We start from the raw sequence: 57,671 nt of genomic DNA, 5'->3' as shown, positions 1-57,671 counted from the left end.
TCAAGATGGCAAAAAAGTGACCTTTGCTGAAGAAGGAACCATTCTTGTGGTTGATTTGGCAATACCAATTCCTTCAGGAGGAAAAACCACTTTAGAAATGACCTTTAAAGGGCAAGTACCCTTGCAAATCCGTCGTTCTGGAAGAAATAACAGAGAAGGAGTGGCCCTATCCATGAGTCAGTGGTACCCTAAACTATCTGAATATGATTTTGAAGGATGGCATCCCAATCCATATATAGCTCGTGAGTTTCATGGGGTTTGGGGCAACTTCGATGTAAAACTTACCCTAGACAAAAACTATGTTGTAGGTGGTACAGGCTATTTACAAAATCCCAATGAAATAGGACATGGCTACGAAACACCAGGAACAAAAGTTAAAACCAAGGGCAAAACGTTGACTTGGCATTTTAAAGCGCCGAACGTACACGATTTCATGTGGGCCGCAGATCCAGATTATATTCATGATACTTTACAAGTGCCGGATGGACCAACATTGCACTTTTATTATAAAAACAATCCAGAAATTATAGAAAACTGGAAAAAGCTCCAGCCAAAAACTGAAGCGGCCATGAAATTCTTCAGTAAAAACATTGGTAAATATCCTTACAAGCAATATTCTGTGGTACAAGGTGGCGATGGTGGAATGGAGTATGCCATGAGCACACTTATTACAGGAAACAGACAGTTTTCCAGTCTAGTGGGCGTAATGGCACATGAAATGGCACATTCTTGGTTTCAACATGTTTTGGCGACCAACGAATCCAAATACGAATGGATGGATGAAGGCTTCACTACTTTTATCAGCAGTTTGTGCATGAATGAAATTATGGAGCAGAACAAGGAAAACCCTTTTGAAGGTTCTTACAAAGGTTACTATGCTTTGGTGAATTCCGGCTTGGAAAAACCACAGACTACGCACGCAGACCGTTATACCACCAATTTTGCCTACGGAATTGCCGCTTACAGCAAAGGGTCTATCTTTTTGTCGCAATTGGGCTATATCATCGGACAGGGTAAATTAATGGAGACCATCAGAAAATACTTTGATGATTTTAAATTCAAACATCCCGTTCCAAATGATATCAAAAGAACTGCTGAAAAAGTTTCAGGAATGGAATTGGATTGGTATTTAACTGATTGGACCCAGACTACCAATACCATTGACTATTCCATTAAAAGTGTGGAAGCAGAAGGTGGTAAAACTAAAGTTACCCTTGAACGTATTGGGGACATGCCCATGCCGTTGGATATTTTAGTGGTAAATGCGGATGGCAATCAAGAAACCTATTACATTCCTTTACGTATGATGCGTGGGGAAAAGGACAATCCTTATCCTGCCTTGAAAAGAACTGTTCTAGAAGATTGGGCCTGGGCTTATCCCACTTATGAATTTACAATAGATACACCTGTTGATGAGGTAACGGCCATTGTTCTGGATCCTTCTCAACTCATGGCAGATGTAAATGGGGAAAATAACGTATATCAGGCAAAACCATAGGATTCATAGCTGTTAAGGTTTTTACCCGTAACTTGCCAATGGCATAATTATTTTGTCCCCTAAAGGGGACATTATTTGTATATCCGTGGAAAAATCTGAATATTTTACTTTCCAAAAAAACGAAAAACTCAAAAGCAAAAAGCTCTTCGAAACCCTTTTTGCAGATGGAAGCAGCATTCATAAATTTCCTGTGAAATTGTTGTATATCCCCTCTTTATTTGATGATGGTGCCAAAATTAAAGTGGGAGTTGTTGCTCCAAAAAGAAAGTTTAAAAAAGCGGTGCACCGAAATAGAATCAAACGATTATTGCGAGAAGCGTACCGGCTGAACAAGCCCCTTATTTTTAACAACATGGAGGGAAATTTTGCGTTCTTATTTTTATACCTTGGTGACAAGATGCCCAACTTCGAAGAAGTAGATGGAGCAATGAAGAATGTCCTGGAGGCTTTTCTTAAAAAAGAATTCCATGAAAAAAATACTTAATAAGAAAATATGGGTCCCCGTTTTGGCCGTTGTGGTTTTGGTGGGCGCTAGTAGTTTTAAGAGTGATTTTTTTGAAATTGCCAAGCAAATTGAAATTTTCACCACTTTGTTCAAAGAGCTGAACATGAACTACGTGGATGAGACCAATCCTGCAGAGTTGATGGATTCTGCCATAAAAAACATGTTGGATGAGCTCGACCCTTACACCCAGTTTTTAAATGAACAGGATGTTGAGGCCTATAAAATCAATAATGCCGGCGAATATTCTGGAATTGGGGCCTTAGTGCGGTCCTACGAAAGCAAACTTCTTATTGTAGAGCCTTACAAAGGATATGCAGCAGACAAAGCCGGCCTTAAGGCCGGGGACGAAATCATAAAAATTGGAGAGACCAAAGTTTCTGATTTTGATGATGATGCAGGGGAATTACTTAAAGGCGCAAACAATACCACGGTCAATGTAACATTTGTGAGACAGGGGGAAACCAAAACAACAACCATTACTCGAGAAGGAGTTGAAGTGGATGCTGTTCCCTTTTACGATATGATCGATGACAAGACCGGGTATATTGTACTTTCCCGTTTCAATAGAAAAGCATCTAGCCAGACCAAATCTGCTTTACAAGACCTAAAAGGAAGAGGCGCTGAAAAGTTGGTACTGGACCTTCGTGGAAATCCGGGCGGATTGCTTTCAGAAGCTATTAATGTGACCAATTTATTTGTTCCGAAGGGTGAATTGATTGTAACCACAAAATCCAAGGTGAAAAAATTCAATCAAGAATACAAAACCAGAAACCAACCCGAAGATTTAGAAATGCCTTTGGTAATTCTAGTTGACGGAAGAAGTGCATCTGCCAGCGAAATTGTATCTGGCGGTCTTCAGGACTTGGACCGTGCCGTAATAATGGGCGCCAGAAGTTTTGGAAAGGGATTGGTTCAACGGCCATTAAAACTTACTTACGGAACTCAGTTAAAGGTTACTATTTCCAGATATTATACCCCATCTGGGCGTTGTATTCAAGCTTTGGACTATTGGAACCGAGATACAGAAGGTAATGCGGTTAGAAATACAGAATACAAAGAGTTTACCACTAAAAATGGCCGTAAAGTTCAGGATGGCGGTGGTGTTATGCCCGATGTTGAAATTGCTTCCCTAAAGTCGAACACACTTATTGATGCGCTACAACAAAACAATATTCTCTTCGATTTTGCTACCAATTTCTATTATGACCACACCTTCAATTCAGTAGATAGTTTTACATTTTCTGATACCGATTACGAAGTTTTCAAAGCTTATGCCCAAGAGCAAAGCTTTTCTTTTCAAACTGAAACTGAAGAATTGTTGGAACAGTCCATCAACAACGAAGAACATTTATTGGGCCCAGAAGTTCAAGAAAAATACAAAGACCTGCTTTTGACGGTAAATCGCGGAAAAATTTCTGCTTTGAACACTTTTAAAAAGGAAATAGAGAAAAAATTGGAAGATGAAATTATCAAAAGGTATTTTTATCGCGATGGCCTTTACAAGTATTATGTAAAACACGATGATGCCATTTTAACAGCAAAGGCACTGTTGGATGATTCCTCTAAATACAATGCCATTTTAAGGTAAGGAAGTATCCTTCCTGCTTCATCTTGCTTAAATCAACTGAAAACCTCTATTCATCAACACTAATGTGATTGGTTGTTGAATTATACTATTTTTGAACATGCAACAACTCAAGGTTTGTGAACTTTTTGCAGGTGTCGGAGGTTTTAGATTGGGCCTTGAGAATACAGGTCATTACAACGTTGTGTGGAGCAATCAATGGGAGCCTTCCACAAAAATGCAGCATGCCTCCATGGTTTATGAAGCTCGTTTCGGAGCAGAAAACCATTCCAACAGCAATATTGAAGAAGTTGAAACCTCTGCAATCCCAGACCATGATATTTTGGTGGGTGGTTTTCCCTGTCAGGATTATTCTGTCGCCACCAGTTTAAAAAATTCCAAAGGTTTGTTGGGTAAAAAAGGGGTGTTATGGTGGTCTATTCACCGAATTCTTTCTGAGAAAAAGAAAAAGCCCAAATATCTTTTTTTGGAAAATGTAGATCGTCTTTTAAAATCGCCAAGTTCACAAAGAGGTCGAGATTTTGCTGTTATGCTCGGCAGTTTAACTGATTTGGGCTATGCTGTGGAATGGCGCGTGATTAATGCGGCCGAGTATGGAATGCCTCAGCGCCGAAGGCGAGTTTTTTTTCTGGCGTATCACCAGTCAACCAAAATTTTTAAACAGATGAAGAAGTCCAATCCAAAGGATTGGATTTTGGAAGAAGGCACCATGGCATCAGCATTTCCTGTTGCAAATACTACTCAAAATCTAGTATCTTTTGATTTGGGTGCTGATTTGGTTTCCATTTCTGAAAATTTTAATGTGGAAAAAGGGCTATCGCCTTTTTTAAACTCCGGTATTTGTATTAGTGGTAGAATATCCACTTTAAAAACCGCATCTTATTATGATGGGCATCGTGTATTTCTTTCCGATGTGTTGGAAAACGGCTCAGCTAGTCCAGAACTCTTTATTCCTGAAAGTGATTTGCCCAAATGGCAATATTTAAAGGGTTCTAAAAAAGAAATCCGTAAAACCAAAGCAGGTTTTCAATATAATTACAGCGAAGGAAGCATGGTGTTTCCAGATGCTGTTGATCAACCTTCCAGAACTATTATTACAGGAGAAGGGGGCAAATCCCCATCCCGTTTTAAACACGTGGTCCAGACCAAAAAAGGACTACGAAGACTTTCTCCCTTGGAATTGGAACGGTTGAACATGTTTCCGGATAATCACACCAAATTAGATGGTATTTCTGATACCAAACGTGCATTTTTTATGGGAAATGCCTTGGTCGTGGGCATTGTGGAAAAGATAGGTTCCGAACTGTTTCGGAAAATAACGCAATTTGAAAAGTAACTTTCTTTCAGACTTAGCCAAAGAAAAGCAACTCTCCCAATTATTGGATGTTTATTATAATAAACATTTAAAATGCTATGATTTTGACCGGATTTCATCCCTAAAAGAACAAAATCTGGGGATTGATATCGTCTTAAAACACAAAAATTCCAAAGCTATTTACTTTGTTGATGAAAAAGCTCAGCTGGACTACATCAATGAAAGTTTGCCCACTTTTGCTTTTGAGCTTTTCTATGAAAAAAAAGGTGTCCAAAAACAAGGTTGGTTATTTGATGATACCAAAAAGACCCATTTTTATGCGCTGGTGACCAGTATTTTTTCTGATGTGGTGCATGATGAGTTCACTTCTTGTAATATCACTTTAGTGAACCGGCAAAAACTTATTCAACACTTAGCTAGTTTAGGACTTACAAAAACATTTTTTGCTGCATTGGTTGAAAAAAGAAAGGATGTTCACGGGAAATTGGAATTGGAAAAATTAAGCTGTAGAAATGAAGGTTATTTATATTTCTCCACTAAAAACAAAGCAGAAAAACCCATCAATCTTATTTTAAGGTTGAATTATCTGATTGAAATTGGGGTGGCTAAAAGATTGGTATAATTTTTAAGTTTTTAACATCCTCACATGCGGAATCCCATCCTCCAGATACTCTTCGCCAAAGGATTCAAATCCTAATGTTCCATAGAATTTTAGCAAATAGCTCTGAGCAGAGATTTCTATAGGTGTTTTTGGGTCTTTTTCTTCAATTGCCGTTAAGGTTTCTTGCATAATTTCTTTGCCAAAACCATATTTTCTTTGGTTTGGTGCCACTACTACCCTGCCAATGGAAGTATTTTTAAAATAGTCCCCCGGTGCAAACACTCGAGTATAGGCCACCAATTCTCCATCTTTTTTGCCCAATACGTGCATTGCTTTCTGATCTTTATTGTCCAAATCTTGGTACACACAATTTTGCTCCACCACAAAGACCTCGCTTCGTAAACGTAGAATTTGATAGAGTTCTGTGTTAGATAGTTCATTAAAGGTTTTAATCGTTACTTCCATCAATCTTGTACTATGATGTTCTTGGAATCACATTTATCAAATTCTGGTTGGATATTTACATGGTTGATTCCGTGTTTATGGTACACATGCTCTTCTATCCGTTCTAAAATGGCATCAAATTCGGATAGTTTTATGTCTTCTTTAAAATCGATATGGGCTTCCATATGAACTTCATCTTCATTCAGTTGCCAAATATGAACATGGTGTACGTTCTTTACAGGTTCTATGGTACAAATAGACTCCACAATTTCTTGAATCACTATGGACTTTGGTGTGAACAACATTAAAACTTTAGTGGATTCTTTCAACAAATCATAACCCATATAAATTAAATAAATGCCTATGGCCATGGTCAAAACAGCATCTACCCAATACACTTGGAAATATTTCATCAAAATTCCACCAACCAGAACAGCTACGGAAGCCATCATATCCGTCAACAAATGCAAATAGGCCGACTTCATGTTCATGTTTTCTTTGGAATCCTTTTTCAATAAGAGTACACTAAACCCGTTGGCGGCAATTCCTATCAATGAAAGCCAAATAACTAAATTCGATTCTATTTCTTGAGGTTTCAATAAGCGTTCAACAGCCTCTTTCATCAAAATAACAGCAACAACAATTAGGGTAGCCGCATTAACAAAGGCTGCCATAATTTCTGCCCTTTTGTAACCAAATGTTTTATGACTGGACGCCTTTTTTCGACCTAAAAATGCGGCTATGTAACTAATAATTAATGAAAGTACATCGCTAAAGTTGTGCAGTGCATCTGATAAGAGCGCCAGACTTCCTGAAACAAGTCCACCAATTACCTGTGAAAAAGTAATAACAATGTTTAATACTATGGAAATTAAAAGGTTTCTTCCTTTTACGTCTTTATGGGAATGCGAATGAGAGTGACCATGGTGATGATGGTGCCCCATATTTAGCTGCAGGGTATTTTTTCTATTCTCCGTTCGTGTCTCCCTCCTTCAAATTCGGTATTCAAAAAAGTTTCTACCATATCCAAAGCTTGGGGAAGCGCAATGAATCTTGCTGGTAAGCTCAAAATGTTTGCGTCGTTATGTTCTCTTGCCAAAGCAGTTATCTCTTTGTTCCAACACAAAGCACCTCTAACTCCTTGGTGTTTATTGATGGTCATGCTGGCACCATTACCGCTTCCGCAGACCACTATTCCCAAATCAACTTTACCTTCTTCAACATCACTTGCAACAGGATGTGCGAAATCTGGATAATCTACACTATCTGTACCATCTGTACCATAGTTGATAACTTCATAACCTTTTGATTTTAATAGGCCTACAATAGCCAATTTGTAATCGGTTCCTGCATGATCGTTCCCTATAGCTATTTTCATATCGTATGTGTTAAAAAGGTATATTACAAAGGTACAATTCTTTTTATGGAGACCTGTTTATAAAAACTGCTAAATACTTGCATCTATTTTAAAAACAGAGTATTATAAATATGTATGTTTTGTTGATTATTTTAAGAAAAATAAGAACAATTGAATTTTGATTTTTGAAAAGAATGTTCCAATACAAATAATTTATTAATGTTCAACTGATATTTCATTAAAAATTAATCAACCATTACGAAACATTTAAATGCTGTAATTAACATTAGAATTACATTTAATTTTCAATAAATTGATGTTGAAAACGGTTATCAAAAACAGTGTATAAAAAATCTAATTCTTTGATTTTGAATTAAATTTGCAATTGAAAAAATGTGAACAAAAACTTTTACCTGTTCAAAGCAACATTTTTAAGAAAAAATTATCCCACATTTCAACATACAATCATCATCACCATTTTTATTTAAAATTTTAAAAGAAAAAAAATATAGTATGAATTATTGTTGATAACATTCTTGATTTTAAGAATAGTTATGATAGCTAATTCTTCAAGGATTATAATTTGTACTTTCATAAAAATTATAGTGTAAATGTCAAAGAAAAAGAAGAGGGCAAGAAGTCAGCGCAAGAATGAAATTACAAAAGGCATTTTTACTGTACTGGAAAAAGAACCGAACAATAGTTTCAATTATAAGCAAATTGCAGCTAAACTTGGTATAACTGATACCCAAGATAGAAATAACCTAATCAAACGTTTAGGACAGCTTAAAGCAACAGATAGAATTGTTGAGGCCGAGCGCGGCAAATACCAAAAGAAACCTTCTATCCATACTTGTTTTACAGGTAGGGTCGATTTAACCTCAAGTGGTAATGCATACATTTTGGTTGATGATTTAGAGGATGATGTCTTTGTTCCCAACAGTAGATTGAACAAGGCTTTCCATGGTGATTTGGTTGAGGTTTTTATGAAACCAAGTAGAAAAGGTAAAAAACCAGAAGGGGAGATATCCAGTATTTTAGAACGAAAGAAAACAACTTATGTAGGTATTGTTGATAAGCAAAAAACATTTGCTTTTGTAAGACCAACAGACCCTAGAATGTATACTGATATTTTTATTCCCATAGAAAAATTAAAGAAAGCAAATGATGGAGATAAAGTATTGGTACATCTTGGAGATTGGCCAGATGATGCAGATTCACCTTATGGTGAAATTGTAGATATTTTGGGTACACCTGGTGAGCACAATACTGAAATTCACTCCATTTTGGCAGAATATGGACTGCCTTATGAATTTCCTTACGAAGTGGAACAATATGCCAAAACCTTGGATACTTCCATAAAAGAATCTGAAGTGGCCAAAAGAAGGGATATGCGAGATGTTTTAACCTTTACCATAGACCCAAAAGATGCCAAGGATTTTGATGATGCCCTTTCTTTTCAAAAGTTGGAAAACGGCAATTATGAAATAGGAATTCACATTGCTGATGTCTCTCATTACTTGCAGCCCAATACCGTCTTGGATGAAGAAGCGTATGATAGGGCCACATCAGTTTATTTAGTGGATAGGGTGGTTCCCATGCTTCCTGAAGTGCTTTCAAATATGGCGTGTTCCCTTCGCCCCAAAGAGGAAAAATATACATTTTCCGCTGTTTTTGAGATGGACGACAATGCCCGTCTGATCAATCAATGGTTTGGAAGGACTGCAATCAATTCCAATGAGCGTTTTGCTTATGAAGAAGCACAATATATTATTGAAACAGAACAGGACACCATTCCAGCAGAAATTTCCATTAGAGGAAAAGAATATACAGTGAGTTCTGATGTAGTAGAAGCAATTCTTACGTTTGACAGGTTGGCTAAGATAATGCGTAAAGCTCGTATGGATGCAGGTGCTATTTCTTTTGATAAAATTGAGGTAAGATTCAATTTGACAGAAGACAATGAACCTGAAAGTGTTTATTTTAAAGAAGCAAAAGATGCCAATAAACTGATTGAAGAATTTATGTTATTGGCCAATAGAAAGGTGGCAGAATACATAGGTAAACAAAAGAAAACATTTGTCTACCGAATCCATGATGAGCCAGATGAAGAAAAATTAATAGCCTTAAATGGTGTAATATCTAGATTTGGACACAGTATCAATTTAAGAGATAGAAAAAGTATCAATAGTTCCTTAAATCAGCTATTGGAAGATGTAAAGGGAAGAAAAGAACAAAATTTGGTGGACACTTTGGCCATCAGAAGTATGAGCAAGGCCATTTATACTACAGAGAACATTGGTCACTATGGTTTAGGATTTGAATATTACACCCATTTTACATCACCAATTAGAAGATATCCTGATGTAATGGTCCATCGTTTGCTACAACACTATTTAGATAAAGGAAAACAACCCAATGCAGCACTTTATGAAGAGAAGTGCAAACATTCTTCAGATATGGAGCTTTTGGCAGCCAATGCGGAACGGGATTCCATTAAGTATATGCAGATTAAGTTTATGGAAGACCATAAAGACCAAGAATTTTTAGGTGTGATTTCTGGAGTTACTGAATGGGGCATTTATGTAGAGATTGTGGAGAATAAATGTGAAGGGATGGTTAGGATAAGGGATATCAAAGATGATTATTATGTTTTTGATGAAACTCAATATGCCATTGTAGGCGAAAGGTTTAAGAAAGTGTATCAATTGGGTGATGAAGTTTATGTTATGGTTAAGGATACAGATTTGGTCAAAAGACATTTAGATTTTTCGTTGATTGGTAAAAAAGAATAATACTATTTTGGAACAAAGTTTGTTATCCTATTGATAACCAATTTAAATAGTATGAAACCACTTACACTACTATTACTTCTACTTACACTACCTGTATTTGGAATACAAGAAGAAGACCGTATTCAGAAATTGGAGAAATTTTCTGAGGTAAAAGGTTTTGATGGACTTTCCATTACTTTGATTAAATCTGATGAAAACAAAGCAGTTATTTCTGGAGCCAATACCCAAAAAGTTGCTGTTGTGAACAATGATGGGGTTTTGAAACTTCGTATGGAAATCGATAAAATTTTTAGTGGATATCGAACTTTCATCAATTTATACTATACAGAGGAGCTCAAAGTCATAGACGTGAATGAAGATGCACGGATATCATCTAAAGAAACCTTTGCGCAAGAAGTATTGGAACTCAAAGCACAAGAAGGAGGAGAATTAACTTTGGATTGCCAAACAGAGCAGTTATTGATAAAAGCGGTTACAGGAGGGGAAATACAAGTCAAAGGTTTTTCCAACAATCAAGATGTAATCATCAATACAGGAGGAAGTTATGATGGAAAAGAATTCAAAACAAAATTTACTACCATTGCTGTCAATGCAGGAGGAAATGCAGAAATTTATGCAACTGATTACGTAAAGGCCAATGTAAAAGCAGGTAGCGAAGTTTTAGTTTATGGAGACCCTTTAAAAATGGATGAAAGAACTGTTTTTGGTGGGAAAATAATAAGAGTGGAATAAATTATTATGATTGATGATATTCAAGCTGCGATTCCTTTAGGGTTCTTATTGAGCTTTATGATAGGTCCTGTTTTCTTTGTTTTGTTGGAAACCAGTGCAACAAAAGGTTTTAGAGCAGGGGTTAGCTTGGATATTGGGGTTATTCTTGCGGATATTGTCTTTTTGTTGATTGCTTACTTTACCAGTTTTCAATTATTGGAAAACCTAAGTAATCAACCAGGTCTTTTTGTGTTTGGGGGAATGATTCTTTTGATTTATGGAATAGTGATTTTTGTAAAAAAAGAATCAAAAAAAGCTAACCTAAAAGCTTCAACTGGCACATATTTGGGTCTGATGGCCAAAGGGTTTTTACTTAATTTCATCAATATAGGAGTACTCGCTTTTTGGTTGGGTCTTATTGTTATTGTAGGGCCAAGTTTGGATAATAGTCCTAATAGAATTCTTCTCTTCTTCGGTACAGTAATAGCGGTTTATTTTGCTACGGATTTGGTAAAAATTATACTAGCTAAACAATTGAAAAGATATCTTACCCGAGAACGAATAGTACTGATTAAAAAAGGATTGGGTATTATTTTGATCATTTGTGGAATTATATTGATTACCAAAGGATTTTTACCCAAAGATAGGTTCGATATCCAAGAAGGATTGGAGCGAATTAGTGAAACAAAAAAACCCAACGAAAAGTTGGGTCTTGTTGAGGCATCGAGCGGATTCGAACCGCTGTACAAGCTTTTGCAGAGCTGTGCCTAGCCACTCGGCCACGATGCCATTTTACCAGACGGCAAAGCTATAAATATTTTGTGAATTTTTTAGATAGCTCCGATCTAAATGTAAGTTTATTTCTTTGGGAGCAGTTTTAGAGGCATCGGGTGGATTCGAACCACCATAAAAACCTTTGCGAGATTTTGTCTATCCAATTCGACCACAATGCCGTTTTTAGTGTTGGTAAATTTAGGAAAAGTAAAATTTATCTATAATATTAGATTACAGTATTTTAACGAGAATCTGTGAGTTTTACCGAAACACTTTCCACATCGCCACCAATAGGAGGATTAATTTTTGAAACCTCAACATTAATGGTATTCACTTCTGGTATTTCAGAAAAAATACGATCAATGATACGTTTGGCAACATGCTCTAAAAGATTGGAACGAACAGCCATTTCGTCCTTTACAATATTATTTAAATGAACGTAGTCAACAGTATCGGTAAGTTTATCAGATTGTGAAGGTTTGGATAGGTCTGTTGTAACTTCCAAATCAACCCGGTAATCACTACCGATCAGCATTTCTTCTTTGAGACACCCATGGTTGGAATGTACTCGAATGTTATTTAATTTGATTTTTCCCACAGTAACGGATTATGCGGGACAAAAATAGGAGAAAACCTCCAAATCAATACATGCACCTACAGTTACTAATACCTTGGAACAAATCCATACCCACAGTTAAAACATGAGTACCAGTACTATACCCTAAAATTTCATTGGTGATGACTTGATAGGAGTAACCAAAATAGAAATTGCTTTTTTTCAAACCAGCAATTGGAGCTATGTAAAGAGGTGTTCCTAATTGGTCATTCAAAAAACGATAGGTAAGCCCTACATAATAATAGTCCTCAAAATCGTGGAACCTGAATTTGGCATTCAAATCGGTAACGGAACGACCATCACTTTCAAACCATTGAAAGAATACAGATGGTTCTAATTCCAACTTGCTATTTTTATTTTTTGAAATGCTATAACCTGTGTAGATATAATAATTCCTTAAAGTATTCGGTTCAAAAACTGGATTGAACTGTGCCAAGTCCTTATTTAAAACATTTGAAGCATTTACACTAAAATAGAACTTGTTATAGCGGTAAAGAACACCAAGATCAAAGTTATGGTTGGTTGTAGCTTTATCATCTGTTGGAAGCTGTCCGTTATTTTCTGTAAAGTTTTCTACGTCAATCCTAAACTGGTTAAAATTATAGGATATTCCAAAAGAAAGAAAAATGTCGTCATACCTATTCAAAGTTAAGTGGTGCGCAAAAGAAACTCTTGCCCCTCTTTGTTTGGTTTCTCCATTACTATCATTATATAAAAGCATTCCCAATCCAGACCTGTTCCCTATTCTTGCATCCGCGGCCAAAGTCTGGGTGTCTGGGGCATCTTCGATACCTACCCATTGGGTAAGGCCGTTTAGCCGAACCTTTATATGATCTCCAATACCTGCATAGGTTGGGGACATTAAAAAGGGATTATCTGCAATGTATTGTGAGAGTTGGGGTACAGTAAGTTCTTGGCTTTTGGCACTAAAAGCCAGAAGAACTAAAAAAATGGTTATATATGTTTTTCTTAACATGGTTCAGTAGGGGTTATGCGTCAGTTTCGATATAAAGTGAAATGGCCAATAAATTCTCGATCATCTGTTTCGCCTTGCAGCTTGATTATGTACCAATAATCACCTGTAGGCAATTCTTTGCTGTTATAAAAACCATCCCAGCCACTATCACCATATTCCATGCGATAGAGTTCTCTACCATAACGATCAAAAATGATCATTAGTACGTTAGGGAAGGCTTCTAAATTATTTGGTAACCACCTATCATTCATCCCATCTCCATCTGGAGTGAAGAAGTTAGGCATCTCAATATCAATGAATTCCATGAATATTTCCATGGTTACCTCACAACCATTCTGGTCTACAACAGTTACAGGATAAGTATCTGTTCTATTTATAATGAATGTATTGTCTGTTCCATTGTCCACATCACCGAAATAAAATGTGTAATCTTCCAATCCTCCAGTAGCTACCGCGGTTATTTCATTGATGTTATTATTTTGCAGTTCCAAGGTCAAAGGCTCAAATGCTTGAATGGCAAAATCAACAGTATTGATACACCCATTGGAATGGGCAATGGTCAAGAAGTGATCACCTGGAGCAATATTGGTAAAGTCTGATGACAATTGCATATCAGCAGGGTCTGTTGAATCCAAAGCATATAGTACATCTGATACCACACTAGTGTCTTCAAATACTACACTTAAGGAGTTAGTGGGCAGAATTCCAGAACAAGCATACATTGGAGTAACGGTCGCCTCTAAATTTACACCAGGGTTGATTTCCACAAAAACGGTAGTCTCACAACCTTGAGCATCTCTAACAAATACGACATGGGTTCCCGCAGTAAGATTCTGAAATGCAATTTGATCCTGAACAAAATCTGCATCAAGGTTAGAATCCAAAGCAGTTTGGTATGGAGCAGTACCTCCGGTTATATTCAATTCAAATGCTCCATCAGCACTATTAAAACAAACTTCGTGCATTACATTAATGGCTTCAGCTTGCAAAGGCTCTGGTTGAAGAATTTCAAACTGGAATGTTTCAAAACAACCATTTCTATCTTGGGCAATTACATCGTAGATACCTGGAGCCAAATCTGTAAATGTATTCACAGTATCAAACTGGTCAAGGTTTGGTGTAATGGCATAGAATATTTCACCTGTACCACCAGATACCTCAACAGTAATAATACCATCATCAAGACCTGCACAAGTTACATCGGTAGACTCTGCTCTGTCTATTTGTAATGGGGTTGGATCAACAATTACTATTTCAGGGGATACCTCCACACAATCTTGGCTGGTCACCCTTACATAATAACTTCCTGCAATCAAACTATTAAATGTTCCATCAGTTTGAGGACCATTGACCAAATTGGTCAGTGCGGCATCACTAAAGAGTTCGTAACTATAATTGCCCAAACCGCCAGTGGCTTCAGCGATAATAGTTGCTGAAGGTTCTCCAGTACAATTGATCATAGCTGCTGAATCGTCTATGGCAATGGTCAATGCGGGAACGGCATCAATGTTTACTTGGTTAGAGATTTGTGCTTCGCAACCGAAGGAATCCCTAACATAATATTGATACACACCGGCTCCAACTGTAAACGTATGTGTATTACCTCCATTCATTGGAACATAAACAACACCATCCACACTAAACTCATAAGGTCCGGTTCCTCCTGTAGCTGTCAACTCTGTTTCTGCTTGATTGGTACAGGTCATTGCACTGACTTCTATTAAAGAAGCCATTACATCTGTAGGTTCTGAGATGGTGACCTGAATGGTTTCCACACCACAATTCCATCCGTCAGAAACCGTAACACTATAGATGCCAGCACCTAAATTGTCGAATGCCGGGTTGCTTTGTGCTCCAGAGGTAAATATTATAGTTGTACCCGTTGGGTCATAGCTGTTTAATTGATATTGATATACGCCTTCTCCGCCGCTAACCGAGTGCGCCCAAACCGTTGCGTTGGTGTCTCCATAACATGTTAAGGTGGTTGGAGTTGCATCGATATCTGCAGTGATTGGGTCTGGGTCTACCAAGTTTACGTTTGGTAATTGGTATTGACATCCTCCTTGATCGGCCACCCAAACTTGGTAATCCGTACCTGCTCCAGTTCCACCAGAAAGACCAGTGAACAATGAAGAGGATTGATAGCTTCCAGGATAGGTCGGTGCAGGATTCGAGGCTAAATCCACAAAATATGTATAGCCCCCCCATCCACCGGTAGGATTGATAATCTCTATAGTTCCATCACTAAGGAGACAGGTAACAGGAGTTACTTCTGCAGGATTTACCGTTAATGGCATATCTGGAGATGCAATTGTGATTGTGTTAGAATCTTCTATACACAAAGGATTTGCTGTTTCGGTTATTCGAACAAAGTAATTACCGCCAGAGAAACCTGTGATGGTCAAAGGATTGGTAGCGGTGTTACCGGAACCACTGGTTCCGGTAGTGGTACCATCAGCATTGAACACTTCATAGTCATAAGTTCCTGTATATCCCGTAATATTGATTTGAAGCGCTCCATTGGCATCTCCAAAACAAATGGCAGGTGCGGTGGCAGTAGCCACTACTTCAATCAAGTCATAAGGCAAGATTTCATATGGATTAGTATCTACGTAACAGCCTGTATTGGTGTCGGTTACTCTAAAGGTATAATTCCCAGGAGCTGTCAATTCAAAAGTTGCAGTCACATTGGTGGGTGTACTTGTTTGAGCGCCTAATGGATTTCCGACAGGTAATAGTTCAAATGTATAGACATTGCCCGGGTTACCGTCATCGGTCACAGTCAACAATACTTCCTCAGGGTTAGCGCAACTTATAGCAACATTTTGTGTTACTGCCACGGTAAATGTGTTGATAGGCTGAATAACAACTGCATCGTTATCAGCACAAGAATTTGCATCAGTAACAAAAACGGTAATGTTTTGAACTGCTCCCGTATCCAACACATCAAAAGTGTTTGAAGTTTGGAAATTGACATTATCAATACTGTACAGGTATGGGCCTGTTCCACCTGAAGCCGTAACTGTAATGGTCGAAGTGTTAACCGTATTATTAGGATTACAAACAAAGGTTGTTGCTGAAGAGGAAACACTCAAAGCGGTAGGCTCCGTAACTGTTTGATCAAAGAAATCCTCACAAGCCCTTGAAGAAATCACACGTACACGGTAATCATCTGCAGGTAGGTTGTCAAATATAGGACTGGTCTGTGCAAATCGGTATGGAGTTACCAAATTGGACATTTGGTACAACTCATACGTATATACTGGATCGGCAATAGAAGCAGGATCAAGTTCTACGCTCAAACTACCATCTGACCCTCCATTACAATTAACCGGATCTTCAACAACATTGGCAATAACAGGATCTACTTTATCATCCAATTCCTGTGTTACAACAACGGTACATGGGGTAACTGTGTTACCATCTGTTATTGTGAAGGTGTAAATTCCAGGCTGTGTAAGTCCAGTAAACACACCTGTGGTATTATTAGCTGTCGTAAGCCCATCAGGGAATAAGACATCATAGGTAAGGTTGGCAGAACCACCTGTTACATTGATGGTAACATGTCCTCCTGGATCCAAGGTACAATCAATAGGTTTCACAACAGTAGGAGTAGCAACCATGGCATTTGTTAGTACAACAGTACCTATGGTTGTTGTACAGGACCATTGATCGGCGATTAATACTTGGTATGAACCAGCACCTAGACCAGAGAATACCGTACTGGTTTGAGGAGAACCTACATTGGAACCATCTCTGATCAGTTGATAGGTATAATTGCTATTTTGACCACCAGTTGTTCCAACCACTTCAATTTCTCCTTGAAGGTCTGTACAATTTTCTTGGTTAATTTGAAGCGTAGCAGTAATTGGGCTTGGATCAACCAAGTTTACATTGGCCAATTGGAATTCACAACCAAATTGATCAGCTACCCAAACCTGGTAGTCAGTACCTGCCCCTGATCCACCGGCAAGACCGGAGAATAAAGGAGATGCTTGGTAACTTCCAGGATAGGTTGGTATTGGATTTGAAGCCAAATCCACAAAGTAGGTATATCCTCCCCATCCGCCGGCAGCATTGATGATTTCTATAGCTCCGTCACCAAGGGCACAGGTCACAGGTGTAACTTGCGTGCTTGCTGAGATTCCTACACTTGGACCATTAATTGTAAATGCAATACCATACACACAAGCTGAGCCTGGTGGATTAGTATCTGTGACTTCAACATAGTATATTCCCGCAGCGAGTCCGGAGATGGTAAAATTGCCATCTGCATCTGTACCTGTAGAGGTAACATCATCACCCAAGTTGCTAGGTGTGTTGTTGATATCATAATAAAGTGTATAACTTGTGGCACTTGCATAAGTAACACTTCCTGCATCCTGAAGATCCAATTCAACAGAACCATTGGTATTTCCAAAACAAGTAATATCCGTGGTGTTTACCACGATTAAATCCAACACTTCTGGGTCTGCTACGGTATGGGATGTTGCAATGATACAGCCAGTAACCGTATTTCTTACTTCAAAATTATGTGTTCCTATGGCCAGTCCTGTATAGCTTCCAGATGCTTGGAATGTACCAGAAGGCAATAATCTGAATTCATAATTTGCTGGAGAAGTGGTTGAATTTGTTATTGATCCTGTTGCAGTAATGGTAATGTCTTCTCCTGCTACACAAGTTGCTGCAGCATCAATGGCAATACTTGTAGATAGCAGCTCATCAAAAGGATTAATAGTTGTAGTAGTAGATCCAGCACAACCATTGTCATCATAAATATTGATAGTATAACTTCCTCCAGAGGTGTTGGTTTCAATATAAACATTATTGGCTCCGGATTGAACCACAACATCATCACCGGTGGCTAGAGTTCCCTGATCATTGATAAATTCATAAATCACATAAGTGCCACTTCCTCCGGTAATGGATGCAGTGTCCACAGTGATAGTTGCATTGTCCATGTTGTTTCCAGCAGAACAACCAAACTCAACTACACTTGCATTGACGTTAGCAATCACATCAGGTTCGCTGATGGTTTGCGTTAATGTGGTTGTACAACCATTTGCTGCAGTAACCTGAACAGTATATGTTATTCCGGCCGCCGAACCTTCAAGTCCACTAAAGGTGGCTGTTGTTGAATTGTTTGAGGTAGGTGCAATAGGGAAAGTTGCAGAACTACCAGGGCCTGAAATAATTGCAAAAGTATAAGGTCCCGTACCACTGTCAAGAGCACTTACCAGAATGGTTCCATCATCATCTCCGTGACAGGTAGCATCTGTAAAGGAATCGATACTGAAAGAGGGTATAATGGCAGGGGGAACTGACACATTAAATACCCTTGAACATTCAGGTGATGCAGTGTTATTATCAAAAATTGTTATTATATAGTCTTCTGCTGTTGAGGTGATGAAAACAAACGGGTCACTTGGCAGAGCTGTTCTGGCAACTACTGTTCCGGTTCCATCAACAACTTGATAATCATAACTTCCAGATCCTGAAAGGATATCTATGGTAATTTCTGCATCCGGGCTTACGGAACAATCCAACAACTTGGTCAAGGCCACGGTAGCTTCGAGCACGGGATGAACTGTTATAGTACTTGTATCGGTACAGCCATTGCTATCTAGAATAGCTACATTGTATAGACCTGCTGCAATATTATTGAATACACCACCATTATCTTCATAAGTGGCACCACCATCCAAAGAATAGAAAATTTGGGCAGCTCCACTTGATGCTGTTATGGTAACCGTTGCCGGATCACTACAGTTGTCAACAGCAATAGCATCTATAGTAGGGTTCGGTGTTAATGTTAAGGCTACAGAGCCCAATGGCATTGAACAACCATATTGGTCTTCTATGCTTACATTATAATTTCCTGCTGGTGAGTTCGCTGGAATTTCAATGGGGTTGTCCGAAGTAGCCGTAATTGTGGTAAACGGAGCTGGTCCAGAAACGGTGTAGAAATAAGTGCCGCCGCCACCTAGAGGATTTTGTACTTGAATCAATCCTGGAGTATCACAGCTTATATCCTGCAATACAGTTGGGGTTCCACTCAAAGGGTCCAATTCTTCCAACAATTCATTCTCTGTAGCGCCCACACAGCTGTCTATACCTCCATCAACTTCGGTTACTTCAATGAAATAGTTTCCAGGAGCAAGACCAGTAATAGTTACATCTTGTGGAGATGTGTATGGAACGTTTCCACCACTGTTTGTTATGGCAACAGCAGCACCAGAGGACATATCATAAAGTGTCCATCTAAATTCGGTTCCAAAAGGAGCTTGATTATCCGTTACGGTATATGTGATACTACCGTTATTTGACCCATTACAACTAGGGGTAATTGAAGAGGTAATCTCTAAAGGAACCGTAATAATGTCGTTTACATTAACGTTACTCTGTCTTACACATCCTGCATTATCCCTCACATAGAAGGTGTAGGTTCTACCGGGAACGAGACCAAGAAAAGTATGTGTAACGCCCAATGCCAATGGTGCGGTCCATGTAGCCGTTACCGGATCAAAATTAGCTGGATCGTCGGAATACGTATATTCATAAGGAGCGGTTCCGTTCTGACCTCTTACGGTTACTTGAAGTTCATTACAGTTAACCACGATTGGCAAAATGGTAATATCCAGATCATCCAATGGGTAAGGGATGATAAATTGAGGTAAATCTGTTTGACAAATAGTGTTTCCTAGACCATCTATTGTTCTCATGGAAGGATTAACAACATCACCAGAATTATATCCTGTAAATTGGTCTGTGGTTCCTGGCACGGAGTTATCCCCAATCCATGTTGCGCCCCCATCAGCACTGAATTCAATGGTTCCTAAAGTAGTAGGATAACCAGAGAACCCAAATCCGAAGTCACTGGCCAATCCAGTACAGGTGGCAGGTGTAATACCCGCAACAGTACCGGTAAGTTCATCGGGATTATTTATGGTTATCGGAGTATCGGTCACTGTACAGCCTGTTGCGTCCGTTACATTGATGGTGTAATCGCCAGGCATTAGATTGAAATATGTTCTACTTGTTACCAGAACATTAGTGTTTGTTTGGTCTGAAGCTCCTGCATTGTCCAAATCAATAATTTGAATAGTGTAAGGACTGATTCCAGAAGTGATGTTCACCAAAATAGAACCCGTCCCATCATGACATTCTGGATCTGTTGGTGTTGTGGTAATCGTAAGCGGAGTAGCAGGACTGATAGTCACCGTTTCTACATATTCACAATAAGGTGAAGTAGCTGAATTATCCCTTACATAAACATCATAATCTCCATCGTTACCCGCAGTAACTGTAAATGTATTTGTGGTAGAAAACAGACCGGTTGGGCTGGTTGTTGTTGGAACAAAAGCATATTCCAAATTAGGAACACCGCCAGAAGCAGTAACGCTAATACTTCCATCTGCACAAGTACTAATATCGACAACACTTACTGAAGCAACCAAAGCATCATTGATGGTCACATTTTGAAGTGTACCTGTACAACCTAACCCATCTCTTACATTTATGGTATAATTTCCAGCAGCTAAACCAGAAAAAGTATGTGTTGTAGCGGTTGCAGGTGTTGGTGTTATCCATGGACCTCCATTTAGGCTGAATTGATAATCATTATTTCCAGCAGTTATATCGACTTGGATGGTACCATCATTGCTACCACTGTAACATGCCGTAGGCGTAGTTGTAAAAGTGATAGGAGTTGGGGCAACTACAGTTAAAGCTGTATCAATAGGGTCTTCACAAAGATTGGTGTCTCGCACTCTAACGATATAATCCCCTGCTGCAAGTCCAGTAAAGATGTTAGAAAACTGATAAGCAGTAACAATACCGCCAACACCATCTTCCAATTGATATTCATAAGCTGGAGTACCACCTGTTGCAGATGCCGTGATGGTGGCACCACCATTGGTACAGGTCATTATATTAGTGATTGAAGCTGAGGCAACCACAGCATTTGGTTCGGAAAGTGTTTGATTTAGGTTAACACTACAGCTGTTGTCCAATACATCCCGAACTTCTATGGTATAGTTTCCAGCGGTAAGACCAGATAATGTTATAGGACTTGAAGTTTGTGGAGCAGAGAATCCTCCCCCATTCACTTGATACTCAAAGCCATTTACAGTATCAAAATTATCTACTTCAAAAGTGATGGAACCATCAGCCCCTGAATTACAAGTAATATCATTAAAGGCAGTAATGTTTGAATCAAAAGCGTGACCGTCTTCAATATTGACATCTACTGTTAATGAGCTGGCACAGACCTCTGGATTTTGAATGGCCATAATATTGTCAATTACAACATCATTGCCTCCTGTTGCAACTGCAATGGTTCTTATTACAATATCAATGTTTGAATTTGCCCCAGGGTTAAGCGTAATACTTCTTGTATCCCATATGTTTGGATCAGTTGTTTTTGGTATTAGTCCGGTTGCTAAACTGGCAATGACAGTACCAAAAGGATCCACCAATTCAATTTCCAAGTTTGGGTCTGCACCGGAAGAACCTACATATTTGAGGTTAAAAATGTCTAGTGATACCGTAACATCTCTATTCGGAATTATTTCTATGTTTCGTTTCGCATAAACAATACCACCAACACCAGCAACACCTCCAACGTTAATTGCCAGGTATCTTCCATCAGCAACACCAGATTGTTCATTCGGAACAAGCCAAGTATATGGGTTGACTATGGTATTTGCTACAGAATACTCTCCATCTTGGATATGGGTATCTGTTCCGAAAGATGGGCATGAGCTAGGACTTCCATCTTGAGGCTCGAAGCAAAATAATGGGTCTATTTCTGGAATTGCTGTTGGTGAACCAACACCAAAAATCTTCCAAGAGTAGAACACTTGGAGAAGGTGGAATGTTACTTGTATAGTTTACCGTTATGGTGTGTGATCCAACGGTTACATCATTGAATACATTGGAAGTTGCGGGGGTATTGGCCGTTCCATCCAATTCATAGGTATAATCAAAGTCTGTACTGCTTGGTGTCATGGTTACAGTACCCTCACCGTCACATTCGTAATCAATTGTGGCGGTAACAACTGGAGCAGTAGGTTCTGGCTCTACAGTTACAGTCATGGGGAACGTACACAAATTAGCATCTCTGATGTATACCGTGTGTGTTCCAGGCAATAAATATCCTATTGGGCTTGCAACATAGTTGGTTCCTCCATCAAAACTGTATTCGTAAGGTGCTGTTCCTCCAATAGCATTGGTTATTCTTACCTCAGCCCCAATTCCAGGATTACATTCGGCCAGTTCGGTAACAGCGGCCGAAGCTGATAAAGTCAATGGCTCCGTAATACTATAGAGCTGACTTATGTCACAATTGTTAGCATCACGAACCCTAATGGTATAGGTTCCAGCGGCTTGGTTCACAAAACTGTTGGAAGACTGATAGGTTGTTCCATTGTCAATACTGTATTCATATGGAGCTTCACCACCAGATGCCGTGATAGTAATTGTAGCTTGAGCTTCACCGCTACACAGGATTCCGGTATCTGAAATGGATAATGACAATGCTGGATCTTGGGCAATAGTAATATCGTAAGAAGCTTCACAGAAACCCGCACTACCGTTGTTATCTCTTACATAAACATCATAATCACCAGTTGCATTAACTGTTACTGGGTTTGTAGTTGAGAAATCCCCCGGTGTAGGAGTAACACCATTTGCAACAACGGCATAAACATAATTACCATCGCCACCGGCCGCCGTAATATCAATATCCGTATCTGTTGCACAAGCATGAATGTTAGGTGCTGACGCGACAACGCTTAATTCTGAATTTATGGTAATTGAAGCAGAGTCTGTACAATCATTACCATCCCTAACATCTATGGTGTAGGTTCCTGCGGTTAATCCCGCGAAGACATTAGTTGCTCCAAATGGCCCTCCATTAAGACTGTATTCATAGTTGCCATCACCACCAGACGTTACGTTTGCCGTAAGCGTTAATCCTACAGCATCATCAAAACAAGTATCATTGGGCACAATGTTCAAAACAGGAGGTGCTGCAGCGCTTAGTGTAAATGTGGTTGTAGCGACACAACCATTGGAATCTTCAACTTGTGCGGTATACAAACCAGTCTGTGTTAGCCCCGTGAAAGTTCCGGTGCTATTGGTTCCAAAGACCGAAGCATCCGGATTGGTCAAGGTGAAGGTGTTGCCCCCCCAACCTCCGGTTGAACTTACTGTTACAGACCCATCAGCAACACAAGTTGGTTGTGTTTCCGAAGCACTTATGGTCAATGCAGCAGTTGGAGCATTGATGGTTACACTAGCGGTATCTGTACAATTTGTTACATTATCGGTTACGGTGATGGTGTAGGTGCCATCGTCCAATCCTGTTAAAGATATAGTACCATTGGTTTCGTTGGTTCCAGAAAAAGTGGCAGGACCAGTTACTGAATAGTTGTAATTGGTATTGAAGTCAGTTATCGTGAATAACAATTCGCCATCTGTGTCATCAAAACAGGTTATGTTACTGATCAATTGTCCCGTAACATTAATTTCTGATACTGGATTTATAGTGAACGACTCATCATACGTACAACCTTTGGCATCTGTAACCCTAAAGGTGTATGTTCCCGGGGCTAGCCCATCAAAATCTGCGGTGTTTCCCGTGGTTGAGGTTGCTGCTACTGGAGCTGGCGCAATGATTTCAAGTACAAAAGGAGTATTACCATCCACAACAGTTACCGTAACATCTGAAGTGAAAGCAGGGCAGTTGGGCGCTGTTGCTGTAAAGGTTAAATCCGAAGGTGGATTTAATGGGTCAATTGTGATGGTATTGGTTGTAAACGTACAATTGTTGGCATCCCTAATGGTTATGGCATAGGAACCATTGGTCAAATTGGAAAAAGTTTCTGCACCAACTCCGTTAACAAAGTTTACGCCGTCTATGCTATACTCATATGGGGCCGTACCGCCTGTAATATTTTGTGCTTCAATAATGCCGTTTTGCAAACAGGTATAATCTTGAAGAAGCACGGCGTTGCCACTAATTCCGGAAGTTGGACCACCGATGGTGTAACTTTCAAAATAATCACAAGAAGCACTACCCTTTCTTTGGTTTAAGCGAATTGTGTAATCGCCCTGTGCTAGATTAGTAAATGTTCCTGATGTGTTTGTGGCAATCTCGACACCATTGGAATCAATCAAGAAAAAGGTCACTTGATACCCATTTGTACTGATCATGTTGAAAGAAATGGTTCCATCTTCATAACCAAAACATGTTTCGTCGGTACTTGCTGTAGTATAATCTACAGCGGGTTCAAAATAAATGGTCACGGTATTGGAAAATGCATAACAGTTATTTCTGTCCACAACCACGAAGGTATAATCTCCGGGGTCTAGGATATCAAAAATTACACTTGTCTGGTATTCGCTTGCCGGAATATCATTTACAGAAGGATAGGAGGTTATTGTTGTTCCGCTTTCATTCACGTAAGACCAAATAGCATAGGTGTGCGGAGTTTGCCCACCGGTAGATTCCATCTGAATATTACCCTCTCGACAGGTAATGTGTTGCGAAACCCTAGCTTCCAAATCAAGGTCTGTTAAATCATTGATAGTCACTTGTTCTGTGTAGGAACAGCCATCGTCGGTAGTAACCAATACATCATATACGCCATCATTTAGATTCTCAAAGGTGTAGTTGTTGTCATTGGAAGGGCCAAAGGTGTCCACTGTTGTACCTCCTTGGGATATTTCGTAATAATACTGGGGCTCTACGTTGAGCACAGAAATTGCTATCTCACCCAGACCATTGCAGTCTGTGTCTTGTGGGATAACATCTACTTGAAAACCCCTTTCCAAGATTCCAATATTATCCAACACAAACACACAACCATCAGTTACTCCCTGCTGACGCATTTCAATGGTATAAGCACCGTTGGAGGTGATATCGAAACTAGGATTTGAATTATAAGGAACTAACACAGTGCTTGTTGTTTGATCTATAAGTCTAAACTCATAGTTCAATGGCATGTTGGTCACAGTAATGTTTCCGTCTGTGTTACAGATGATATCCCTACTGGTGTATTGTGGGTCTAGTGGATTTTTATAGATATTGAAATAAAATCTGGTGAAACAACCATTCAAATAGTTGATAACAATTCTGTATTGACCAGAATCTGAAGCTAAAAAGTCGTTTCCGGTATCCACATTATTCCATGTACAAGCATTGTTGGTATTGGCACAATCTTGGGTTGAAGCCGCACAACTTGCCTCGTCCAATTGTTGCCATTCAATACTAACTGCATCTGGAATGTTCACTTGTATCAATTCTGTATCGTTCAATCCACACAAGAAGATCTCGGGCAGTTCACTACCGTCATTCGGACAAACTACGATTTCACCATCCACGGTATTGGAAGTGTCATTGATAAGCGCAGTGATGGGGTTGGATTGTGTGGCCCCAAAAAGTTCTACAGTAATGATTTCCTGAAAACCCTTACAAGGGTCTGCAACCTCTTTATCAACAATATAGGTTCCTACATCGCTGACCAAAAGGGTACTTGGGTCACTATCTGGATCACCATCTGTGATCACAGTGTCACCGGCATCAATAAGACCATCTCCGTTGTTATCCAAATACCAAGTATAGGCATCAAAATTGTTTCCAGCATCCAATAAAACGTCATCACCACAAAGCTGAACTGTTCTTGAGAAATCACAGTTTTCAAGGTCATCCAATAGGAAATTGGTGGCACCTGGGGTTGTGAACCCACAGTTATCAAAATCGGAAACGCTGGGGTCATCCGTAATCTGGTTATTATTGATTACCCCTTCATAGGTAGAGTAGGCCAAATTTTCAATTTGGTCGGTACAAGCATCAATAAAATCAAAACAGTTGGACGCCACTTGTACCCTCATCCTTATTTCAGCAATGGGATCTCCCTCCTCTACCAGATTGTCCGGTATGGTAAAGACAATTTCCCTAGTGGCAGCATCGTAAACATATGTTACTCCTGCAGGCGCAGAAATACTGGCCTCCTGTAACGTTGTGTTTATGGGAAGCACATCTCGAATGGTATAATTAGTGGCGTCATCGTTTCCATTGTTCACGAAAGACAGCACATAATCTAAAAGCTGGCCTAGATTTACACCAGCACCGGTTATATCATTACCTCCAATATCTTCAACCCGCTTTTCCAAAACAATGTTCGGCTCAATGATTTCCACATTGAAAGAGTTGAAGAAAGGATAGTATTGGTCACCACTTGAGGTGAACCGGAAAGTTGCGTCTGTTTCACTGTTTGGAATAACAGCGTTGGCCGGATTACTCAATAAGAAAATATCGGTATCGTATCCTAGTGTGTTAACACTGTTTACATCTCGGTTGGTGGTTACAACACCATCTAACGTGATATTACTGTTAAAAAAGTTGTTGGATGGGTTGGTGGCATTGCTAATAGTTGTAAAAGACCCATTGCTGGCAGCCCTGATTCTTGCTTGATCACCTGTAATTCTATTATCACCTTCCAAAGCAGCAACACCAATATTTGCGTTCACAGGACCCGCAGGAATGGTATTGAAACCACTATAATTGATATCTACATTTGGATTAGAGCTGTTTACGCGTGCAAATCCATCAAATGTTGTGATTAATTTACCTGTTAAGGTTGGATTTTCATACACGATAATCAAGGTCCAACCCGCAGAAGCACCCCCCCCTGGAGAAAGTGAACCCGTTACTGAGCGTACGTTGGCCACGGTATAATCTCCTTCAGGATTTGCAAGAGCTGTTACTAAAGAGGTTACATCAGCATAGCAAGCGTAAGGGCTATTCTGACGCATGGATGAATCACCACTTGTGAAGCCATCGTATAAAATATCATCAGCGGTAATATCTACATAGGAACCACCAGGAACCATAAACTTTACTTGGTTAAAATCATTTTGTCTATTGGTTCCTACTGATTGTCCTGCCTGCTCACTCGGGTAGGTTCCTGCCCAATACAATCCCGCATACCTTATAAGACTACAGTTTGCTTCTGCATAAGCAAAAGTTGCCCTACTGGAACTAAATGTTGTTGGGTCACTATCAATATCAACATATTGCATGTCGAACCAGTCATTATAAGTGGAAGAACTTCCAGTTGTATTGTATGGGTCTTCAGGTTCTGTAGAACTTGTACCTCCATCCCTGTTTACAATATTGTTGGCTATAAAAGTTAAATCGCCTTTGATATTGTTCTGATAACGAATATCAAAGGAGTTATATTCTTGAGAATAACCCGCAAAAGTAAGCAGGCCTATTCCTAGGCAAATGGCGGCTTTTAGTATGCGATTGGTCATTTTTAGCTGTTGAAGTTTGGTTTTACCCGCATGATCCACATTTCTTCATCATACGAAGCGTTTAGTTTGGAGTAGTATGAGGTAAGCGCATTATTCCAGGTTTGATGTTTTTTCAGGTAGACATACCTTAAGTTATCTTCTGGATTAATAAAATAGCTGGCACTTAGGCCTTTTGCGTTTAAATCTTTGACAAAACGATTGGCTTCTGAGGCCCTTTCAAAAACATTGGCAATGATGTAATAACCTTCTGGAAGACCATTGATTCTGTGGGAAGCATACACAACTTTGGGTACGTTCCCTTTATGTTGTGCTACATTTTTATGTAGGATATCGTCAGCATATTTGGAGTTTGATTGACTTTCAACCGCCACAAAATTGATGTGGGAATCACCACTATCTACATTCATGATCCATGCATCACCTTGATAATTTCCATGAAAACGGCTTTGATGCGCCGCAATAGCCTCTCCTTTATCTTGAAAGTTTTCTAGATAAACGTAATTGAGTCCGTTTTTTGGATTTTCGAAATAATCCGCATCTATTCCTTGTTCACGAAGTTTCTCAACAAATGCTGTTACGTTGTCTGGATTCCTGAAAACGTTGGCAATAAGATAATGCCCACTTTGTACCTGAGGAATACTGAAAGCCTTAAATCTTGCATTTCTTTTGGTAGCATACGACCTATTGGTTTTATCCCTTGAAATGGAAGTGTTCGTTGCAATACTTGTATTTTGGTTATTCTTCTTTGTTTTATTGAGTCGAATAACTTTTTTAGCTGATGTTGTATTAGTAAGCCCATGATTTGCTAGAGGTTGCGTAGGACGTTTGGTAATAATATCCATACTATCCATGCTGGCAAAGTAGACCTCTTTTGCTTTTTCCTCTAATTCAGGGCGCTCACCTTTCGTCTCACGACGAACCATTTTCATGACCGTTTCAAAACGTTTTTCCAAATCACTTCTTCTGGTGGTCTCAATAGAATCTTGACGCAACAAAAGTTCATCCAAAATAGCATCGTTTTCCGCTAGTTTTTCTTCTAGCTCTGCTATTTTCAAGTCTTTATCGGTTAGGCTCAGGTTTTCCTGTGGCGTATTGGCATCAACTAATTCTTCATTTTCTTTTTCCAGAAGCACTCTATCCTCGGTCAAGTTTGGCGTAAAGGAATATGCCAAGGAAACCTCGTGGGTTACACCAAAGTTTTCAAAATTGTTGGTCAGACCCTTTTCAACGGTATAACCTAGGGAAAGATTTTTGTTGAGGTTGAAACCTAATCCTGCTGAAGCTCCATAATAATCATCGTATCCAGCTTGAACCCAACCTAGTTTTGGTAAGTCAAGTATTAGATTACCGCCCAGAACAAGGTTTTCTTCTCCTATTTTTCTGACTCTTGCCAAAGGCATTAATCTACCTTGTTCCAAGATACCCGCTCCATTTTTAAACTGATGGGTATATTGTAGGTGGCCAGAATAGGTTTTCTCATTGAATTCAGTAACAGACTCGCTGTTTTTTAGGTTGTAATCAAAAAGATTTTCTGCAAAACCACCAATGTCAAAGTTGCCAAAAGACAGGTTGAAACCGGGCTGAAAACTAATCAATGAACTACTTTCCAAATCATTTAAAAAAGGATCGTCTTCTACTGCATTGGCTCTATCCTGATTAAATGCACTTTGATAATATGAAAAGTTAGCACCAAAGGTGAAATTGCTCTTGGGACTTAAACGAACTCCGTAAGCGTAGTTGGCATGGACTCCAAAATTGTTGAAAAGACCTTCTCGATTGGTGAATAAACTTAAACCTACTCCACTTCTATCGCTTACTCTACCACTATAGCTCAAAAAGTATACTTGATTGTTATCATCAAAAGATACCGATTGGTTTCTATGGAAAAGATTGATATATGATTTATCCTCCCTTACTGTAGAAAATGTTGGGTTTATCAAGAACCTGTTGAATTTCAACAAGTTCTGAGAAGGTACATTATAATCCACAAAGGGGTCTTCTTCCTGACCGTGAAGTCCGGAGAAAGCCAAAAGCAAGATAAATAATAGTAATTGAGGTTTTTTAAATTGCATTAGGTCTATCTGATAACAGTTATGGTTCCTTGTTTCAAGCTTGATCCTCCTTTGGTAATTTTATAGTAGAAAATCAGGCTTGGTTTATTAAAACTTGTTGTTGATTGTGGCCAGTTATTTTCATAGTTGGTCTGGCTGAAAACTTCTTTACCTCTTTCATCATAAATGGTCACTAGAATTTCATTGCTTCTAGAATAGGTGTTTGGAAGAATCCATAGGTCATTGATTCCATCGCCGTTGACAGTAATCACATTCGGAATCGCAAATGTGTCTCTAAACGTTACTGTGATTACTTTACTTATGGTACAATTGCCAAAATTCGCCACGAGCAAATACTCTCCTTCTTCTTGAAATGCATAAGAATCTTGGGTTCCCATTAGATTATTGGCAGAATCAAACCATTCATAAGATTCTGTACCACTGGCGGTAATTGTTTCTGTTTCACCTTCAATGATGATCAGGTCATTGGATTTATCCAATACTAGGAGGGATTCATCAAAAGCTCTTACTGTTATTTCGTTGGATGTCAATGGGCAATCATTTGTGGTGATTACCAATTTGTATATTCCAACCTCATTGGCAGTTAAACTAGTTGAAGAGTTATCAACGACTTCACCATCTTTCAACCATTCAAAACTTTCATTGGCGAGGTCAATAGAGCTGCTCAGTACTATTGGATTGGCACCTTCACATAAAACAGTACCGTTAGAAGTTATTTCAGAATCTAAACCAGTAGCAAGTGTTACGCTCAATGAATTGGAAGAAGTATTGAAATTATCCAAACTACCATCTAGTTTATATCCTCCATTGTTTTCAAAATCAGTAACTGTAATAGTTTTTGAAGTTTCACTTGCTATAATAGTTCCGTCAAGTTTCCATTGATAGGAAAAAGAAGATTGTAGTTCTGAAGTTACGTCCGTTTTAGCACCAGACTCACTTACTGCATTGATTGTAGATAGACTAAGTGTTGCATCGGAGCTTTCACAGGCAGTATATGACCCTACATATGCAATGATAAATTCAAATGAATCAGGGGCAACTACTGTAGTTTTTTCTGAATCCACTGGAGAACCTGAACACCCTCCACTTGTTTCAGTTACTCTCACAAAATATTCTCCTATTTCACTGATAGCTAAAGAACTGTTTGTAGCATCTGTTATTGGAGCTCCATCTTTATACCATTGGTAAGCGGGTGTTGTAGAAGACGTTGTAACAGATAAAGTAGTGCTTTGCGATGGAAGCAAAACAATGTCTCCTTCGTTTTGACGAGTTACATCAAAATCCCCCAGATTTGTAATGGTCACAGCTGCTGAACGCTCTAAACATGCTCCTGTACCGTCTATTTCAACTTCATACGACCCAGCAAAAGCATTGGAGCTTGTATTAACTGAATATGTGTGGGCATCTACTGTTGGACCGGCAACCACTTCTCCATCTTTATACCAGGTATAACTAAGGCCTGTTCCACTAATATTGGCTTCAAGTGTATGTGAATCACCAGAACAAAGACCAACATTATCCGAACCATTAATAGCAATTCCTTGACTGGTTCCAGTAGTTATTTCTATGGTATTTGAAAGTGTATTTGCTGAACCAGAACAAACTGAACCATAATCCAACTCAACATAATAAAGGCCTGGTGTTGAAATGGTTATGCTTTCAGTTTTTTGAGCCAACAAGGTTCCGCTTCTGTACCAGTTGTATTGGTATGTATCAGCATTTGGAATGTTATGTGGTGCCAATGTTACAGATCCTCCTCCACAAAGTTGAATAGTTCCTGAGGGAGGAATAGTTCCGTTTCCATCAGGACTAATTAACAATGGCGAATTGTAATCCACAAAGTGCATCGGGTAAGAATCTGATGGTGGACTTGTTTTTGCAGGACTTGTACTGCGGACCCTAAATTTGTAGGTTTCCCCTCGGACATCATTAGGCACTGCAAATTCAAATTCAAATTCAAATTCTGTGTTTTTGTCACTAAGACGAGCCAACTCAGTGGGGTCACCAAAGTTTCCATTCGCATCAGAAAGCTCCAATACAAACTCGTTATCGGAATTCACCAAAGGTGGACTCCATGTGAAGTTTACGAAATACTCGTTGAAACCAGCTGAAGCGCATGCAGCTGTCCATGCTGAATTGCCAGCTAGATTTGGATTGTCTGCCGCAATGGGTTTGTTGAGAACTTGGGCATTCAGAGATGTGGTGCCAAGCAGCATCATTGCATATGCAAAGACAAGAATGCTATAGAGCGAACTATTTTTCTTCATCAGCGTTAGTTTTAAGAGGTTGTGGGCAATAATGCCCTATATTTTGTGCCCCTTAATTTTGTTCAGTTCGTTGTAGCGCTTTGAGGCGCTGCATTTTCATATAACATTCCTAATAACAAATATGATTTTAATTTCATCGAATGGAAAGATATTGTTGTGGGGTATACCAAAAGTGTTGTGAAATGGCTTTCTTTGTATACACCAACACTTTATAGAAAGCTATGAACGCTGGATTTTACTACATTTGCGCTTCAAATTTTGGTTATGGGAGAAGAAGGTAAATCACTGAATTTCATTGAACATATTGTTGAAGAAGATCTTCAAAATGGATACAACAATAACGAGCTTCGTTTTCGTTTTCCACCTGAACCAAATGGCTATCTTCACATAGGCCACGCGAGCTCTATTTGTTTAAATTTTGGACTTGGATTGCGCTACAATGCTCCAGTTAATCTTCGTTTTGATGATACAAATCCAGCCAAGGAGGAAAAGGAATATGTTGATGCCATCAAAGAAGATGTGGAATGGTTGGGCTACAAATGGGATACGGAATGCTATGCATCTGATTATTTTCAACAGTTGTACGATTGGGCTGTTGAACTCATAAACCTGGGCAAAGCTTATGTAGATAGCCAAACTTCTGAGGAAATCGCTGAGCAAAAGGGTACACCTACGGAGCCTGGTACTGAAAGTCCATATAGGAATCGTTCTGTGGATGAGAATCTTGCTTTGTTTGAAGGTATGAAGAACGGTGATTTTGAAGAAGGGGCTCATGTTTTGCGAGCTAAAATTGATATGGCCTCTTCCAATATGTTGATGCGAGATCCAGTAATGTACAGAATACTGCATAAAGCACACCATAGAACAAATACCGATTGGTGTATTTATCCCATGTACGATTGGACCCATGGAGAAAGTGATTACATTGAACAGGTGTCTCACTCCCTTTGCACGTTGGAGTTTTTACCACATAGGGAGTTATATGATTGGTTTTTAGACCAATTGGTAGATTCTAATAAATTGCGCCCAAAACAACGAGAGTTTGCAAGGAGAAACTTGAGCCATACCGTTGTAAGTAAAAGAAAGTTATTACAGTTGGTTGAAAGTGGTGTGGTAGAAGGTTGGGATGATCCAAGGATGCCAACAATATCAGGGTTAAGGAGAAGAGGATATACACCGGAATCCATCAGGAATTTTGCAGATACCATAGGTATAGCCAAAAGAGAGAATGTAGTTGATGTTTCATTACTAGAGTTTCATATAAGGGAGCATTTGAACAAAATTGCTCCACGTGTTATGGCGGTATTAAATCCTTTAAAACTTGTCATTACTAATTATGAAGCTGGAAAAGAGGAATGGTTGGATGCGGAAAACAATCCAGAGGATGAAGCTGCAGGAAGTCGTAAGATTCCTTTTTCCAGAGAATTATATATTGAACAGGAGGATTTTAGAGAAGAAGCCAATCGAAAATTCTTTAGGTTGAAATTGGGTGGTGAGGTTCGATTGAAGAATGGTTACATTATTAAAGCCGAAAGTTGCACTAAAGATGTGGACGGTAACATTACCGAAGTACAATGTACCTATGATCCAAAAAGTAAGAGTGGATCTGGAACAGAAGAAAGTTTACGGAAAGTTAAAGGAACCTTGCATTGGGTTTCTATTTCACATGCAGTTGCTGCAGAGGTAAGATTGTACGATAGGCTTTTTTCTGATGCTACTCCTGATGGACATAAGGATAAAGATTTCATGGATTTTGTAAATCCAGACTCTCTCAACAAGGTGACCGGTTATTTAGAACCGAGTTTGGAAAATGCCAAAATAGGAGAAAGATTTCAGTTTCAGCGTTTGGGTTATTTCAATGTCGATAAAGATTCGACACCTGAAAAATTAGTCTTCAATAGAACGGTTACGCTAAGGGATACTTGGGCCAAATTAGAGCAAAAAAATTAACATAGATATAGCTTATCTAAACCAAACAAAACATTGACGTTCTCTATTGAAATGGGCTTTTTTTAAAGCGATTTCAAGCACTATTTTCTTAGGGCAACCCATTTGTGTGTTTAGGCTTAAGAAACGCCCATAAGAGCAGTAAAACGACTAAAATTCATTTTTTTGCTTCAATCACATGTGATTGAAGAAGACAATTCAATTGTTATGAATAAAAATAGAAAAGGGAACCATTTGGTTCCCTTTTTTAATGAAAGAATTAATAGTTTTATTCTCCTTTCTTTTTGTTCTGTTGTTGTTTCATGGCTTCGCCAATTTGGTTACTTGCCGTAAAAGAAGCTACCATGTTGTTCAGCATGTCGCTACCAGCCTGTGGAGAATTTGGCAACAGAATTAAATTGGTATTGGTTTCTTCGCCAATGGCTTGAAGTGTATCGTAATGTTGGGTGACAACAATTAATGCGGATGCTTCTTGAGAATTGATGCCCACCTTGTTCAACACTTCAACAGATTCTTCCAAGCCTCTGGCAATTTCTCTACGTTGATCGGCTATACCTTGTCCTTGTAGTCTTTTGCTCTCCGCTTCGGCTTTTGCTTTTTCAACAATCAAAATACGTTGCGCATCACCTTCAAACTGAGCAGCAATTTTTTCTCGCTCCGATGCATTGATTCGGTTCATGGCTTCTTTTACCTGTGCATCAGGATCAATATCTGTTACCAATGTTTTGATGATATCGTAGCCATAGGCCAACATGGCGTCTTGAAGTTCTGCTTTTACAGCGATTGCTATGTCATCTTTTTTCACAAAGACATCGTCCAATTTCATTTTAGGAACTTCTGCACGAACCACATCAAAAACATAGGAGGTAATTTGATCGTGGGGATATTCCAATTTATAGAAAGCTTCGTAAACTTTGTCTTTGATAACTACATATTGAACGGATACTTTCAATTTCACAAAAACATCGTCCAATGTTTTTGTTTCTACAATAACATCCAATTGTTGAATTTTTAAACTCAAACGACCGGATATTCGATCTACAAGTGGAACTTTCATCTGTAAGCCTGAGTTTCTTACACTTTGAAATCTACCGAATCGCTCAATTACAACAGCGGTCTGTTGTTTCACAATAAAAAAGAACTTGAAAAGGATAATCAGTCCAACAAAAATGATTGGTATTAAGAAATAGTCGCCCATAATATTTATGATTTAATGTTTGTGATGAAAAATACAAAACTCTGTAGCATATAAGTAGCTATTCGTCAAGTTTTGTTACAGATTCATCAATTGGGCAAATTGGCTAAAGCATAGGTTATACGTTGGATACTTTCTTCTTTTCCTAGGAGTTCTAAAATATCGAATAAGTGTGGACCTTTCATGTCTCCCACGATGACCAACCTAAAAGGGGGCATTACTTTTCCAAAGGAAAGTTCTTCAGCGGCGATCCAATCTTTAACTGTTTTTTCAACATTTGACGAAGTAAACTCTTCGATGTTTTCAAGAAGATTTTTTACTGCCTTCATTATATTTGGAGTGTTTTCTTTCCATTGTTTTTTTACTCCTTTTTCTGCGTAGGTTGATGGAGCTTCAAAGAAGTAATCGGACAATTCCCAAAAGTCAGAAACAAAATTGGCTCGCTCTTTAATCAAAGACACAACTTTTTCCACATAATCAATTGAAGTTTTCAATGATTTGCCTTGTAGTTCTTTTGTATAAAGTTCTGCTAATTGGGCATCAGTTTTTTGTTGTAGATGTTGATGATTAAACCATTTGGTTTTTTCTGGATCAAATCGTGCACCAGATTTATTTACGCGTTCAAGACTAAAGGCTTGGATAAGCTCTTCCAAAGAAAATAATTCTTGTTCAGTTCCTGGATTCCATCCCAACAATGCTAAAAAATTCACCACTGCATCTGAAAAATAACCGGCTTCACGATAACCAACGGATTCATTCCAAGACAGGGGGAAGACAGGAAAGCCTCCTTTTTCACCATCTCTTTTACTTAATTTTCCTTTGCCAACAGGTTTCATGATCAAAGGTAAATGTGCAAATTGTGGAGCTTTCCAATCTAAAGCTTGGTATAACAAATTATGCAAAGCTAAAGAGGGCAACCACTCTTCACCACGAATGACATGGGTAATTTGCATCAAATGGTCATCAACAATGTTTGCAAGATGATAAGTGGGCATTCCATCACTTTTAAATAATATTTTATCATCTAAAATATTGGTGTCGATTTTTATTTCGCCACGAATGGCATCCTTTAGTATAAGTTCTTTGTCTTGTGGTGATTTAAAACGGATGACATAATTTTCACCGGCATCCAATTTTTGTCGCACCTCTTTTTCTGAGAGCGAAAGTGAGTTGGAAAGTTTTAAGCGATTGTGCCAATTGTATATAAAGGTTTTTCCTTTGGCTTCATGATCTTTGCGGTGAAAATCTAGCTTTTCAGCAGTGTCAAATGCATAATAGGCCTTGCCTTTGGCAATAAGTTCTAGAGCGTATTGTTGGTATATGTTTTTTCGCTCACTTTGTCGGTATGGCCCAAATTCTCCTTCTTTACCAGGGCCTTCATCAAACTCAATACCGCACCAATTTAGGGCTTCTATGATATAGTTTTCGGCACCTTCTACATATCTGTTTTGATCGGTATCTTCGATTCTAAGTATAAAATCACCATTGTTTTTTTTAGCAAATAGGTAGTTGAACAAAGCTGTTCTAACCCCACCTATATGAAGGGGTCCTGTTGGACTTGGGGCAAATCTAACCCTTACTTTTTCACTCATTTTTTAATGAAATTTTGTGGCAAAGATAAGAGCATTAACTGAGCATTAAAAAGCTTTATGATGTGGTTACCAATGTTTGAATTAAAGATTGCTTCGTTTGATTAAAGCTGCTTTATGTCTAAGTAAACTTTGGTTTTAACAAAAACTTTTCAGCTCAATTGCTTGCTATCAGGTATCTTGGTAATAAATATCATTTCAATTGAGTAGCTATCAACAGATATTGGATAAGTTAAATGCCTTTATAAAGAGGTATTATACCAAGCAATTGGTTAAAGGTTCTTTACTATTTATTGCTATTGGTTTGTTGTTTTGGATAGCTGTCATTTCTTTGGAACAGTTGTTATGGTTAAATACAGCATGGCGATTTATTCTCTTCTGGATTTTTATCGGTGTAGAGTTATTCTTATTATATAGATTTATAGCATTGCCCTTGATTTATCTTTTTCAACTTAAGAAAGGGATAAGCTATGAGTATGCTTCTAAACTTATAGGTAAACATTTTCATCAAGTTGATGACAAACTTTTTAATCTATTGGAGTTGGCCAATAATGCTGAAAAGTCAGAACTTTTGATAGCCAGTATTGAACAGCGTTCAGATAGTTTAGGTGATGTGCCGTTTATTGAGGCTGTCAATATAAAAGAGAGTTTAAAATATACTAGGTATGCATTGGTACCGCTACTTGTTATTGCTTTGATTTGGATTTTTGGTGGACTCAAATCCTTTTTTGGCTCTCAAGAACGTATCGTCAATTATGATTTGGCATATCAAAAACCTGCACCTTTTCAATTTGTCATTGTTAATAATAGCCTTAAAGTTTTAGACAATGAGCCTTATACGCTTAAAGTTGCAGTTGTTGGGGATGTACAACCAGAGGATGTTTTTATGGTTGTGGATGGTGAAGAATTGCTGCTTAAAAAAGAGGATGGTTTTTATGTTTATACTTTTGATCTGCCATTAACCGAATCTTGGTTTTACTTAACAGCTAATGGTTGGAGTTCGCCTTCATATATTTTGGAAGTTGTGAATACACCTGTTTTAAAGGATTTTGAAATGAAATTTGATTTTCCAACGTACCTTCATAAAAGTCCTGAGGTTATATCAGGTTCTGGAAATGGAGTCATTCCCGAAGGGACAAAAGTGACTTGGAGCGTAAATGGAGAACATGTTGATGCGATAAACATTTTTGTTTTGGATTCTACCTATGCTTTTACAAAAAATGAGCAACAGTTTTTTTATGAAAATAGGGTCTTTAATGATTTAGATTATGAGTTGAGCACTTCGAATAGTGAAGTTGTCGATTTTGAAAGGTTGGGTTATAGGTTGGAAGTTATAAAAGATGAAATGCCCACCATTGAAGTTGAGCAAATTAGAGATACGTTGAATCCTAATCAATCATTTTATGTGGGACAAGTCGCAGATGATTATGGACTCCGAAGTGTCCGTTTGGTGTATTATTCCGAAGGAGAAGAGAAGGAGCATAAGGTCATTAATTTAGAAAGACCGACTTCCAACGTCCACCAATTTTATTACACCTTTCCTTCTGGAATTGATGTAACCCCTGGTGTAAATTATGAGTTTTACTTCGAAGTTGTTGACAATGATGGTATTAGAGGAGGTAAAGTGACTAAAAGCCAAGTATTTCAAATAAGGTTTTATAATGATAATGAGTTGAAAAGCAAAGAGTTAGAACTTCAGGACTCACTTTTAGAGGATATTGACAAGTCTTTGGACATTTATCAGCAACAAGAGGAACAATTAGAGCGTATCAATGACAATCAAAAGGAAAATAAAACTTTGAGTTTTGAGGATCAAAATGAGATTAAAGAGTTCCTTAAAAAGCAAGAAAGGCAAGAACAACAGATGGAGAGGTTTAGTAAGCAATTAAAAGAAAGCCTTTCTAAGAGTGATACAAATAGTGAAACGAATAAGATGCTTCAAGAAAGATTGGAACGTCAAGAATTAGAAGCTAAGAAGAATGAACAATTATTGAAGGAACTGAATGAGTTGTCAGATAAAATAAATAAAGAAGAACTTAAAAAACGATTAGAAGAATTAGGTAAAAAGCAAAGTTCTGGAGCTAGAAATTTAGAACAAATTTTAGAGCTCACTAAAAGATATTATGTTACAGAAAAAGCATCCCAGTTATCCAAGGAGTTGGAAAAGCTTTCGCAACAACAAGAGATTTTGTCTGAGCTTAAACTAGGAGAAGAGTTTTCAAATAGCGAACAAGAAAAGCTGAACAAGGAATTTGATAATCTATCAGAAGAACTAAAAGAATTAGAGAAAGACAATCAACAGCTACAAAAACCAATCAATTTAGATGTAGATGACAAGCAATCTGAGGGCGTTAAACAAGATCAAAAAGAAGCTTTAGAGGAAATAAATAAGCACCAAGGATTGGATACATCTTCAGATTCTGATGAAAAAGAGAAAACTAAAAATAGGGCTGTTAGTAAACAAAAATCTGCTGCCCAAAAAATGAAAGAAATGAGTCAATCCTTAAAGCAAGGTGCAGCAGGAGGAGGAAGCGAAACTATCATGGAGGATGCAGAAATGTTGAGACAAATTTTAGATAATTTGGTTACATTTTCTTTTAAACAAGAAGGACTATTTGAAAAGGTCGAATCAGCCGATATAGATATTGCCCAGTTTTCCAGAATTGTAAAGGATCAAAAAGAATTGAGAAGACTTTTTGAACACGTTGATGATAGTTTGTTTGCTTTGTCTCTAAGAAGGGCTGAGTTGTCAGAATTTGTTAATGAGGAAATCACCGAGGTTTATTATAATATTGATAAGTCACTTGAAAGTATTGCAGAAAATCAAATTTATCAAGGAGCGTCTTATCAGCAATATGTGGTTAATGCCACTAACAAATTAGCGGATTTCTTAGCCAACATTCTAGACAATATGCAGCAGAATATGAGCCCTGGTCAAGGTAAGGGTTCTGGTCAAGATTTCCAATTACCAGATATTATAAAGGGACAAGAAAGCATACAACAACAGATGAACGGCCAAGGGAAAGAAGGAAAAGAAAGTCAATCGCAAAGTGGTGAGAACGGCCAAGGTAAAGAACAACAAGGAAAGCAAGAAGGAAAGCAAGAAGGAGAAGATGATGGCGATACTCAGGGAAAAGATGGCGAAAAAGGTGGGTCAGAGAAAGGAAATTTCGGTGAGCGTGGAGATGAGTTGGGATTAAGTGAGATATATGAAATCTATAAAGAGCAACAACATATAAAAGAGCAATTAGAGCAACAGCTTAAAGACATGTTGAATCAAGGAGACAGGGATTTGGCCAAGAAGTTGATTAGGCAAATGGAGGATTTTCAAAATGATTTGCTCGAGAATGGGATAACCAATCGAACTAAAAGTAAGGCCAATTCTATTCAACATCAATTGCTAAAATTAGAAAATGCTGTTTTAGAACAGGGTAAAAAACAGGAAAGAAAGAGCAATACTAATTCAACAGAATATTCAAACCCCATCACTACTAGACCAGAAGCGCTACGTGATTATCAAAACGACATTGAAATATTAAATAGACAAGCACTACCTTTGCGGCAAAATTATGAGAAGAAGGTAAAGGTCTATTTTAAAAATGATTGATTTCCATTTTGAATCCAACTTTGTTTTAGAAGACAAAACCAATTATTCCGATTGGATAACTGGAATATTGAATTCCGAGGGTTTTCTTGAAGGACAAATTGATTATATTTTTTGCTCTGATGAGTACCTTTTAAAGCTCAATATGGAGTATTTAAATCATGACACTTTTACCGACATCATCACCTTTGATTATACAAATGGCGAGACAGTTTCCGGGGATATTTTTATATCCATCGACAGGGTTATGGATAACGCTGAATCGTTTGGTGTTACATTTGAAAATGAATTGCTAAGGGTCATGGCACATGGCGTTTTGCATCTGATGAGCTATGGTGATAAAAGCGAGGACGAGAAGGTTTTGATGCGAAGCAAAGAAGAAGAAAAGATAAAAATGTTCCACGTGGAACAATAGCTATGTTCGAAAAAGAATACGATGTAATTGTTGTTGGAGGAGGCCATGCGGGTGCAGAGGCTACGGCTGCCGCCGCCAACTTAGGCTCTAGGACTTTATTGGTAACGATGAACCTGCAAACCATTGGGCAGATGTCTTGTAATCCGGCCATGGGTGGAATTGCAAAAGGGCAAATCGTTCGTGAGATTGATGCCCTTGGAGGTTATAGCGGAATCATTACAGATAAATCGGCTATTCAATTTAAGATGTTGAACAAGTCTAAGGGGCCTGCTATGTGGAGTCCAAGGGCTCAGAATGACAGAATGCGTTTTGCTGAGGAATGGAGACTCGCTTTAGAGCAAACTCCAAATGCAGACTTTTATCAAGAAATGGTTTCCGGGTTACTTGTTGAAGGGGATAAAGTTGTTGGCGTTAGAACTTCTTTGGGAATAGACATTCGTTCTAAAGCTGTAGTGTTGACCAACGGCACTTTTCTCAACGGTTTAATTCACATTGGCGACAAACAATTTGGAGGAGGTAGAGCAGGAGAAAAAGCTGCTACGGGAATAACCGAACAGTTGGTTGATTTTGGTTTTGATAGTGGAAGAATGAAGACAGGAACACCACCCAGAGTGGATGGCCGCTCTTTGGATTATGGTAGCATGATTCCTCAACCAGGTGATGATAAACCAGAGAAATTTTCATATCTCAACACACCTATTTTAAAAGAACAAAGAGATTGTCACATGACCCATACGAGTGCGTTGGTTCATGATTTGCTTAGAGAAGGCTTTGACAGGTCTCCAATGTTCAATGGAAGAATCCAAAGTATTGGCCCAAGATATTGCCCATCCATTGAGGATAAGATTCATAGGTTTGCGGATAAAGATGCCCATCAAATTTTTGTGGAACCCGAAGGGTGGAATACAGTTGAAGTTTACGTAAATGGATTTTCAACTTCTCTTCCCGAAGATGTTCAATACAAAGCATTGAAATCTGTAAAAGGATTTGAAAATGTAAAATTTTTTAGACCTGGTTATGCCATTGAATATGATTATTTCCCACCCACTCAATTAAAACATACCCTCGAAACAAAGCTTGTGAACAATCTATACTTTGCCGGTCAGATCAATGGAACAACTGGCTATGAGGAGGCAGCTTCACAAGGGTTGATGGCAGGAATCAATGCGCACTTAAAAATCAATGAACTAGAGCCTTTTATTCTAAAAAGGGATGAGGCTTACATAGGGGTCTTAATTGATGATTTGATTACAAAAGGCACGGAGGAGCCATATAGGATGTTTACCTCCAGGGCCGAATATAGAACTTTATTACGTCAAGACAATGCAGATTTGAGGCTTACCCCTAAAGGTTTTGCTATTGGTTTGGCCACTAAAGAGCGAATGCTGCGCATGGAAGAGAAACAGGAAAAGTCGAAAGTGTTCATTGATTTCTTTAAGAAGACAAGTTTTAATCCTGAAGAAATCAACCCTATTTTGGAGTCTTTGGATTCATCGTTGGTTAAACAGTCCGACAAAATGTTCAAAGTGTTTTCAAGACCTAAAGTTACTATGGACCACATGTTGCAACTGGATGCTGTTTCTGAATTTGTACAGGAGAATGACTTTAGTTCTGAAGTTTTGGAACAGGCTGAAATTATGGTCAAATATTCTGGCTATATAGAAAAGGAAAAAAACAATGCAGATAAATTGCATCGATTGGAGAATGTGAAAATCCCAGATAATTTTGATTACTCAAAGTTAAAATCCCTTTCGTTTGAAGCTAGGGAAAAATTAGAAACTATACGTCCTGTTACCATATCTCAAGCTTCAAGGATTAGCGGAGTTTCTCCTGCAGACGTAAGTGTTCTTTTGGTTTTTTTAGGGAGATAACATTCTTGTTCCACGTGGAACAAATAGCATCTTTTTATAGTTTTTATGGCTTAGTTTTTGATTCATTTTAGTGTCAAAACTAAACCAATGAAAAAGACTTTACTTTTCACGCTGACAGCTGTTTTTGTTACTTCATGTATTCCGTTGCGAATTGCTCCTAACATCAAGGATTATAAATTAACAAAGGTCAAACGTTTTAAAAGAGGTTTGCCCAAGAAAACAGTTTTTGTTTTTGAAGACCCAAAGGATACCAGTGAATTTTATAACTACATCAACACCAAGTTTGACCTTCAAGATTATTATGTTGATGTTGAAGTGCCTTTTCAGATTCATGGAGATACGTTTTATTTTTCTTTTTATGAAGTTGAGATTCCAACAAAAACCATCAATTTGCTTCCAATAGTTTTAGATGGAGTCTTAAGTCAAACTACAGAAATGGATCCCGTCTTTGAAGAAGTCTATGCTTCCAGAAAAGGAAATTGGTATATCGCAATGGAAGTATTTAACGCCAATGAAAAAGATTGTTTAAAAGAAGAATCTGTTTCAAGGAAAGTTGTTTTACCCTATCTTCGAAATCTGAAAAACGAATATCTGTCCACCCATAATTATAATGACACCGTTTTTAAAGACTAAAGATTTTTCGGTTTCTGGAGAACCATTTGAGTTACATCAAGATTCTGATTTGGATATGTTGGTCACCTACCCACAGCCTTCCAATATAGACAGCTATTACGAGAGTGATGATTATATTTCACATACAGATTCCAAAACTTCTTTTACTGATAAATTATACCATTTAGTAAAGGGATTTAACCTAAAGAATAAAACACAAATATCTACAAATCAATTAGATACACCCAAATCTTTATTGGATATTGGCGCAGGAACAGGTGATTTTTTATTGCATGCCAAAAGAAAAGGTTTGCAGATTAAAGGAGTTGAACCAAATAAAAAGGCTCGCGAATTGGCTCTAAACAAGGGAATAGAGCTAGAATCAGATATCGATAGCCTAAGTAATGCTAAATATGATGTCATTACTTTATGGCATGTCTTGGAACACCTTCCAAATCTTGAGGGGCAAATTGAGAAAATGGTTTCCCTGCTTCAACCTAATGGAGTTTTAATTGTTGCTGTTCCCAATTTCAAATCTTTTGATGCAAAACACTACGGAACATATTGGGCGGGTTACGACGTTCCTAGACATTTATGGCATTTTTCAAAAACTTCCATTTCTAAACTCTTTGGAAAACACAACATGGAGGTTACATCAATCCGACCTATGTGGTTTGATGCTTTTTATGTTTCCATGCTTTCGGAAAAATATAAAGGGAACAAGTTCAATTTAATCAGTGCATTTTTTGTTGGTCTTTGGTCTAATCTTAAGGCATGTTTTACCAAAGAGCATTCTTCTTTAATTTATATCCTCAAAAAGAAGTGAATATCCTTTTTAAAGGTCGCTATGAAGACTTCGCCGACTTGCTTAAGGGATAGTGTCACAAAGAAAAGAAAACAGCTAAGAGTGGGGTTTACGATCTTCTAAAAAATAGATACGGCCAATTGATGCGATAAAATTGAATAGATTTTCTTTATGGTTGATTTTTTGATTATTCAGACTTCACAAAAAGATAATGGAACTCATTACAAAAGCTTTCCTATTTTTGCGCATCATTAAAAAGTGAAACATGAAAAAATTTATAATGTTGGTAGTTGCGTTGACTGCAGTTGCATGTCAACAAAACAAAATTGGCTACGTTGACAATGTGAAGTTGTTGGATGGGTACCAAGAGAAAATTGATGTAGAAGCAAAGTTCAAGGTAAAAGCTGATGCTTTGGCCAAAAAAAGAGATAGTATTTCTCAAGCATTTCAATTGGAATTGCAAGAATTGCAGACCAAAGCACAGAAAATGTCGCAGAAGAGTGCGCAAGAAGAATACAATCTATGGCAGCAAAAAGGACAGTTTGTAGGTCAGCAATTGCAACAAGAGGAACAACAATTGCAGCAGAGCAGTCAAGTAGAAATTGATTCTTTGGTAAGTAAAGTGAAGAAACAAATCAATGAATACGGTAAGGCCAACGGTTACACTTATATTTTAGGTGGAGGAGATGGCGGTTCTGTTCTTTATGGAGATGAAGCACAAAATCTTACCGATGCTATTCTTACGATTTTAAATGATACTTACAAGAAGTAAGGGAATTTATTATAATCAATAAAAAAGGGGCCATTTAAAGAATGGCCCCTTTTTTGTTTCTTTAAATGGAAGAAGTTTTATTGCATCAGGTATACTAAGAACACAGTTGGAATCAAATAAATAACAATAGTTCTGGCACCATCATAATCTTTCGCCACACGTTGCCCAAAAAGTAACAATAAAAGAGTAACAGCAGAAATTACAGCACCTAGAAAGCCAATAGTGCTTTCGCCATCAAACTCAAATTGAAAAATACCAACAGCACAAAGAATTCCAGAAATCATTTCCAAAAACAAAACCACTCCAAGAAGCACGGGCACCAATCCCTTGAAAAAGGTTTTGGAAAAATGGCCTTTAAGCCATCCTACATTACCATTCCAGTCCATTATTTTATCAATTCCACTTTGCAAAAAGGTGATGGTCAAAAATACCATTAGCAAAATTTGTGTGGCATGTGCGCTAAAGTTTTCCATAATCTTGTTATTTAGGCGGCTTTTGCATGTAAGAGCCGAGTGAGTTTAATGGATAGGTCTGTAAAAATAAGTTTGGAATTACCATTACGTTCCACGTGGAAAATGGCCTTTTCCAGTTCTTCCACAATGTCTAAAATATTGTTTTCGTGAACAAAAGGAGCAAATTTCTTTAAATCAAAGCCCTCTAAATGAATTTTTGCGTAGACCAAGTCATGAGCTTTAAAATTAAGCAACAATGCCTGCCGCATTATGGTTAAGCAATAATGTAAAAATTGTTTTTGCACCTCTCTTCCGGTTTTGGCCACCTCATCACTCCATAAAATGAGTTCTTGTACCGCACCTTTATTTCCTTTGGCCTTAAAGGCACTTCTTACCCATTGTACAAACCATCGTTCAAAAATCAAATCCTCAGAATCTTTGTTGAGAAGATCCAATGCCTTATTGAAATTTCCATTGGCTTCGTGAGCAATTGAGTGTGCTTCATTTTCAGTTATTCCTCGTTCTTGAAGAGCTTTGGCAATATCCATTTCTGCCAAAGGGGGGAATTGTAGAATTTGACATCGCGACCGAATAGTATTGATAATTTGCTCTTCTTCCTCTGCAATCAACAGCAGAACAGTTTTTTGTGGAGGCTCCTCAATGAGTTTTAAAAGTTTGTTGGCAGAAGCAATGTTCATTTTTTCAGCCATCCAAACAATCAGTACTTTGTAACCACCTTCATAGGATTTAAGAGAAAGCTTTTTTACAATATCCTGGGCTTCGTCTACACCAATTTGTCCCTGTTTCTTTTCTATACCTATATGTCTGTACCAATCAAACAAATTCCCATAAGGCTGCTCATTAACAAAATACCGCCATTCTTCTAAATAATTGTCGCTCACCGCATGTGATTTCACTTTGTCCGAATTGGAAACTGGGAAAGCAAAATGAATGTCAGGATGGGTTAAGGAATTACACTTGGTATTACAAGCGATATTTTCTCCATCATTCTCCCCGCTAGTATTACTGCAAAGCAGATATTGGGCATAGGCAATGGCCATGGGCAAAGTACCTGACCCTTCAGGCCCCACAAATAATTGTGCATGGGCAACCCTTCCAGAAGCAGCGGTTGCAACCAGATGATTTTTAATGTGCTCCAGACCTAAAACATTTTTAAACAGCATGTTCCAAAGATACATTTTTTAGGTTCCAAAACTTTTGCGCTTTTTTTGTTGATACCGTAAAAATATAACAATAGCTTCCAGAGCAAGAGGCAGGAAATCTTTACATTTGAGCTTCTCAAAAAGACGCACCTTATGAAAACCATAGATGATTACAATTTTGAAGGAAAAAAAGCCCTTATCCGTGTAGATTTTAATGTGCCTTTGGATGGCGATTTCAATGTGACAGACACCAGTAGAATTGAAGCGGCAAAACCAACTATTCTTAAAATATTGGAAGATGGAGGTTCTGCTGTTCTGATGAGTCACTTGGGAAGACCCAAAGGCAAGGTTAATCCAGACATGTCTTTATCCCATATTTGCGAAAAAGTATCGGAAATTATAGGAGTTCAGGTAAAATTTGCAGGAAATTGTATTGGTGAGGTGGCCAAGACCGCTGTTTCAGAACTGGAAAATGGAGAAGTGCTGTTATTGGAAAATCTAAGATTTCATGGCGAAGAAGAACAAGGTGACGAGGTTTTTGCTGAGGCACTTGCGGAACATGGCGACATCTATGTAAACGATGCCTTTGGAACAGCTCACCGAGCTCACGCATCAACAACTATTGTGGCTAAATTTTTCCCAGAGAATAAATGTTTTGGATACCTGTTGGCAAAGGAAATCAAGTCCATAGAAAAAGTAATGCAAACTGGCGAAAAACCGGTTACAGCTATATTGGGAGGTGCTAAGGTCTCTTCTAAAATTACCATTATCGAGAACATTTTGGACAAAGTGGACAATTTGATTGTTGGTGGTGGAATGACCTATACATTTGTAAAAGCCCAAGGTGGTAAAGTAGGGGAATCTATTTGTGAGGATGATAAAATGCCTTTGGCCTTGGATATTCTGAAGCAAGCTGAAGCAAAAGGAGTTAAAGTACATTTGCCTGTTGATGTTTTGGCAGCTGATGATTTTGACAACAATGCCAACACCCAATATGTTGATGTAAATGAAATTCCAGATGGATGGCAAGGATTAGATGCCGGCCCTCAAACATTGGAAAACTTTAAGCAAGTCATTCTGGATTCTAAGACCATTCTTTGGAATGGCCCTGTAGGCGTTTTTGAAATGGAAAGTTTTGCAAAAGGTACCATCGCAGTTGGAAATTTCATTGATGAAGCTACTCAAAACGGTGCTTTTTCGCTTGTTGGTGGTGGAGATTCCGTAGCAGCTGTAAAACAATTCGGTTTTCAAGATAAAGTGAGTTATGTATCTACCGGAGGTGGAGCCATGTTGGAAAGTCTTGAAGGAAGAACGCTTCCGGGTATTGCCGCAATATTGGACTAGCTGATTCGTTATGGATTAATGGGGCTTATTCCAGATTTTGTTGTTTTAACTCTGAAAACTTTACTATTTCAGAAAAAAACACCAATTTAGTCGGCTCCCACATCCAAATCCGCTATCCGAATGAACCAAAAATTGAACATAGCCGTATGGGCCGCGCTTAGTTTTTTATCTGCATCCTTGTTTTCCCAAGAGAAGGATTCTATTAATGCATCTTCTCTTAAACCCATTGCCATAAATGTGGCTGAGGATAAAATTGATGGGGAATTGATTGAGTTGGAACCCCATAAACAAGGTTTCCAATTGAAAGATTTAGACCAAGCGCAACGTTATGACAGTCTTTGGCTAAAAGAGCTTCACGCTAGTGCACAATTGTTCAGCGAAATGCTATTGGAAGTCCAAAACCCTTCAGTTATGGATTCAGCTATGGTTGATTTGCCAACAGATACCCTAAAGGCAAGGTTGGCAAGGTTGGATGAAAAAACGCCTTTCAATATTGCATACAACCCATCTTTGGAAAGCGTTATCAAGTCTTTTCTGGTACGTAAAAAAGACTTGATGCAGCGGATGATTACAGCCAGCCAGTTCTATTTTCCTCTATTTGAACAAGAGCTGGACAATCAAGACATCCCATTAGAGATTAAATATCTGGCCATTATTGAATCAGCATTGAATCCAAGGGCAAGATCAAGAGTGGGCGCCAAGGGTTTGTGGCAGTTTATGTACAGCACTGGAAAAATGTATGGCTTGGATGTGAGCAGTTATGTGGATGAGCGTCATGACCCCATTTTGGCCACCAAGGCAGCTAGCAAATACTTATCAAAACTTTATGAAATTTTTGGTGATTGGGATTTGGCATTGGCCGCATACAATTCTGGTCCAGGGAATGTGAACAAAGCCATACGTAGGTCAGGAGGGTATGAAAACTATTGGAACATTAGACCATTTCTTCCACGTGAAACAGCGGGATATTTACCAGCTTTCTTGGCTACCATGTACATTTTTGAATATGCAGAAGAGCATGGACTTCAATATAAAAAAGCTGAAAGGCCCTATTTTGAAACAGATACGGTACATGTTAAAAACCTCATCACTTTTGATCAAATATCCAAATTGGTCGATGTGAGCAAAGAGGAATTGGAAATGCTAAACCCATCCTATAAGCTCAATATTATCCCTAAAGTTGAAGGAAAAAACTATGCGTTGCGATTGCCAATTTCTAAAATAGGAAAGTTTGTCTCTAATGAAGAGGCCATCTATGCTTATGCCAAAAAAGAATTGGATTTGTTGGAAAAACCGTTGCCCACATTGGTACAGACCAAAAATCAGATACGGTATAAAGTTAGAAGTGGGGATTATTTGGGCAAGATAGCAGAGCGCTATGGTGTTGGGGTGAGTCAGATAAAAAGGTGGAACGGACTACGTAGTAACAATCTAAGAATAGGTCAACGCTTGACCATATTTCCTAGAAAACCATATATCCCAAAGCAAACAACTTCAAAAACGAGTACTTCCAAATCTTCATCTGGTGCCGTGGCAGGTACCTCAAAAGTGCATACGGTACAGGAGGGAGACTCCCTTTGGACCATTTCCAGAAAATATCCTGGAGTTTCTATAGAAAATTTACGAGAATGGAACGGTCTTAGTGGCAATAACCTAAAACCAGGCACAAAACTTAAATTGTGCGATTGTTCTTCGTAAATTTAACACGTGATGAAAAAATTTGGAACACTATTTTGCGCCATCTTCATGATGGTATTATGGTCTTGTAAGGATTCTGGACCTAAAGCTCGATTTCTTCCCCCATCCACAGGTGGTATCAATTCACTCATGGTTGTCATGGACACAGACCTTTGGAAAGGTGCTGTCGGGGATAAAATAAGGGAACATTTTGCGGCTCCGGTATTGGGACTTCCGCAAGGTGAACCGAAATTTTCCATAACCCAGATTCCACCTCAGGTTTTTAAAGGAGCTACGACTTATTCTAGATCCGTACTTTTTGTGGAACAGGATACTGTTTCTTTGGCCCATATTAAAGCCGATGTGTATGCCAAGCCACAAAAGGTAGCTGTGGTGAAAGGAGAAACTTATAACGATTTAGCCGGAAATATAGATTCTTTGGCCTCGATGGCGATTGCTTCTTTTAAAAAGGTGGAAATTGCTGAAGCTCAAAAACGATTTACAAGGTCTTTGAGCAAAGATAAAGCTCTACAAGAGGAGTTTGGGATAAACCTAAAGGTGCCATCACTATACAAAGTTGGTAAGCGCGAGAAGAATTTTGTGTGGATGGATATTCAAATTCCAAAAGGCACCATGAATATCGTTGCTTATACCATGCCTGAAGATAGTTTTGCCAATGACTCTACTTTTGTTGCCGAAATTGTAAAAATGAGGGATTCCATAGGGAAAAAATATATTCCTGGCCCTTATGAGAATACTTATATGATGACAGAGAAAGCTTTTGCACCATATGTCTTTCCTGCCATAGTTGGAGGCAAGAAGGCTGCAGAGGTGAGAGGTATTTGGGAAATTAATGGTTATCCCATGGCAGGTCCCTTCCTAACTTATATCATCAATGATGAAGAAAACAATAGAAAGCTCATTTTAGAAGGCTTTACTTTTGCTCCTTCAGAAGAAAAAAGAGACTATATGTTTGAATTGGAAGCTATTCTCAAAACCTTGGATTTTAATGCTCAATCCGAGCAATAGAATAACGACAACATAAAACAAAAAAGCCCGAGAACCATATAAGTTTCCGGGCTTTTTGTTCTTTAAATGCTTATGGGGAAATAAATATCTTAGTCGAATGCAAATCCAGTTGCAATTCTATATATAAAAGCATATAGCACAATAAAGAACAGGACGAAACTGAACCAAGCAAATATTTTAAAATACCTCTCCAACAAGTAATGCCCTAAGTTTCTAAATCCTTCTAAATAAATTTCTTTAACAAGTAATAGTTTTTTCATAAGTCACAGTTTTAAGATTTAAAGACAAGACAAAGGTTGTGCATCTATGAGGGGATGAAAAAACAATAGGACAAAAGGGCCAAAAATGTTGATGAAAGCATTTTCTATTGTGCAAATTCCTTGAAAGGCAATGTTTTATCGTTGTAACACATTTATTGGATTGCTACATACCGAGTAGGATTGTCGATGAACGGCATCAACTTTGGAATATGTGCATTAAAAAAGCCCCTTATGTGGGGCTTTGTATTTTTAACTTACTGCGAAACAATTATGAATTCCGACCTACGGTTTTCTTGGTGTTTACTTCTTGGGCAACGTTTTCCATCTGTACAATTATTGAGCAAACGTTCTTCCCCATATCCAATGGCACTTTCTATTCGTGAAGAATTGATGCCTTGTGCAATTAGATAGTCTCTTGTGGCCTTCGCCCGTTTATCAGATAGATATTGGTTGTACTCTCTTTTTCCAATAGCATCCGTATGGGATTCAATTTTAATGACCATATCCTTGTACTCTGTCATTACAGCTACCAGTTTGTCCAATTCGGCAGCTGCTTCTGGTCTAATTGCAAACTTGTCAAAATCAAAATAGATTGCTTCTGTTTCCAATTTAAGAACACCTTTTTCCTCAACAATGATTTCCTTAAGTGGTTTCAAAGATTGTGTGATTTTAACCGTTTCATTGTCTTGGGTCATTACAGGTGCTGTGGTTTCAAAATACCCCTTTTTAACTGTTTTTAGGGTATAGCTGGATTGTGGCATTAAGTTTTTGAATACAAATTTTCCATCAGTTTCAGTATTTACTTGTGCTATACGTACGTTATTCTTATCAAACAATACCACTTTGGCATCTGGAACCATTTCTCCGTTAGAAACATCTTCTACAAAACCAGAAATCTCATTGCGGTTTATGAGAAATTTGAAGGAGTAAATATCATCATCTCCCTTACCTCCTTTTCGGTTGGAGGCAAAATAACCTTTCTCCTGTTTTTTGTCGATAATGTATGAAAAGTCATCTCGGTTGCTGTTGATTGGCTCTCCCAAATTGATTCCTACACTGAAGATGCCATCAGCATGATTTGCCTTGTAAATATCCAGTCCGCCCATGCCCATATCTCTATCAGATGAAAAATAGAGGGCATTTTCTGTGATGTAGGGGAACATTTCCTTTTTTGAAGTGTTTATGGCCCTGCCCAAATTTTTAGGCTCGGAAAACGTCCCATTTTCCAAAATGTCCACCACGTAGATGTCAGTTTTGCCATAACCCCCTGGGCGATCTGACACAAAATATAGTTTTTTGCCATCAGAACTTAAGGAAGGATGTCCTGTTGAGTAATCCTCATTGTTGAAAGAAACCTCTACTGCAGGGGTCCAACTGCCATCCACTAGCTTAGATTGATAGATTTTTAAATGATTGACACCATTTTTTCCGCGTTTTAGTCTTTTCCCATAATTGTTTCTAGTGAAATAGATGGTTTTTTCATCCGGCGAAAATGCCACAGAGGCTTCGTGATATTTAGTATTGATGTTTTTTGAGAATTTTTGAGGATTGACCAAATCACCATCATTATCGGATTGAGCTTCCGCAACGTAAAGATCTAGGAAAGGTTGATTGTTCCATCTATAACGTCGAGTTGTAATAAAAGCAGAATCCATGGCAGATGAAAATACCACACTGGAATCTTTGTGGAACATTGGGGAAAAATCTGAATACTTCGAGTTAATGGCCATATTTTTGATTTCCACCAAAGCAGGCCCTTTCCAAGAAGTTGTTGCCAGTTCCCTATTGCTAAGAGGTCTTCCATTTTTCTCGTGGAACAACTTTGTAAGTTTGGCAGCTCGTCTATATCTACCGGTACCTTTTAAAGCATGAGCATATCTAAAGAACTTGTCCTCGGTAATTTCTTGCTTGTATGTTTCGTAGAGTTCGTGATACCATTTATAGGATTTATCGAGATTACCGCTGTAGTAATGTGAATCACCTGCTTTAGACAAAAGCGGATAGGTATGCTTTGCTTGTGTTTTTTCAAGAACTATATCATAAACACGAGCGGCTTCTGCATACCACATTTTATCAAAGTATTCGTCACCTTGTTTTATGAGCTTTTCTGTAATGCCCTGCTTCCTAACATATTGCATCAGCTTTCTATTGCTAAGCCCTTCAAGATGATTTACGTAACTTTTTTCAATTACAGAGGTATCCTCTTCCATTACAATTGATGCAGAGGATTCATCGTCGGCAAAATCCAATAGGGATATTTCTTGGGATCTTATGCCAAGCGAAACTAAAATAAAAGAGATAAAGAACAGTATTTTCATTAGAACTCAAGCTGCTCAAAAAATCACATAGTGATTAATTGGAGGCTAAGCAAAAAGAGCTTAACGTCGATTTCAAACGCTAAAGTAAATTAACATTATAGCGTATATAATTTTTTGTTGTGAAAGGGAAGATTTATGGCGTGAATGATTCAAAAATGTGGTTCTTCATCGAGAAACCCTTTAAAAACGGGGGATAATCATGGTAAGAAAAATCTTCCTAAATGGATATGCTTAGGACTCTGTTTCCTTTCCCCCTTCTAATTTTTCATCCTCTTTCGAGGCATCTTTGAATTCTTTGATACCACTGCCCAGACCTCTCATTAGTTCTGGAATTTTTTTGCCCCCAAAGAGCAATAGAACCACTACCACGATCAGTACAATTTGCCATGGGCCAAGCATTCCAAGTAAAATAGTTTGAGCAATCATAAAATATGCCTTTAAATGAAAGAGTAAAATTACTAAAAAGAACCTTAAGAGGCTATGTAATTAACGAAAATTAGTAATTCGAATTGCTCGTAAGGAACTAGAATCGTATGATGTATTTTAAAAAGCTTAACATCAAAATCAAAATCTAAGGTTATCTTTGCCCATCATGGCAAAGGATAGTAAAAAGCGAAAAGAAATTAAGCGAAAGCTTTTGCACAAGTACCGTTTGGTGATTCTCAATGAAAGTACTTTTGAGGAAAAGATATCCTTTAAGCTCAACAGATTGAATGTTTTTGTAACAGGAACCTTATTTATTATTGTTCTCATAGGTCTTACCACACTTTTTATAGCTTTTACTCCATTAAGGGAATATATTCCAGGATATTCATCTACTAAATTAAAAAGACAGGCCACGGAACTCACTTACAAAACAGATTCATTGGTTACGGTTCTCAATTATACCAATAGGTATTTAGACAATGTGAGGCTCGTGTTGCGTGGTGATATTGAAAACAATGAAACGAACAGGGATTCTTTGTTTGAGCAATACAAATTGGATCCATCATCTGTCGATTTAAGTCCAATACGTGAAGATTTGTTGTTGCGTGAAGAAGTGGAACTTGAAGATAAGTACAACCTTTTTGAACGAAATATAGAAAATGTTGGAAGCTTATTGTTTTCGCCTGTTACTGGAACCCTTTCACAAACCTTTGATGTAAAGGCCAAACACTTTGCGGTTGATGTAGTGGCGCCAAAAGATACTCCTGTAAAATCAATTGCGGATGGAACAGTACTATTTTCAGAGTGGACCGCTGAAACAGGTTACGTTATTATCATTGAACATCAAGACGGACTTACATCTGTATATAAACACAATGGTTCTTTGAGCAAATCCCAGGGTGATTTTGTAAAGGCAGGTGAAGTAATTGCCTCTATCGGTAACACAGGAGAACTTACTACAGGCCCACATCTGCATTTTGAACTTTGGAGAAAAGGTCAGGCTGTTGACCCTTTGAATTATATTGACTTTGATTAAAAATGTCGCTAAAAGCATTTGCAGCAAAACTATTTGCCCATAACATAGCCCGCAAAACTGCAAAATGGGCTGCAGATCCCATTGCAACCCAAGAAAGAGTATTTAGTAAACTCATAGTCAAGGCGAAGAATACCAAGTTTGGTAGGGAGCATGATTTTGATAGAATAAAATCACACCAAGATTTTGTGGAAAGAGTGCCTGTTAGGGATTATGAACAGTTAAAAAACTACGTTGAAGATATTATTGAAGGACAAAGTGATGTATTGTGGCCAGGGAAGCCCATCTACTTTGCCAAAACTTCTGGCACTACCTCTGGGGCAAAATATATTCCGATTACAGAGGAATCCATCAAAAATCAAGTTGAAGCATCAAGAAACGCCATATTAAATTACATCCACGAAACAGGAAAGGCCGGTTTTGTAAATGGAAAGATGATATTTCTTCAAGGAAGCCCAATCTTGGAAGAGAAAAACGGTATCAAACTAGGGAGGCTTTCAGGAATTTCAGCGCATTATGTGCCCAATTATTTGCAAACAAACAGACTTCCCAGTTGGGAGACCAATTGTATAGAGGACTGGGAAACGAAAGTGGACAGGATTGTTGAGGAAACCCAAAATGAGAATATGACCGTTATTGCTGGAATTCCTTCTTGGGTCCAAATGTATTTTGAAAAGCTCAATACAAAAACCAATAAAAAAGTTGGTGAGCTTTTCAAATCTTTTCAACTGTTTATCTATGGTGGGGTGAATTATGAACCCTATCGGGCCAAATTTGAAAATTTGATTGGTAGAAAAGTAGATAGTATTGAATTATTTCCGGCTAGTGAAGGTTTTTTTGCATATCAGGACAGCCAAAACGAAAAAGGAATGCTGCTACTGCTAAACTCAGGTATTTTTTATGAGTTTGTAAAGGCAGATGAGTTTTTTGAAGCTAACCCAAAACGTTTGACCATTGCAGATGTGGAACTGGACGTGGACTATGCCATGATTTTATCTACTAATGCTGGATTATGGGGCTATAACCTAGGAGATACCGTTCGGTTTATTTCTAAAAACCCATACAAGGTCATTGTATCTGGTAGAATTAAACACTTTATATCTGCATTTGGAGAACATGTGATAGCCAAAGAAGTCGAAGAGGCTCTAAAAATGGCAGTAGAACAAACAGATGCATTGGTAAATGAGTTTACAGTAGCTCCACAGATAGATCCAGAAAATGGTGAACTTCCCTATCACGAATGGTTTGTTGAGTTTGAGATCCCTCCATCAGAACCTGAAAAATTTAGCAAAGCCATTGAAGAGAGCATGCAAAAACAAAATAGTTATTATTATGATTTAATAGCCGGCAATGTTCTTCAACCTTTGAAAATAACCCAGATACAACCTAACGGATTCCAAAATTATATGAAAGCACTGGGGAAACTAGGAGGACAGAATAAGGTACAACGGCTGGCCAATGACCGGAAGGTGGCAGAAGCACTTCAACCCTTTAAAATATAGATTGATAATAACTGTTCAGCTTTCCTATTAATTCCCTTATTTTTGCCAGAAGATATGATGGCAACCAAGGTAAAACAAACTACTCGGGCACAGGAATCCACCAATGCAATAGAACGGTTGTATATAACCATGAGACATCTTTTGAATCGTGGATTCTATAAACCTTCAGGAGTATCAGGAAATGCACTTAGGAGTGCCCTTCTATTATTAAGACCAGAGATTTATGGCTCTGTTGCCGAGGACAAAGCAGAGCTGAATGGACTCATTTATGTTTTGGAGCGATTGCCAAAAGGAATTGAAGAATGTCGCTTTATCAATCTTACTTCAGATGAAGGCTTTTCCAAATCACATCTAAAAGCTATTGTTCCGCCAAAAAGAAGGAGAAACTGTTATCGTATTGACGATGAACAGATGAACATTGAGATAACCCGTGGAAGAAGCGACATCTACGATATTTTGACACACCTTACTTTTTTGTTCATTGAATCTGGTAAGATTTGTAAGCGGGTGTTGGTTGAAGACGGCAATGCAACTATTCGTGATTGGGATAAGTTGACCGAATTTGTCTTAAGTGAGGAAAAAGAAGAAGCAGAAAGAGAAGTAGCCATGATTCATACAGCCAATATTCTGGGAAGAACCTATGATGAGGTTGTGGAAATTCAGGATAAACTAAAAACCTCAAAAGATCCTGACCGCTTTTTAAATGTAATTTATTGGTTGGGTAAACTGGCCCTAGAAGAGGAAACAACAGGAGATAAAAGAACTATTACATTTAGTCCCTTACTGCGAGAAAGATTAGGGCATCACATCCATGGAGAACGATGGGCCAATAAAATCAAACAAACCCTTAATGAAAATGGTTTGTTGGAAAGACCCATACATATCATTAGTGCCAATATGCATAGTGTTATGAATTCTCTTTTTGCTAAAAAAACCTTAGCAAAAGAATTTCCCAATACAAAATCCCTTGATATTTACGAAGCTTTGAGCTCTTCTGAAAATGAGGATCTTCGAAAGAAAATAAAATCTGTTGGACAACAGAACGGAATGATTTTTTTGGACGATGAATCCGGTGCCAATATAGATATCCAAATTTTTGATTCGGCTAAGTTTGGAAAAGACACCTGCTGTTACGATTTGCCAGAAGGTATTTCTGAAGATGAAAAACCCATTATCTTTGTTATGGATTATGCGTTTGGAGAGCAGGCCTATGAGACGATAGACGAACTTTTGAAACCGTTGGATGAGAATGGTCAAAAGAAGTTTTTGAATGTAGAATCCATTTCCATTATGGGGAAGGCAGGAATTTTAGAGGGCGGAAAAGGTGATCTGATGATTCCTTCTGCACATATTTTTGAAGGGACTGCGGATAATTATCCTTTTGAAAATGAATTGTGCGCCAAAGATTTTGAAGGATATGGCTTAAAAGTTTTGGAAGGTACAATGGTCACTGTTTTAGGAACGTCATTGCAAAACAAAGACATTCTAAGATTCTTTTACGAATCAACATGGAATGTAATTGGTCTGGAAATGGAAGGTGTTCATTACCAAAAGGCAATTCAGTCGGCTTCAAAAATCAGGAAGAGTATAAAGAAAGACATTAAGGTAAGATATGCCTATTATGCATCAGATAATCCGTTAGAAACAGGAAGCACTTTGGCTTCTGGTGGTTTGGGCACAACAGGGGTAAAACCCACTTATTTAATCACAGATAGGATTTTAAAACAAATATTCAATTCATAAAATGGCGGACCAACCAGTACATCAGAACACTTCAGATGAGATAGATTTGGGACAATTGTTCCAATTGATTGGAAGA

General features: G+C 38.3%; 36 protein-coding genes, 2 tRNA genes and 1 pseudogene (1 of these 39 running past the window's edge). 21 read left to right on the top strand and 18 right to left on the bottom strand.

The window, feature by feature from the left end; translation table 11 throughout:
• The 5 genes from HJC33_RS04850 to HJC33_RS04830 form a co-directional block, all read left to right on the top strand.
• Positions 1 to 1,498 carry the 3' portion of a M1 family metallopeptidase gene (locus HJC33_RS04850; protein ID WP_171657675.1) on the top strand. Its footprint begins 356 nt before the window's first position, so the window shows 1,498 of its 1,854 coding nt (coding positions 357–1,854); the start codon falls outside the window, past its left edge; the stop codon is at positions 1,496 to 1,498.
• Positions 1,499 to 1,583: 85 nt separating this feature from the next.
• Complete coding sequence (rnpA, locus tag HJC33_RS04845; RefSeq protein WP_171657674.1) at positions 1,584 to 1,982, top strand: ribonuclease P protein component; 399 nt, start codon at positions 1,584 to 1,586, stop codon at positions 1,980 to 1,982.
• Positions 1,966 to 3,591 carry a S41 family peptidase gene (locus HJC33_RS04840; RefSeq protein ID WP_171657673.1) on the top strand — a complete coding sequence of 542 codons (1,626 nt, stop codon included), beginning with the start codon at positions 1,966 to 1,968 and terminating at the stop codon, positions 3,589 to 3,591. The genes rnpA and HJC33_RS04840 overlap by 17 nt, the downstream gene beginning before the upstream one ends.
• A 97-nt stretch (positions 3,592 to 3,688) precedes the next feature.
• Positions 3,689 to 4,924, top strand: coding sequence for a DNA (cytosine-5-)-methyltransferase (gene dcm / locus HJC33_RS04835; RefSeq protein WP_171657672.1), 1,236 nt, complete (start codon positions 3,689 to 3,691; stop codon positions 4,922 to 4,924).
• Positions 4,914 to 5,525, top strand: a complete 612-nt coding sequence (locus tag HJC33_RS04830; protein WP_171657671.1) for a hypothetical protein — start codon at positions 4,914 to 4,916, stop codon at positions 5,523 to 5,525. Before dcm ends, HJC33_RS04830 begins: the two co-directional genes overlap by 11 nt.
• Before the next feature lie 3 nt (positions 5,526 to 5,528).
• Here the strand turns inward: HJC33_RS04830 and HJC33_RS04825 are convergent, their stop codons facing one another.
• Genes HJC33_RS04825 through rpiB form a run of 3 tightly spaced genes read right to left on the bottom strand, consistent with a single transcriptional unit; the run spans position 5,529 to position 7,326 of the window.
• Complete coding sequence (locus HJC33_RS04825) at positions 5,529 to 5,969, bottom strand: GNAT family N-acetyltransferase (RefSeq protein WP_171657670.1); 441 nt, start codon at positions 5,967 to 5,969, stop codon at positions 5,529 to 5,531.
• On the bottom strand, positions 5,969 to 6,892 hold the full coding sequence (locus tag HJC33_RS04820; RefSeq protein WP_171657669.1) for a cation diffusion facilitator family transporter: 924 nt from the start codon (positions 6,890 to 6,892) through the stop codon (positions 5,969 to 5,971). Before HJC33_RS04820 ends, HJC33_RS04825 begins: the two co-directional genes overlap by 1 nt.
• A gap of 2 nt (positions 6,893 to 6,894) precedes the next feature.
• Positions 6,895 to 7,326, bottom strand: coding sequence for a ribose 5-phosphate isomerase B (gene rpiB, locus HJC33_RS04815; protein WP_171657668.1), 432 nt, complete (start codon positions 7,324 to 7,326; stop codon positions 6,895 to 6,897).
• A 590-nt stretch (positions 7,327 to 7,916) separates the two neighbouring features.
• On the opposite strand from rpiB, the gene rnr reads away from it, so the two are divergent.
• From rnr to HJC33_RS04800, 3 genes and pseudogenes are all read left to right on the top strand, one after another.
• On the top strand, positions 7,917 to 10,100 hold the full coding sequence (gene rnr / locus HJC33_RS04810; RefSeq protein WP_171657667.1) for a ribonuclease R: 2,184 nt from the start codon (positions 7,917 to 7,919) through the stop codon (positions 10,098 to 10,100).
• A gap of 51 nt (positions 10,101 to 10,151) precedes the next feature.
• Positions 10,152 to 10,832 (top strand): head GIN domain-containing protein, encoded by a 681-nt coding sequence (locus HJC33_RS04805; protein WP_171657666.1) that lies wholly within the window; start codon positions 10,152 to 10,154, stop codon positions 10,830 to 10,832.
• A gap of 6 nt (positions 10,833 to 10,838) precedes the next feature.
• Positions 10,839 to 11,495: pseudogene (locus HJC33_RS04800) on the top strand (LysE family translocator); the annotation flags it as partial.
• Positions 11,496 to 11,529: 34 nt separating this feature from the next.
• Here the strand turns inward: HJC33_RS04800 and HJC33_RS04795 are convergent.
• From HJC33_RS04795 to HJC33_RS04760, 8 genes are all read right to left on the bottom strand, one after another.
• Positions 11,530 to 11,600: transfer RNA gene (locus HJC33_RS04795), tRNA-Cys, on the bottom strand.
• A 92-nt stretch (positions 11,601 to 11,692) separates the two neighbouring features.
• A tRNA-Cys gene (locus tag HJC33_RS04790) sits at positions 11,693 to 11,764 on the bottom strand.
• Positions 11,765 to 11,826: 62 nt separating this feature from the next.
• The gene (gene folB, locus HJC33_RS04785) at positions 11,827 to 12,183 is read right to left on the bottom strand and encodes a dihydroneopterin aldolase (RefSeq protein WP_171657665.1); all 357 of its coding nucleotides are present in this window, start codon (positions 12,181 to 12,183) and stop codon (positions 11,827 to 11,829) included.
• A gap of 43 nt (positions 12,184 to 12,226) precedes the next feature.
• On the bottom strand, positions 12,227 to 13,177 hold the full coding sequence (locus tag HJC33_RS04780) for a PorP/SprF family type IX secretion system membrane protein (RefSeq protein ID WP_171657664.1): 951 nt from the start codon (positions 13,175 to 13,177) through the stop codon (positions 12,227 to 12,229).
• A gap of 20 nt (positions 13,178 to 13,197) precedes the next feature.
• Positions 13,198 to 22,038, bottom strand: a complete 8,841-nt coding sequence (locus HJC33_RS04775) for a T9SS type B sorting domain-containing protein (protein WP_171657663.1) — start codon at positions 22,036 to 22,038, stop codon at positions 13,198 to 13,200.
• Positions 21,941 to 27,499: a DUF11 domain-containing protein gene (locus tag HJC33_RS04770; protein ID WP_171657662.1), complete on the bottom strand. Its 5,559-nt coding sequence runs from the start codon at positions 27,497 to 27,499 to the stop codon at positions 21,941 to 21,943. The genes HJC33_RS04775 and HJC33_RS04770 overlap by 98 nt, the downstream gene beginning before the upstream one ends.
• Before the next feature lie 2 nt (positions 27,500 to 27,501).
• Complete coding sequence (locus HJC33_RS04765; RefSeq protein ID WP_171657661.1) at positions 27,502 to 29,571, bottom strand: PorP/SprF family type IX secretion system membrane protein; 2,070 nt, start codon at positions 29,569 to 29,571, stop codon at positions 27,502 to 27,504.
• A 5-nt stretch (positions 29,572 to 29,576) separates the two neighbouring features.
• Entirely contained in the window at positions 29,577 to 31,838 is a 2,262-nt protein-coding gene (locus HJC33_RS04760; RefSeq protein WP_171657660.1) for a T9SS type B sorting domain-containing protein, read from the bottom strand.
• Positions 31,839 to 32,102: 264 nt separating this feature from the next.
• Between HJC33_RS04760 and HJC33_RS04755 the strand changes: the two genes are divergently transcribed.
• A complete protein-coding gene (locus HJC33_RS04755) occupies positions 32,103 to 33,788 on the top strand; it encodes a glutamine--tRNA ligase/YqeY domain fusion protein (protein ID WP_171657659.1) in 1,686 nt (561 codons plus the stop codon).
• 265 nt (positions 33,789 to 34,053) lie between these two features.
• On the opposite strand, the gene HJC33_RS04750 is transcribed toward HJC33_RS04755, so the two are convergent.
• Together HJC33_RS04750 and gltX are read right to left on the bottom strand one after the other, a co-directional pair.
• On the bottom strand, positions 34,054 to 34,983 hold the full coding sequence (locus HJC33_RS04750) for an SPFH domain-containing protein (protein ID WP_171657658.1): 930 nt from the start codon (positions 34,981 to 34,983) through the stop codon (positions 34,054 to 34,056).
• An 86-nt stretch (positions 34,984 to 35,069) separates the two neighbouring features.
• Positions 35,070 to 36,572 carry a glutamate--tRNA ligase gene (gltX, locus tag HJC33_RS04745; protein ID WP_171657657.1) on the bottom strand — a complete coding sequence of 501 codons (1,503 nt, stop codon included), beginning with the start codon at positions 36,570 to 36,572 and terminating at the stop codon, positions 35,070 to 35,072.
• 199 nt (positions 36,573 to 36,771) lie between these two features.
• On the opposite strand from gltX, the gene HJC33_RS04740 reads away from it, so the two are divergent.
• The 6 genes from HJC33_RS04740 (at position 36,772) to HJC33_RS04715 (ending at position 44,648) form a co-directional block, all read left to right on the top strand.
• Positions 36,772 to 40,176 (top strand): hypothetical protein, encoded by a 3,405-nt coding sequence (locus HJC33_RS04740; protein WP_171657656.1) that lies wholly within the window; start codon positions 36,772 to 36,774, stop codon positions 40,174 to 40,176.
• A complete protein-coding gene (ybeY, locus tag HJC33_RS04735) occupies positions 40,169 to 40,588 on the top strand; it encodes an rRNA maturation RNase YbeY (protein ID WP_171657655.1) in 420 nt (139 codons plus the stop codon). Before HJC33_RS04740 ends, ybeY begins: the two co-directional genes overlap by 8 nt.
• 2 nt (positions 40,589 to 40,590) lie before the next feature.
• Positions 40,591 to 42,459, top strand: coding sequence for a tRNA uridine-5-carboxymethylaminomethyl(34) synthesis enzyme MnmG (gene mnmG, locus HJC33_RS04730; protein WP_171657654.1), 1,869 nt, complete (start codon positions 40,591 to 40,593; stop codon positions 42,457 to 42,459).
• 87 nt (positions 42,460 to 42,546) lie between these two features.
• Positions 42,547 to 43,092, top strand: a complete 546-nt coding sequence (locus HJC33_RS04725) for a hypothetical protein (RefSeq protein ID WP_171657653.1) — start codon at positions 42,547 to 42,549, stop codon at positions 43,090 to 43,092.
• On the top strand, positions 43,070 to 43,897 hold the full coding sequence (locus HJC33_RS04720) for a class I SAM-dependent methyltransferase (RefSeq protein ID WP_171657652.1): 828 nt from the start codon (positions 43,070 to 43,072) through the stop codon (positions 43,895 to 43,897). The genes HJC33_RS04725 and HJC33_RS04720 overlap by 23 nt, the downstream gene beginning before the upstream one ends.
• 244 nt (positions 43,898 to 44,141) lie before the next feature.
• Entirely contained in the window at positions 44,142 to 44,648 is a 507-nt protein-coding gene (locus HJC33_RS04715; protein ID WP_171657651.1) for an OmpH/Skp family outer membrane protein, read from the top strand.
• Positions 44,649 to 44,725: 77 nt separating this feature from the next.
• On the opposite strand, the gene HJC33_RS04710 is transcribed toward HJC33_RS04715, so the two are convergent.
• The gene (locus tag HJC33_RS04710) at positions 44,726 to 45,121 is read right to left on the bottom strand and encodes a DoxX family protein (RefSeq protein ID WP_171657650.1); all 396 of its coding nucleotides are present in this window, start codon (positions 45,119 to 45,121) and stop codon (positions 44,726 to 44,728) included.
• 11 nt (positions 45,122 to 45,132) lie between these two features.
• Positions 45,133 to 46,284, bottom strand: coding sequence for a DNA polymerase III subunit (locus tag HJC33_RS04705; RefSeq protein WP_171657649.1), 1,152 nt, complete (start codon positions 46,282 to 46,284; stop codon positions 45,133 to 45,135).
• A gap of 132 nt (positions 46,285 to 46,416) precedes the next feature.
• Here HJC33_RS04705 and HJC33_RS04700 point away from each other — a divergent pair, with 132 nt between their 5' ends.
• From HJC33_RS04700 to HJC33_RS04690, 3 genes are all read left to right on the top strand, one after another.
• Positions 46,417 to 47,607 carry a phosphoglycerate kinase gene (locus HJC33_RS04700; protein ID WP_171657648.1) on the top strand — a complete coding sequence of 397 codons (1,191 nt, stop codon included), beginning with the start codon at positions 46,417 to 46,419 and terminating at the stop codon, positions 47,605 to 47,607.
• Positions 47,608 to 47,727: 120 nt separating this feature from the next.
• The gene (locus HJC33_RS04695; protein ID WP_171657647.1) at positions 47,728 to 49,305 is read left to right on the top strand and encodes a lytic transglycosylase domain-containing protein; all 1,578 of its coding nucleotides are present in this window, start codon (positions 47,728 to 47,730) and stop codon (positions 49,303 to 49,305) included.
• A gap of 12 nt (positions 49,306 to 49,317) precedes the next feature.
• Positions 49,318 to 50,313 (top strand): DUF4837 family protein, encoded by a 996-nt coding sequence (locus HJC33_RS04690; protein WP_171657646.1) that lies wholly within the window; start codon positions 49,318 to 49,320, stop codon positions 50,311 to 50,313.
• Between the two features lie 89 nt (positions 50,314 to 50,402).
• On the opposite strand, the gene HJC33_RS04685 is transcribed toward HJC33_RS04690, so the two are convergent.
• The 3 genes from HJC33_RS04685 to tatA all read right to left on the bottom strand — a co-directional run bounded on the left by HJC33_RS04685 (position 50,403) and on the right by tatA (position 53,317).
• A complete protein-coding gene (locus HJC33_RS04685) occupies positions 50,403 to 50,573 on the bottom strand; it encodes a DUF6747 family protein (protein WP_171657645.1) in 171 nt (56 codons plus the stop codon).
• 254 nt (positions 50,574 to 50,827) lie between these two features.
• On the bottom strand, positions 50,828 to 52,891 hold the full coding sequence (locus HJC33_RS04680; protein WP_171657644.1) for an OmpA family protein: 2,064 nt from the start codon (positions 52,889 to 52,891) through the stop codon (positions 50,828 to 50,830).
• Positions 52,892 to 53,122: 231 nt separating this feature from the next.
• Complete coding sequence (gene tatA, locus HJC33_RS04675; protein ID WP_116184433.1) at positions 53,123 to 53,317, bottom strand: twin-arginine translocase TatA/TatE family subunit; 195 nt, start codon at positions 53,315 to 53,317, stop codon at positions 53,123 to 53,125.
• A gap of 166 nt (positions 53,318 to 53,483) precedes the next feature.
• On the opposite strand from tatA, the gene HJC33_RS04670 reads away from it, so the two are divergent.
• The 3 genes from HJC33_RS04670 to HJC33_RS04660 are packed head-to-tail and all read left to right on the top strand — an operon-like array spanning position 53,484 to position 57,595.
• Positions 53,484 to 54,353: a M23 family metallopeptidase gene (locus HJC33_RS04670; RefSeq protein ID WP_171657643.1), complete on the top strand. Its 870-nt coding sequence runs from the start codon at positions 53,484 to 53,486 to the stop codon at positions 54,351 to 54,353.
• Between the two features lie 2 nt (positions 54,354 to 54,355).
• Positions 54,356 to 55,852 carry a GH3 auxin-responsive promoter family protein gene (locus tag HJC33_RS04665; RefSeq protein WP_171657642.1) on the top strand — a complete coding sequence of 499 codons (1,497 nt, stop codon included), beginning with the start codon at positions 54,356 to 54,358 and terminating at the stop codon, positions 55,850 to 55,852.
• Between the two features lie 54 nt (positions 55,853 to 55,906).
• The gene (locus HJC33_RS04660; RefSeq protein ID WP_171657641.1) at positions 55,907 to 57,595 is read left to right on the top strand and encodes a DUF6909 family protein; all 1,689 of its coding nucleotides are present in this window, start codon (positions 55,907 to 55,909) and stop codon (positions 57,593 to 57,595) included.
• The last annotated feature ends 76 nt before the right edge of the window (positions 57,596 to 57,671 follow it).

It is taken from the genome of Flagellimonas amphidinii (assembly GCF_013090115.1).
GTDB classification, from domain to species: domain Bacteria; phylum Bacteroidota; class Bacteroidia; order Flavobacteriales; family Flavobacteriaceae; genus Flagellimonas; species Flagellimonas amphidinii.
This window is presented reverse-complemented; position numbering and strand designations above follow the sequence as displayed.

Excerpts from the sequence above, each read along its gene's own strand:
- HJC33_RS04840 (WP_171657673.1), top strand. The coding sequence starts at position 1,966 with ATGAAAAAAATACTTAATAAGAAAATATGGGTCCCCGTTTTGGCCGTT.
- dcm (WP_171657672.1), top strand. The coding sequence starts at position 3,689 with ATGCAACAACTCAAGGTTTGTGAACTTTTTGCAGGTGTCGGAGGTTTT.
- HJC33_RS04825 (WP_171657670.1), bottom strand. The coding sequence starts at position 5,969 with ATGGAAGTAACGATTAAAACCTTTAATGAACTATCTAACACAGAACTC.
- HJC33_RS04820 (WP_171657669.1), bottom strand. The coding sequence starts at position 6,892 with ATGGGGCACCATCATCACCATGGTCACTCTCATTCGCATTCCCATAAA.
- rpiB (WP_171657668.1), bottom strand. The coding sequence starts at position 7,326 with ATGAAAATAGCTATAGGGAACGATCATGCAGGAACCGATTACAAATTG.
- rnr (WP_171657667.1), top strand. The coding sequence starts at position 7,917 with ATGTCAAAGAAAAAGAAGAGGGCAAGAAGTCAGCGCAAGAATGAAATT.
- HJC33_RS04805 (WP_171657666.1), top strand. The coding sequence starts at position 10,152 with ATGAAACCACTTACACTACTATTACTTCTACTTACACTACCTGTATTT.
- HJC33_RS04780 (WP_171657664.1), bottom strand. The coding sequence starts at position 13,177 with ATGTTAAGAAAAACATATATAACCATTTTTTTAGTTCTTCTGGCTTTT.
- HJC33_RS04770 (WP_171657662.1), bottom strand. The coding sequence starts at position 27,499 with ATGACCAATCGCATACTAAAAGCCGCCATTTGCCTAGGAATAGGCCTG.
- HJC33_RS04765 (WP_171657661.1), bottom strand. The coding sequence starts at position 29,571 with ATGCAATTTAAAAAACCTCAATTACTATTATTTATCTTGCTTTTGGCT.
- HJC33_RS04760 (WP_171657660.1), bottom strand. The coding sequence starts at position 31,838 with ATGAAGAAAAATAGTTCGCTCTATAGCATTCTTGTCTTTGCATATGCA.
- HJC33_RS04755 (WP_171657659.1), top strand. The coding sequence starts at position 32,103 with ATGGGAGAAGAAGGTAAATCACTGAATTTCATTGAACATATTGTTGAA.
- HJC33_RS04750 (WP_171657658.1), bottom strand. The coding sequence starts at position 34,983 with ATGGGCGACTATTTCTTAATACCAATCATTTTTGTTGGACTGATTATC.
- gltX (WP_171657657.1), bottom strand. The coding sequence starts at position 36,572 with ATGAGTGAAAAAGTAAGGGTTAGATTTGCCCCAAGTCCAACAGGACCC.
- ybeY (WP_171657655.1), top strand. The coding sequence starts at position 40,169 with ATGATTGATTTCCATTTTGAATCCAACTTTGTTTTAGAAGACAAAACC.
- mnmG (WP_171657654.1), top strand. The coding sequence starts at position 40,591 with ATGTTCGAAAAAGAATACGATGTAATTGTTGTTGGAGGAGGCCATGCG.
- HJC33_RS04725 (WP_171657653.1), top strand. The coding sequence starts at position 42,547 with ATGAAAAAGACTTTACTTTTCACGCTGACAGCTGTTTTTGTTACTTCA.
- HJC33_RS04720 (WP_171657652.1), top strand. The coding sequence starts at position 43,070 with ATGACACCGTTTTTAAAGACTAAAGATTTTTCGGTTTCTGGAGAACCA.
- HJC33_RS04715 (WP_171657651.1), top strand. The coding sequence starts at position 44,142 with ATGAAAAAATTTATAATGTTGGTAGTTGCGTTGACTGCAGTTGCATGT.
- HJC33_RS04710 (WP_171657650.1), bottom strand. The coding sequence starts at position 45,121 with ATGGAAAACTTTAGCGCACATGCCACACAAATTTTGCTAATGGTATTT.
- HJC33_RS04705 (WP_171657649.1), bottom strand. The coding sequence starts at position 46,284 with ATGCTGTTTAAAAATGTTTTAGGTCTGGAGCACATTAAAAATCATCTG.
- HJC33_RS04700 (WP_171657648.1), top strand. The coding sequence starts at position 46,417 with ATGAAAACCATAGATGATTACAATTTTGAAGGAAAAAAAGCCCTTATC.
- HJC33_RS04695 (WP_171657647.1), top strand. The coding sequence starts at position 47,728 with ATGAACCAAAAATTGAACATAGCCGTATGGGCCGCGCTTAGTTTTTTA.
- HJC33_RS04690 (WP_171657646.1), top strand. The coding sequence starts at position 49,318 with ATGAAAAAATTTGGAACACTATTTTGCGCCATCTTCATGATGGTATTA.
- HJC33_RS04685 (WP_171657645.1), bottom strand. The coding sequence starts at position 50,573 with ATGAAAAAACTATTACTTGTTAAAGAAATTTATTTAGAAGGATTTAGA.
- HJC33_RS04680 (WP_171657644.1), bottom strand. The coding sequence starts at position 52,891 with ATGAAAATACTGTTCTTTATCTCTTTTATTTTAGTTTCGCTTGGCATA.
- tatA (WP_116184433.1), bottom strand. The coding sequence starts at position 53,317 with ATGATTGCTCAAACTATTTTACTTGGAATGCTTGGCCCATGGCAAATT.
- HJC33_RS04670 (WP_171657643.1), top strand. The coding sequence starts at position 53,484 with ATGGCAAAGGATAGTAAAAAGCGAAAAGAAATTAAGCGAAAGCTTTTG.
- HJC33_RS04665 (WP_171657642.1), top strand. The coding sequence starts at position 54,356 with ATGTCGCTAAAAGCATTTGCAGCAAAACTATTTGCCCATAACATAGCC.
- HJC33_RS04660 (WP_171657641.1), top strand. The coding sequence starts at position 55,907 with ATGATGGCAACCAAGGTAAAACAAACTACTCGGGCACAGGAATCCACC.